The sequence below is a fragment of the Nonomuraea longicatena genome, assembly GCF_039525605.1.
Lineage (GTDB): Bacteria > Actinomycetota > Actinomycetes > Streptosporangiales > Streptosporangiaceae > Nonomuraea > Nonomuraea longicatena.
In genome coordinates, this window is the sequence record NZ_BAAAHQ010000056.1 from 80,096 (window position 1) to 121,742 (window position 41,647).

Annotated in this window: 44 protein-coding genes, 2 tRNA genes and 1 pseudogene (1 of these 47 only partly in view); 22 read left to right on the forward strand and 25 right to left on the reverse strand. The window is 69.0% G+C overall.

Translation table 11 applies throughout. The features are described 5' to 3' along the window. Positions 1-597, reverse strand: partial view of an LCP family protein gene (locus ABD120_RS37630; protein WP_343955152.1) — the 5' end (the start) only. The gene continues 618 nt to the left of window position 1, outside the view; the window shows 597 of its 1,215 coding nt (coding positions 1-597); the start codon lies at positions 595-597; the stop codon falls past the left edge of the window. A 250-nt stretch (positions 598-847) separates the two neighbouring features. Between ABD120_RS37630 and ABD120_RS37635 the strand changes: the two genes are divergently transcribed. Together ABD120_RS37635 and ABD120_RS37640 are read left to right on the forward strand one after the other, a co-directional pair. After that, positions 848-2,200: a hemolysin family protein gene (locus tag ABD120_RS37635; protein WP_343955153.1), complete on the forward strand. Its 1,353-nt coding sequence runs from the start codon at positions 848-850 to the stop codon at positions 2,198-2,200. Continuing rightward, entirely contained in the window at positions 2,197-3,213 is a 1,017-nt protein-coding gene (locus tag ABD120_RS37640) for a hemolysin family protein (protein ID WP_343955154.1), read from the forward strand. The genes ABD120_RS37635 and ABD120_RS37640 overlap by 4 nt, the downstream gene beginning before the upstream one ends. 299 nt (positions 3,214-3,512) lie before the next feature. Here ABD120_RS37640 and ABD120_RS37645 read toward each other — a convergent pair. Continuing rightward, positions 3,513-3,595 (reverse strand) — tRNA-Leu (locus ABD120_RS37645). Between the two features lie 195 nt (positions 3,596-3,790). On the opposite strand from ABD120_RS37645, the gene ABD120_RS37650 reads away from it, so the two are divergent. From ABD120_RS37650 to pknB, 7 genes are all read left to right on the forward strand, one after another. After that, positions 3,791-4,531 (forward strand): FHA domain-containing protein, encoded by a 741-nt coding sequence (locus tag ABD120_RS37650; RefSeq protein ID WP_343955155.1) that lies wholly within the window; start codon positions 3,791-3,793, stop codon positions 4,529-4,531. A gap of 17 nt (positions 4,532-4,548) precedes the next feature. After that, positions 4,549-5,019, forward strand: coding sequence for an FHA domain-containing protein FhaB/FipA (locus ABD120_RS37655; RefSeq protein WP_343955156.1), 471 nt, complete (start codon positions 4,549-4,551; stop codon positions 5,017-5,019). Further along, the gene (locus ABD120_RS37660; RefSeq protein ID WP_343955157.1) at positions 5,016-6,290 is read left to right on the forward strand and encodes a Stp1/IreP family PP2C-type Ser/Thr phosphatase; all 1,275 of its coding nucleotides are present in this window, start codon (positions 5,016-5,018) and stop codon (positions 6,288-6,290) included. Before ABD120_RS37655 ends, ABD120_RS37660 begins: the two co-directional genes overlap by 4 nt. A gap of 41 nt (positions 6,291-6,331) precedes the next feature. After that, on the forward strand, positions 6,332-7,696 hold the full coding sequence (locus tag ABD120_RS37665) for an FtsW/RodA/SpoVE family cell cycle protein (protein ID WP_343955193.1): 1,365 nt from the start codon (positions 6,332-6,334) through the stop codon (positions 7,694-7,696). After that, the gene (locus tag ABD120_RS37670; protein ID WP_343955158.1) at positions 7,693-9,156 is read left to right on the forward strand and encodes a peptidoglycan D,D-transpeptidase FtsI family protein; all 1,464 of its coding nucleotides are present in this window, start codon (positions 7,693-7,695) and stop codon (positions 9,154-9,156) included. The genes ABD120_RS37665 and ABD120_RS37670 overlap by 4 nt, the downstream gene beginning before the upstream one ends. An 8-nt stretch (positions 9,157-9,164) precedes the next feature. Next, entirely contained in the window at positions 9,165-10,529 is a 1,365-nt protein-coding gene (locus tag ABD120_RS37675; RefSeq protein WP_343955159.1) for a protein kinase domain-containing protein, read from the forward strand. A gap of 95 nt (positions 10,530-10,624) precedes the next feature. Next, a complete protein-coding gene (pknB, locus tag ABD120_RS37680) occupies positions 10,625-12,487 on the forward strand; it encodes a Stk1 family PASTA domain-containing Ser/Thr kinase (RefSeq protein ID WP_343955160.1) in 1,863 nt (620 codons plus the stop codon). A gap of 126 nt (positions 12,488-12,613) precedes the next feature. Here pknB and ABD120_RS37685 read toward each other — a convergent pair whose 3' ends face one another. The 3 genes from ABD120_RS37685 to ABD120_RS37695 are packed head-to-tail and all read right to left on the reverse strand — an operon-like array spanning position 12,614 to position 14,013. After that, positions 12,614-13,186, reverse strand: a complete 573-nt coding sequence (locus ABD120_RS37685) for an anthranilate synthase component II (RefSeq protein WP_343955161.1) — start codon at positions 13,184-13,186, stop codon at positions 12,614-12,616. Between the two features lie 7 nt (positions 13,187-13,193). Next, on the reverse strand, positions 13,194-13,355 hold the full coding sequence (locus ABD120_RS37690; RefSeq protein ID WP_343955162.1) for a hypothetical protein: 162 nt from the start codon (positions 13,353-13,355) through the stop codon (positions 13,194-13,196). Position 13,356: 1 nt separating this feature from the next. Continuing rightward, positions 13,357-14,013 carry a class E sortase gene (locus ABD120_RS37695; protein WP_343955163.1) on the reverse strand — a complete coding sequence of 219 codons (657 nt, stop codon included), beginning with the start codon at positions 14,011-14,013 and terminating at the stop codon, positions 13,357-13,359. A 143-nt stretch (positions 14,014-14,156) separates the two neighbouring features. On the opposite strand from ABD120_RS37695, the gene ABD120_RS37700 reads away from it, so the two are divergent. Then, positions 14,157-14,402, forward strand: a complete 246-nt coding sequence (locus ABD120_RS37700) for a cell division protein CrgA (RefSeq protein ID WP_343955164.1) — start codon at positions 14,157-14,159, stop codon at positions 14,400-14,402. Positions 14,403-14,436: 34 nt separating this feature from the next. On the opposite strand, the gene ABD120_RS37705 is transcribed toward ABD120_RS37700, so the two are convergent. Beyond that, a complete protein-coding gene (locus ABD120_RS37705; RefSeq protein ID WP_343955165.1) occupies positions 14,437-15,306 on the reverse strand; it encodes a rhomboid family intramembrane serine protease in 870 nt (289 codons plus the stop codon). 42 nt (positions 15,307-15,348) lie between these two features. Further along, positions 15,349-15,885 carry a peptidylprolyl isomerase gene (locus tag ABD120_RS37710; protein WP_343955166.1) on the reverse strand — a complete coding sequence of 179 codons (537 nt, stop codon included), beginning with the start codon at positions 15,883-15,885 and terminating at the stop codon, positions 15,349-15,351. Between the two features lie 226 nt (positions 15,886-16,111). On the opposite strand from ABD120_RS37710, the gene ABD120_RS37715 reads away from it, so the two are divergent. Then, a complete protein-coding gene (locus ABD120_RS37715; RefSeq protein ID WP_343955167.1) occupies positions 16,112-16,537 on the forward strand; it encodes a YtxH domain-containing protein in 426 nt (141 codons plus the stop codon). 179 nt (positions 16,538-16,716) lie between these two features. On the opposite strand, the gene ABD120_RS37720 is transcribed toward ABD120_RS37715, so the two are convergent. Continuing rightward, complete coding sequence (locus ABD120_RS37720; protein WP_343955168.1) at positions 16,717-17,214, reverse strand: hypothetical protein; 498 nt, start codon at positions 17,212-17,214, stop codon at positions 16,717-16,719. Positions 17,215-17,338: 124 nt separating this feature from the next. Between ABD120_RS37720 and ABD120_RS37725 the strand changes: the two genes are divergently transcribed. Continuing rightward, positions 17,339-18,013, forward strand: coding sequence for a response regulator transcription factor (locus ABD120_RS37725; RefSeq protein ID WP_343955169.1), 675 nt, complete (start codon positions 17,339-17,341; stop codon positions 18,011-18,013). Continuing rightward, positions 18,010-19,413 (forward strand): ATP-binding protein, encoded by a 1,404-nt coding sequence (locus ABD120_RS37730; protein WP_343955170.1) that lies wholly within the window; start codon positions 18,010-18,012, stop codon positions 19,411-19,413. The genes ABD120_RS37725 and ABD120_RS37730 overlap by 4 nt, the downstream gene beginning before the upstream one ends. A 28-nt stretch (positions 19,414-19,441) precedes the next feature. Here ABD120_RS37730 and ABD120_RS37735 read toward each other — a convergent pair whose 3' ends face one another. Together ABD120_RS37735 and ABD120_RS37740 are read right to left on the reverse strand one after the other, a co-directional pair. Further along, the gene (locus ABD120_RS37735) at positions 19,442-20,275 is read right to left on the reverse strand and encodes an MBL fold metallo-hydrolase (RefSeq protein ID WP_343955171.1); all 834 of its coding nucleotides are present in this window, start codon (positions 20,273-20,275) and stop codon (positions 19,442-19,444) included. A 134-nt stretch (positions 20,276-20,409) separates the two neighbouring features. Beyond that, a pseudogene (locus tag ABD120_RS37740) lies at positions 20,410-20,739 on the reverse strand (FAD-dependent oxidoreductase); the annotation flags it as partial. A gap of 11 nt (positions 20,740-20,750) precedes the next feature. Between ABD120_RS37740 and ABD120_RS39960 the strand changes: the two are divergent. Further along, the gene (locus ABD120_RS39960) at positions 20,751-21,083 is read left to right on the forward strand and encodes a hypothetical protein (protein ID WP_425564107.1); all 333 of its coding nucleotides are present in this window, start codon (positions 20,751-20,753) and stop codon (positions 21,081-21,083) included. Positions 21,084-21,171: 88 nt separating this feature from the next. Beyond that, the gene (locus ABD120_RS37745; protein ID WP_343955172.1) at positions 21,172-21,681 is read left to right on the forward strand and encodes a universal stress protein; all 510 of its coding nucleotides are present in this window, start codon (positions 21,172-21,174) and stop codon (positions 21,679-21,681) included. 135 nt (positions 21,682-21,816) lie between these two features. Here the strand turns inward: ABD120_RS37745 and ABD120_RS37750 are convergent, their stop codons facing one another. From ABD120_RS37750 to ABD120_RS37760, 3 genes are read right to left on the reverse strand one after another with little or no spacing between them, the layout of a single operon-like run. Continuing rightward, on the reverse strand, positions 21,817-24,042 hold the full coding sequence (locus ABD120_RS37750; protein ID WP_343955173.1) for a heavy metal translocating P-type ATPase: 2,226 nt from the start codon (positions 24,040-24,042) through the stop codon (positions 21,817-21,819). Positions 24,043-24,069: 27 nt separating this feature from the next. Beyond that, positions 24,070-25,068 carry a hypothetical protein gene (locus tag ABD120_RS37755; RefSeq protein ID WP_343955174.1) on the reverse strand — a complete coding sequence of 333 codons (999 nt, stop codon included), beginning with the start codon at positions 25,066-25,068 and terminating at the stop codon, positions 24,070-24,072. Beyond that, on the reverse strand, positions 25,065-25,277 hold the full coding sequence (locus ABD120_RS37760) for a heavy-metal-associated domain-containing protein (RefSeq protein WP_343955175.1): 213 nt from the start codon (positions 25,275-25,277) through the stop codon (positions 25,065-25,067). Before ABD120_RS37760 ends, ABD120_RS37755 begins: the two co-directional genes overlap by 4 nt. Before the next feature lie 280 nt (positions 25,278-25,557). Between ABD120_RS37760 and ABD120_RS37765 the strand changes: the two genes are divergently transcribed. Next, entirely contained in the window at positions 25,558-26,436 is an 879-nt protein-coding gene (locus ABD120_RS37765) for an LLM class flavin-dependent oxidoreductase (RefSeq protein WP_343955176.1), read from the forward strand. A 26-nt stretch (positions 26,437-26,462) separates the two neighbouring features. Here ABD120_RS37765 and ABD120_RS37770 read toward each other — a convergent pair whose 3' ends face one another. The 7 genes from ABD120_RS37770 to ABD120_RS37800 form a co-directional block, all read right to left on the reverse strand. Next, a complete protein-coding gene (locus ABD120_RS37770; RefSeq protein WP_343955177.1) occupies positions 26,463-27,239 on the reverse strand; it encodes an ABC transporter ATP-binding protein in 777 nt (258 codons plus the stop codon). Then, positions 27,236-28,264 (reverse strand): FecCD family ABC transporter permease, encoded by a 1,029-nt coding sequence (locus ABD120_RS37775; protein ID WP_343955178.1) that lies wholly within the window; start codon positions 28,262-28,264, stop codon positions 27,236-27,238. The genes ABD120_RS37770 and ABD120_RS37775 overlap by 4 nt, the downstream gene beginning before the upstream one ends. A 14-nt stretch (positions 28,265-28,278) precedes the next feature. Beyond that, positions 28,279-29,331, reverse strand: a complete 1,053-nt coding sequence (locus ABD120_RS37780; RefSeq protein ID WP_343955179.1) for an ABC transporter substrate-binding protein — start codon at positions 29,329-29,331, stop codon at positions 28,279-28,281. A gap of 62 nt (positions 29,332-29,393) precedes the next feature. Next, positions 29,394-29,960 (reverse strand): MFS transporter, encoded by a 567-nt coding sequence (locus tag ABD120_RS37785; protein ID WP_343955180.1) that lies wholly within the window; start codon positions 29,958-29,960, stop codon positions 29,394-29,396. Positions 29,961-30,165: 205 nt separating this feature from the next. Beyond that, entirely contained in the window at positions 30,166-30,519 is a 354-nt protein-coding gene (locus tag ABD120_RS37790; protein WP_343955181.1) for a nuclear transport factor 2 family protein, read from the reverse strand. Between the two features lie 61 nt (positions 30,520-30,580). Then, positions 30,581-31,429: an HD domain-containing protein gene (locus ABD120_RS37795; RefSeq protein ID WP_343955182.1), complete on the reverse strand. Its 849-nt coding sequence runs from the start codon at positions 31,427-31,429 to the stop codon at positions 30,581-30,583. Next, positions 31,426-32,391 (reverse strand): GlxA family transcriptional regulator, encoded by a 966-nt coding sequence (locus ABD120_RS37800; protein WP_343955183.1) that lies wholly within the window; start codon positions 32,389-32,391, stop codon positions 31,426-31,428. Before ABD120_RS37800 ends, ABD120_RS37795 begins: the two co-directional genes overlap by 4 nt. Positions 32,392-32,830: 439 nt before the next feature. Between ABD120_RS37800 and ABD120_RS37805 the strand changes: the two genes are divergently transcribed. Further along, positions 32,831-32,950 (forward strand): DLW-39 family protein, encoded by a 120-nt coding sequence (locus ABD120_RS37805; RefSeq protein WP_214319204.1) that lies wholly within the window; start codon positions 32,831-32,833, stop codon positions 32,948-32,950. Positions 32,951-32,966: 16 nt separating this feature from the next. After that, positions 32,967-33,686 (forward strand): HAD family hydrolase, encoded by a 720-nt coding sequence (locus ABD120_RS37810; RefSeq protein ID WP_343955184.1) that lies wholly within the window; start codon positions 32,967-32,969, stop codon positions 33,684-33,686. A 137-nt stretch (positions 33,687-33,823) separates the two neighbouring features. Here the strand turns inward: ABD120_RS37810 and ABD120_RS37815 are convergent, their stop codons facing one another. Continuing rightward, positions 33,824-34,825 (reverse strand): ABC transporter substrate-binding protein, encoded by a 1,002-nt coding sequence (locus tag ABD120_RS37815; RefSeq protein ID WP_343955185.1) that lies wholly within the window; start codon positions 34,823-34,825, stop codon positions 33,824-33,826. A 271-nt stretch (positions 34,826-35,096) separates the two neighbouring features. On the opposite strand from ABD120_RS37815, the gene ABD120_RS37820 reads away from it, so the two are divergent. Continuing rightward, positions 35,097-35,169 (forward strand) — tRNA-Ala (locus tag ABD120_RS37820). Between the two features lie 48 nt (positions 35,170-35,217). Here the strand turns inward: ABD120_RS37820 and ABD120_RS37825 are convergent. Further along, positions 35,218-35,388 (reverse strand): site-specific integrase, encoded by a 171-nt coding sequence (locus ABD120_RS37825; RefSeq protein WP_343955186.1) that lies wholly within the window; start codon positions 35,386-35,388, stop codon positions 35,218-35,220. A gap of 329 nt (positions 35,389-35,717) precedes the next feature. Next, positions 35,718-36,974, reverse strand: a complete 1,257-nt coding sequence (locus ABD120_RS37830; RefSeq protein WP_343955187.1) for an NsdA family TPR-like regulatory protein — start codon at positions 36,972-36,974, stop codon at positions 35,718-35,720. A gap of 274 nt (positions 36,975-37,248) precedes the next feature. On the opposite strand from ABD120_RS37830, the gene ABD120_RS37835 reads away from it, so the two are divergent. Together ABD120_RS37835 and ABD120_RS37840 are read left to right on the forward strand one after the other, a co-directional pair. Then, the gene (locus ABD120_RS37835; RefSeq protein WP_343955188.1) at positions 37,249-37,557 is read left to right on the forward strand and encodes a hypothetical protein; all 309 of its coding nucleotides are present in this window, start codon (positions 37,249-37,251) and stop codon (positions 37,555-37,557) included. 194 nt (positions 37,558-37,751) lie between these two features. Then, the gene (locus ABD120_RS37840) at positions 37,752-38,264 is read left to right on the forward strand and encodes a hypothetical protein (protein ID WP_343955189.1); all 513 of its coding nucleotides are present in this window, start codon (positions 37,752-37,754) and stop codon (positions 38,262-38,264) included. A 778-nt stretch (positions 38,265-39,042) separates the two neighbouring features. On the opposite strand, the gene ABD120_RS39965 is transcribed toward ABD120_RS37840, so the two are convergent. Together ABD120_RS39965 and ABD120_RS37845 are read right to left on the reverse strand one after the other, a co-directional pair. Further along, entirely contained in the window at positions 39,043-39,414 is a 372-nt protein-coding gene (locus tag ABD120_RS39965) for a DUF6355 family natural product biosynthesis protein (RefSeq protein WP_425564104.1), read from the reverse strand. A 320-nt stretch (positions 39,415-39,734) separates the two neighbouring features. Further along, complete coding sequence (locus ABD120_RS37845) at positions 39,735-40,148, reverse strand: DUF4279 domain-containing protein (RefSeq protein ID WP_343955190.1); 414 nt, start codon at positions 40,146-40,148, stop codon at positions 39,735-39,737. Between the two features lie 959 nt (positions 40,149-41,107). Here ABD120_RS37845 and ABD120_RS37850 point away from each other — a divergent pair. Next, positions 41,108-41,647: hypothetical protein (locus tag ABD120_RS37850; protein WP_343955191.1), on the forward strand; the 540-nt coding region annotated here is incomplete at its 3' end.

Sequence of the window (41,647 nt, forward strand, 5' to 3'; positions counted from 1 at the left end):
CGGGACGGTGACCGCCGAGTCGCGCGGCAGGCTGACGACGGTGGGCCGGTCGCCGCCCTCGGGGATGTGCACGAGCATCATCGAGTCGGTGCGCTGGCCTGCGGCGCGGCCGGTGGCCAGCTTCTTGCGCTCGGCCGCGGACAGGCCCTTGCGGCTGTCGGAGCCGACCAGCAGCCAGTTGGTGCCGGGGGTGTCGTCGACGCGTCCGTCGTAGTCGTCGAGGACCCCGTCGATGCCCTGGAGCCGCGAGTCGATCCAGAAGAGCATGCCCACGGCGGCGACCAGCAGCGCCACCAGCACGCCCGCGACGATCCTGACGATCGTGCGGCCGGAGGGGCGGCGCCCGCCGCCACCGGGCCGGCGCGGGTTCGGCAGGGCGGTGCCGCCACCGCCTGAGCCGCCGTGCGACTTCAACGGCCGGACCGCGCCGCCGCCGCCGGAGCGTTCACGACCGTAGACCCGGCCCTTCGACGGGGTGGCGGGGGGAGCCTGGTGGGCCGGAGCCCCTGCCGAGCGCAGGCGGTCGTCGCCCTGTGGGGGCAGCGGGCGGCCTTCGCCCGGCGAACGCATCGGGCGCGTTCGGTCTTCCTGTGACACGTCTGAGTCTCCCCTTCGGTTGCCCTCAACGCTACGTCGAGCCCCTCAGCAGTGCACTCGTCCGGCCAAGGAATCCCCATGGGGAAGTTACCCACCGACCGCGCGAGGTCACCTCGGAAACATCTGACGCCGTCAGCATCGTTACGGTTTATGAACAGGACCGATGAATCGAAGGGAACACTGTGTCCGATCCGGACTCATGGAGTAGCCACCCGTGCGCAGGCACGGGTTCCGTCAAGGGCGCTCACAGGTGAGCGCCTATCTGGGCCTCCTGGCCCTCCTCCTGCTGACCGCCGCGACCGGCTACTTCGTCGCACAGGAGTTCGCGTTCGTCGCCGCCGACCGGAGCCTCCTGCGCGAGCAGGCCGCGGCCGGCGACAAGGCGGCCGAGAAGGCCCTCAAGGTGACCTCCCGCCTGTCGTTCATGCTCTCCGGCGCCCAGCTCGGCATCACCGTGACCGCGCTGCTCGTCGGCTTTCTCGCCGAACCGGCCGTCTCCACGCTCGTCAGACCGTGGCTGGCCGACCTCGGACTGTCCGCCGGCGCCATCACCGGCCTGTCCATCACGGCCGGCATCCTTGTGGCCACCGTGGTCCAGATGATCTTCGGTGAGCTGGCGCCCAAGAACCTCGGCATCGCCCGGCCCGAGCAGGTCGCCAAGTTCCTGGCGAGCTCGACGCTCGTCTACCTGGCCGTCGTCGGCCCGCTGGTGCGCCTGTTCGACTCCACCGCGACCGCACTGTTGCGCCGCCTCGGCATCGAGCCCGTCGAGGAGGTGGAGCACGGCGCCACCCCCGAGGAACTGTCGCGGATCATCGCCGAGTCCACCCAGGCGGGCGAGCTGCCGCCCCGGCTGTCCGAACTGCTCGAACGCGCCCTGGAGTTCGGCGACCGCAACGCCGAGGAGATCATGGTGCCGCGTCCCCGCGTCATCGTCCTGCGCGCCGACCGCCCCGTCTCCGAACTGATCGACACCATGCGCGAGTACGGTCACTCCCGCTACCCGGTCCTCGGCACCGACGGCGACGTCGTCGGCGTCACCGGAGTGCGCGAGCTGCTCGCCTCCGGCCTTGAGGACGGGCTGATCGCCCAGATCACCCGCCCCGCCCTGCTGGTCCCGGACTCACTGCCGCTCCCGCTGGTGCTGGAGCGCATGCGCCAGGCCAAGGACGACATCGTGTGCGTCATCGACGAGTACGGCGGTCTGGCCGGCGTCGTGGCCGTCGAGGACCTCGCCGAAGAACTCGTCGGCGAACTCGTCGACGAGAACGACCCCGAGCCCGCCGGTGCCGTCGAGCACCCCGGCGGCGTCTGGGAGGTTCCCGGCCACCTGCGCCTGGACGAGGTCGAGCGCGCCACGGGCATCGCGCTGCCCGAGAGCGACGACTACGACACCCTGTCCGGGCTGGTGCTGGCCAGGCTCGGCCGGATGGCGGAGCCCGGTGACCGGGTGACCGTCCAGACGACTCCCGACACCGACCCGTTCGACGACGACGAGGACGAGCACGCGGAACTGACCGTGCTCTCCCTCAGCCGCAGAGTCCCCGAGTGGGTACGGCTGGCCCCGCTGCGCCAGGCCGAGCAGGCGGAGGTCGTCCGATGACGATGATCCTCCTGAGCGTCGCCCTGCTCGCCTTCAACGCCCTGTTCGTGGCGGCCGAGTTCGCCTTCGTCTCCGCCAAGCGCCACCGTCTGGAGGAAGTGGCGGTCAACGGCAACCGCATGGTGCGATTCGCGGCCAAGTCGGCGGTGGGCGGCAGCAGGCAGTTGTCCCTCATGCTGGCGGGCGCCCAGTTGGGCATCACGCTCTGCACCCTGGGCCTGGGCCTGGTCACGGAACCGGCCCTGGAGCACGCCCTGGAACCGGTGTTCGCCGCCGTCGGCGTACCCGAGGCCCTGCGGATGCCGATCTCGCTGACCCTGGCCCTGGCCCTGATCACGTTCCTTCACATGGTCATCGGCGAGATGGCGCCGAAGTCCTGGGCGCTGACCCACCCGGAGCGCGCCGCCCTGATCCTGACCCTGCCGTTCCGCGCGTTCACCTCGCTGATGCGTCCGCTGCTCTCGACCCTGAACGGCCTGACCAACGTCATCCTCCGCCTGTTCGGCGTGGAACCCCGCGACGAACTGGCGACCACGAGGACCCCTCGCCAACTGGCCATGCTCGTCGGCGAATCGGCCCGCATGGGCCTCCTGGACAGAGAAGAGCACGACCTGCTGACCCGCGCCCTCCGCCTGGACGACGAGGGCATCGAACGCCTGATGGTCCCCCTGGCAGAAGCCAGCCGGGTCCCGATGACGGCGAGAACAACAGAGATCAAGGAGGCGGCGACCGCCTCAGGCCACCTGCGACTCCTGGTCGGCGAGGAAGACACGATCGACGGCGTCCTCCACGTGAGGGACACCCTGCTACGCCCGGACGCCACGGCGGCTGACCTCGCCAGAGCCATCCCCCGCCTGCCCTGCGTGACCCAGGTCCCGGAAGCCGTAACGACCCTCCAGGAAGCCAGAGCCCACCTGGGCCTGGTGACGAACGCAGAAGGCAAGGTCATCGGCATGGTCAGCCTGACCGACCTCCTGGGCGAACTCCTGGACACAAGAATGCTCGCAGCCTGACCCAGCCAAAGAGCGAAGGGAAGACCACCCAAAAGTACGATCTTCCCTTCGCTCTAGGCGAAACCCATGACAAGCCCCAACCAGCCCAACGAAGGATAAGAACCAAGCAGGCTGGCTGAGCTGAGCTGAGGAAGTTGACCCAAAAGGGCCAGACCAGGGTCTTGGCGCCGGATGGGCGAAGCCAGGGACGAGGCGAAAGCTCCCCTGGGGGTCCGGGGGTTATCCCCCGGGCAAACATGACGAGGGGGCCTACGGAAGTAGCCCATCAGGGCTACGACCACAGACCCCCAGCCAACGAGTGGGCGAGGAGGGATTTGAACCCTCACGTCCTTTCGGACACACGGACCTGAACCGTGCGCGTCTGCCGTTCCGCCACCCGCCCATTTGTGGGTGCGGAGAAACATTAGCACGGAACTACCGGTGGTACTGAACCCGGATACGATCGCATAAGACACGGGAGCGGAGGAGCTGGGCGCGCAGGTCGCGGCCCTCTCCCGCCCCTGTGGAACGGGCGGAGGCCGGGCGTGCACGCGTCCGGGTGGCCGCGGTCATATGCACGGAGGAAGGGAGGTACCCGGTGGGAGTCCTTCAGCGCTTCGAGCGACGGCTCGAAGGCATGGTTGAGGGGGCCTTTGCGCGGGCGTTCAAGTCTGACCTTCAGCCGGTCGAGGTCGCGAGCGCGGTGCAGCGGGAGATGGACGAACGGGCGGCGATCGTCGCCCAGGGTCGCACGCTCGTGCCCAACGACTTCGTGGTTGAGCTGTCCTCGACCGACAGCGAGCGGCTTGAGGTCTACGCCGACAGCATCAGCCACGAGCTGGCCAACCTCGCCAGGGAGTACGCCAAGGAGCAGGGCTACTCCTTCGTAGGGCCGGTCCGGGTCCGCTTCGAGATGGCCACCGACCTGGCTCTGGGCCTGTTCCGCATCCGGTCGGGCGTGATCAGGGGCGCCACGGTCGAGCAGGACGAGATCCGCCAGCCGGCGAGCGACCTGCCCCCGTCGCGCCCCAACGCGTTCGGAGGGCGGCCGAGGCTGCTCGTCTCCACGCAGGACGACCCCCAGGGGGACCGCTCGTACGAACTCACCACTCCGGTGACCTTGCTCGGTCGCGGCACCGACTGCGATCTTCGTCTTGTCGATCCCGGCGTCTCCAGGCACCATGCGGAGCTGCGGGTCGAGGCCCAGCAGGTCTCGCTCGTCGACCTCGGGTCGACCAACGGCACTTTCGTCAATGGCCAGCCGGTACGCAGGATCGAGCTCCAGAACGGCACGCGAGTGACGTTGGGACGCACGACCCTGGTGTTCCGGCGCGATTAGGGGTAGACAAACGGTCCATGTCCGAGCTCACGCTGCTGCTGATCCGGCTCGCCTTCCTCGCGGTGCTGTGGTTTTTCGTCATTGCCGCAGTCGGCGTGATCCGGACTGACTTGTTCGGGTCACGCAGCACTCCGGCCAACGCCCGCAAGTCGGGCAAACCCAACAAACCAGCCGCCAAACCCAAGGCCAAGAAGGGTGAACCACGCCAACTCGTGGTGACGGGTGGCCCACTCCAGGGCACCACCATTAATCTCACGGAGACACCCATCACCATCGGCCGGGCCAACGACGCCACGCTGGTAGTCACAGACGACTACGCTTCCAGCCGGCATGCCCGGCTCTTTCCTCAGGACGGTCAGTGGATCGTGGAAGATCTCGGTTCGACCAACGGCACGTATCTCGACCGCTCAAAAGTCACCCGTCCGACCCCGGTGCCGCTCGGTGTTCCGATCCGTGTCGGCAAGACAGTCATTGAATTGCGCAAATGACCATCGCACTCCGCTACGCCGCCCGCTCGGACGTCGGCCTCCTCCGCGAAGGGAACGAGGACTCGGCGTACGCTAGCGGTCGCCTGCTCGCCGTCGCCGACGGCATGGGCGGGCACGCACACGGCGAGGTGGCGAGTTCCGTCGCCATCGCCGCAATGGCCTCGCTCGAAGAGGTCCAGCCGGGGGGTGACCTGCTCAACTCCATCGAGGCCGCGGTGCGCGACGCCAATCGCAAGCTGCACGAGATGGTCGGCAGGGATCCGAGCCTCAAGGGCATGGGCACCACTCTGACGGCGATGCTCTGGAACGGCACCCAGGTCGCCCTGGTGCATGTCGGCGACTCGCGCGCCTACCTGCTCAGACGCGGGGAGCTCTACCAGATCACCCATGACCACACGCTGGTGCAGCAACTGGTCGACGACGGGCGCATCACCCCGGAGGAGGCCGCGACGCATCCGCAGCGCTCGATCCTGCTGCGGGCGCTCGACGGCAGCGGCGAGGTCGATCCCGACCTGACCCTGCGGGAGGCACAGGTCGGCGACCGCTACCTGCTGTGCTCCGACGGCCTGTCCGGTGTGGTGAGCGCGGAGACGCTCCACGCGACGCTCACCAACATCGACGACCCGGAAGAGGTCGTGCGCCAGCTCATCGACCTGGCCAACCGGGGCGGCGGCCCCGACAACATCACCTGTGTGCTCGCCGACGTGATCGAGGTCGGCGAGGGACATCAGCCGAGCACCGAGCCCGCCGTCGTCGGCGCGGCCGGCGCCACCCGGCTGCGAACCGATCCCGGCAACCCGGCGGGGCGAGGCGGCGCGGTGACCGCTCCCCAGCCGGTCATCACCGATGACGACGACCCCGGCGGCCCGCACGCGTACGCGGGCGGTCGCCGGGCCAGACGTCGGCGGGTATGGCCTGTGCTGGTCACCGTGCTCGCCGTGGGGGGAGCCGCCGTCGGTGTCGGCGGCTACTTCGCATGGCAGTGGACCCAGGACCAGTACTACGTCGGAGCCAGTAACGACGGCGAAGTGGTCGTGTTCCGCGGGATCCAGACGGAGGTCGGGCCACTGGAGCTCTATTCGATCGCCGATTACACCGGGCGGCTGGTCAAATCCCTGTCCGAACCCGACCAGGCCAGTCTCAAGCAGGGCATTCCTGTCGAAAGCGTCGAAGAAGGCCGCAAGAGGATCAACCAGTTGAAGCCCACCGAAGAGCCGACAACCACCCCTACGCCCACAGCAAGCCCCTCAACCTCCAGATCTTCGCAGTAGGGTCGCGGTAGGTGAGTAACGAAGTGGCAGCCCCCGTCCCCATGCCCGCCAAGCGGCGTGTGGCGCAACTCCTCATGCTCGCGTTCGCGGTCGCGATCGTGATGAGCGCCTACGCGAGCGTCGGGCTCGCCATGGACGGGCAGATCCCTTCGGGCATGCTGACGTACGGCCTGAGCCTCGGCGGGTTGATGCTCGCCGCCTACGCGGCGCTGGCCAAGTTCGCCCCGTGGGCCGACCCGCTCATCCTGCCGCTGGTGACCGTGGTCAACGGGCTCGGCCTGGTGATGATCTACCGGCTCTCCGAGACCGACTCGAAACTGCCGTCGGTGACATTGGCCTCGCCCAACACGCAGCTGATGTGGACCCTGATCGGCATCGTGTTGTTCACCCTCACCCTGATCTTCCTGCGCGACCACCGCGCGCTGCAACGGCTCACCTACACCGCGGGCCTGGCCGGCCTGGCCCTGCTGATCTCACCGCTGATTCCCGGGCTGGGCAAGGAACTCGGCGGCGCCAGGATCTGGATCGGCATCGGCCCCATGCGCCTGCAGCCCGCCGAGTTCGCGAAGCTGGCGCTGGTCATCTTCTTCGCGGGCTACCTGGTCGCCAAGCGCGATGTGCTCGCCCTCGCCGGGCGGCGGCTGCTGTTCATCGACCTGCCCCGCGCCCGCGACCTCGGCCCGGTGCTCATCACCTGGGCGGTCAGCCTCGGCGTGCTGGTGCTGCAGAAGGACCTCGGCTCCTCGCTGCTGCTGTTCGGCACCTTCATCGCGATGCTCTACGTCGCCACCCAGCGGGTGTCGTGGGTCATCATCGGCGTCCTGCTCTTCGTGGGCGGCGCGCTGTTCGCCGGGATGGCCTTCTCCCACGTCAACGACCGCTTCGAGGTCTGGCTCGACCCAGGCAGGCCGGAGTTCTTCGACCGCACGCCCGGCGGCAGCGCCCAGCTCATGCAGGGCCTGTTCGCGATGGGCTCCGGCGGCATCCTCGGCAGCGGCCTCGGCAAGGGCCATCCGGAGGAGATCCCGCTGGCCTTCTCCGACTTCATCTTCCCCGCGATCGGCGAGGAGATCGGGCTGACCGGCCTGATGGCGCTGCTGATGATCTACGCGCTGATCGTCCAGCGCGGGCTGCGCACCTCGCTGGCCGCCCGCGACCCGTTCACCAAGCTGCTGGCGGGCGGTCTGTCGTTCCTTCTCGCCTGGCAGATCTTCATCATCGTGGGGGGCGTCACCCGGCTCATCCCGCTGACGGGCCTGGTCACACCGTTCATGTCCCAGGGCGGATCCGCCCTCCTGGCTAACTGGATCCTTATCGCTCTCTTGGTACGCATGTCCGACACCGCTCGGCGGCCCGCCCCCCAGGCCATCCAAGACGAAGGAATGACACAGGTGTTCCAGCGATGAACGGCCCGGTCAAGCGCATCGCGGTGGCCTGCCTGGCCATGTTCGCACTCCTCATGATCAACGTGAACTACCTCCAGGCGGTCAACGCGGAGGAGTACCGGTCGGACGCGCGCAACAAGCGCAACTACTACGACCGCTACGCCGTGGAGCGCGGGCGCATCACCGCGAGCGGCAACACGATCCTGGCCCAGTCCAAGGAGCAGAAGGGCGAGTTCAAGTTCGTCAGGGAGTACTCCAACGGACCCCTGTACGCGCACGTCACCGGCTTCTTCTCGCCGGAGAGCGCCGAGGCGATCGAGGCCAGCGAGAACACCCTGCTCGACGGGTCGAGCAACGACCTGCTGCTCCAGCGCAGCATCAACCTGTTCACCGGCGAGCCGACCCGGGGCGCCAACGTCGACCTGACCATCCGGCCGGCCGCGCAGAAGGCGGCCTACGACGCGCTGCGCCAGAGCGGCAAGCGCGGCGCCGTCGTCGCCCTCGACCCGAAGTCGGGCGCGATCCTCGCGATGGTCTCACTGCCGACGTACGACCCGTCCACGATCTCGGTGCCGGACAAGGGCTCGGCCTTCGGCGCGTACGGCAAGCTCGCCGAGAACAAGGACCAGCCGCTGCTCAACCGCGCCATCCGCGACTACTACGCGCCCGGCTCCACGTTCAAGGTGGTCACCACCGCGGCCTGGCTGGAGGACGACTCCAGCCGCGACGGCCAGACCATCGTCAACGGGCCGACCCGGCTGTCCCTGCCGGACACCAACGTGACGCTGCCCAACTACGGCGGCGCCGCGTGCGGCTCCGGCAAGGTCACGATGACGTACGCGCTGGAGCGCTCGTGCAACACGCCGTTCGGCGAGATCGGCCTTGAGCTGGGGCACGACGCGCTGGCCGAGCAGGCGCGCAAGTTCGGCGTCGGCGAGCCGCTGGAGATCCCGATGGGCGTCCAGGCCAGCACCGTCGGCGAGAAGGAGGCGGACCGGGCCGCGCCCGCGATGTCGGCCATCGGCCAGCGCAGCGTGGTGATGACGCCGATGCAGATGGCGATGGTCGCGGCGGGCATCGTCAACGAGGGCGTGGTGCAGAAGCCGTTCCTCGTCAACAAGATCACCGACGCCAAGGGCGACACGGTGGACGAGGCCAGCCCCGAGGAGCTCTCCGAGGCGATGAGCCCCGAGAACGCCGCCAAGCTGCGCGACATGATGGTCAGCGTCGTCAACAACGGCACCGCCCGCAACGCGCAGATCCCCGGCGTCGAGGTGGGCGGCAAGACCGGCACCGCGGAGACCCGTGAGGGCAAGGCCCCGCACGCCTGGTTCATCTCCTTCGCCCCGGCCAAGGACCCGAAGGTGGCCGTGGCCGTCTTCGTCGAGTCCGGCGCGGCCAGGGTCGGCGAGGAGGCCACCGGTGGCGGCGTGGCCGCCCCGATCGGCAAGGCCGTGATGGAAGCGGTGCTCAAGCAGTGATCCCGGGCATGCAGCTGGCGGGCCGCTACCACCTCGTCTCCCGTATCGCCGTCGGCGGTATGGGCGAGGTGTGGCGTGCCCTCGACCAGCTGCTCGGCCGCGAGGTGGCGGTCAAGGTGCTCGGCCCCCAGTTCGCCGCCGACCCGGCCTTCCGCGACCGCTTCCGCAACGAGGCGCGCATCACCGCCGGGCTGTCCGACTCCGGCGTCGCCCAGATCTTCGACTACGGCGAGCAGGGTGACCTGGCGTACCTGGTGATGGAGCTGGTGCCGGGTGAGTCGCTGGCGGCGATCCTCGCGCGCAACGGCTCGCTCGGGCCCGAGGTCGCGCTCGACGTGATCCAGCAGACCGCGAAGGCGCTGCACGCCGCCCACACCGCCGGGGTGATCCACCGCGACATCAAGCCGGGCAACCTGATGGTGACCCAGGACGGTGTCATCAAGGTGACCGACTTCGGCATCGCGCGGGCGCTGGAGGCGGCGCCGGTCACGATGACGGGGACCGTACTCGGGACCGCCCAGTACGTCAGCCCCGAGCAGGCGCAGGGCGCGGTGCTGACGCCCGCCACCGACCTGTACTCCCTGGGCGTCGTCGCCTACGAGTGCCTGGCCGGGCGGCCGCCGTTCCAGGCCGAGAGCCATGTGGCCATCGCGCTGCAGCACCTCAACGAGCCGCCGCCGCCACTCGGCGTGGACGTGCCCAAGCCCGTGCGCGACCTGGTCGCCGTGCTGCTGGCCAAGGACCCGGAGCGGCGGCCCGCGACGGCGCTCGACCTGGCCGACCGGGCATACGTGCTGCGCGAGTCGCTGGCGAGCATGCAGCACCACACCGAGCTGCGGATGCTCACCGATCCGGCCGGTTTCCGCGTGCGCGAGCCGGGCGCGGAGGCCACCACCGACGATCTCGGCACCGACGATCTCGGCCCGGCCGACACGGTCCAGCAGGTCGCGGCCCCCGCGCGAAAGGGCAGGCGGGGCGTTGTGCTCTTCGCCACTGCCGCCTCGGTCGCCGCCGTCGGGTTCGGCGCGGTCATGATCAACCAGGACGCGAATCAGGTCAAGCCGCCTGACGTGGCTGAACCTTCTCAGACGCTGAACCGTCCTTCAGAAGTGAAGCCCCGCAAGACCCGGTCGTCCACTCCACGGCCCCCCGTGGTTCCCGTGAAGTCGAAGCGGCCGGTACCCTCACCGTCGGCTACGGTAGGCAAGTCGGCGACTCCGAAGCCGCAGAAGCCGACGCCGAAACCGACCCCGACGCCGACCCGGACCCCGTCTCCCACACCCACCCCGACGCCCACCATGACACCGACGCCCACGCCGACCGCGGTATCTCCCGACCCGGGTATCACAAACCCGCCGAAGGAGGAGACGTGAGGCGGTTCGGAGTCGATGATGGAAGCGGGCGGCACCGGAGCGACACCACCGCGCAGGCCGGTACCCACGATGAACGGTAAGGGACAGTGCAGGAAATGACTCAGCCTCGGCTACTCGGAGGCCGCTACGAGCTCGACGGAGTCGTCGGGCGCGGCGGCATGGCCGAGGTGTATCGCGCCAGAGACATCCGGCTGGACCGCGTCGTCGCGATCAAGACGCTCCGGCAGGACCTCGCTCGCGACCACACCTTTCAGGCCCGTTTCCGCCGCGAAGCACAGTCTGCGGCCTCGCTGAACCACCCGGCCGTCGTGGCGGTCTACGACACCGGTGAGGACGTCGCCGAGAGCGCGCCCGTGCCGTACATCGTCATGGAGTTCGTCGACGGGCGCACGCTGCGCGACCTGCTGCGCCAGGACCGGCGGCTGCTGCCCGAGCGTGCGGGAGAGCTGGTCGACGGCATCCTGCGGGCCCTCGACTACAGCCACCGCGGCGGCATCGTCCACCGTGACATCAAGCCGGCCAACGTGATGATCACCCGGGCCGGCGACGTCAAGGTGATGGACTTCGGCATCGCCCGCGCGATGGCCGACTCGGCCGCCACCATGACGCAGACCGCGCAGGTGATAGGGACCGCCCAGTACCTCTCGCCCGAGCAGGCGCGCGGTGAGCGGGTGGACGCCCGCAGCGACATCTACTCCACCGGCTGTGTGCTGTACGAGCTGCTGACGGGCCAGCCGCCGTTCACGGGCGACTCCCCCGTCGCCATCGCCTACCAGCACGTGCGCGAGGACCCGATCCCGCCGTCGCAGATCGACCCCGAGATCCCGCAGTGGGCCGACGCCATCGTGCTCAAGGCCATGGCCAAGGACCCGGGCCAGCGCTACCAGAGCGCGACCGAGATGCGCGCCGACCTCCAGCGGGCGATGTCCGGTATGCCGGTCGACGCGCAGACGATGGCCATCAACAACTACGGCGCCGGCACCCGGACGATGGCGGCGACCCAGGCGCCGGGCGGGCCCGCGACGACCCGGTCGGGCGCCGTCCCGCCGTACGAGTACGGCGACCAGGGCGGCGGTGGGCGCGGCGGACGCAGGCGCGCGGGCGGCGGCGGTGAGAACAAGGCACTGAAGACCGCGGCGTGGATCCTGGTCCCGCTGCTCATCATCGGCGCGTTCATCGGCGTCGGCTACGCGTTCCTGAGCTCGGGCGACTCGGGCAAGGACAGCGGCGCGGCCAAGGTGACCGTACCCGTGCTGATCGACCAGGAGCTCACGGACGTCGAGAAGAAACTGCAGGAGCTCGGCCTGACCTTCAGCGTGACGGAGGAGTTCAACTCCGACGTCAAGAAGGGGGTCGTGATGGACAGCAAGCCCGCTGCGGGCAGCGAGGTGGACAAGGGCTCGTCCGTCGCGCTCGTGGTCTCCAAGGGCGCCGAGCGGGTGAAGGTCCCCGACGGGCTGATCGGCATGAGTGCCGAGGACGCGCGCAAGGTGCTCGAAGACGCCAAGCTACGGGTCTCGGTCAAGCAGAAGACCTCCAGCGGGACGCAGGGGCAGGTCGTCGACACCGAGCCCAAGTCGGGCGCCTCGGTGGCCCGTGACAGCGTGGTGACCCTGTTCGTGCCCAGGGCGCTGAGCACCGTCCCGAACGTGGTGGGGCTGACCGAGCAGGACGCGATCAAGGCGTTGCGCGCCGAGGGCTTCCGGGCCAAGGCGAACAGGCAGCCGGGCGACCAGCCGAAGGGCACGGTCATCGCGCAGAGCCCGGAGGCCGACGCCAAGCACATGCCGAACACGACGGTCACGATCGTGGTGTCGACGGGTCCCGCCGAGGAGCCGACGTTCCCGACCGATCAGCCGACCGGTGATCCGACGCTGCCGACGGATCAGCCGTCCACTCCTGAGGGGGATCCGGGCGACGACATCCCGATCGGCGAGGACGAGGACACCGGGTTCTGACGCTCAGTTGTCCGTAGGAGCCCCTGAGAAGCCTTCTCTGGGGCTCCTGTGTGTACAAGCAACCCCCGCCGCTCGGGGGCAACGGCGGGGGCGCTTGTTTGTGTGTCGCGTTTGCAGAGGGATGTGTTACAAGCCGGAGTTGAGCCAATTGGCAAGCAATAGATGCCCATGTGAGGACACGACAGACTCCGGGTGGAATTGCACGCCTTCGATGGGTGCTGTCCGGTGCCGCAGGCCCATGATGACGCCCTCGGGTGTCGTGGCCGTCACCTCCAGCACCTCCGGTACGGTCTCCGGCACCACCACCAGCGAGTGGTAGCGGGTCATCTCCACCGGCGACGGGATGCCCGCGAACAGCCCGGTCCCGTCGTGCACGACGGGGCTGGTGCGCCCGTGCATGATCTCGGGGGCGCGGGCCACCGTGGCGCCGTGGGCGAGCGCGATGGCCTGGTGCCCGAGGCACACGCCCAGCAGCGGCAGCCGCCGGGCCGCCGCGTGCAGCACCAGCGGCACGCTCACGCCCGACCCTTCGGGAGTGCCCGGCCCCGGGCTGATGAGCACCCCGTCGAAACCGTCGGCGTCGGCGGGCAGGACCTCGTCACGCGGCCGTACGTCGCAGGACGCCCCGAGCTGCCGAAGATACTGCACGATCGTGTGGACGAAGCTGTCGTGGTTGTCGACCACCAGGACCCTCGTCACGCGGGACTCACTTTCTCACGGTCACCTCGTCCAGGGGGACCGCCGGTTCGAGCAGGGGAAAGGCCGCGTACCAGAGTACGGCCGCCGTGACGGCCGCCAGCACCGAGGCCGCGACCACGCGGGCCGTGGTGGTGGCGCCGGGCAGTTTGCGCCAGATCCAGCCGTACATGTCAGACCTTTCGCTCCTGGGTCTCCCTGAGGACGCCGTAGACGATCAGCCGCTGGGCGGCCGAGTACTCGGGATGGCAGGTGAGCAACGTGATGAACGAGCGGGTGGGCGTGATGTCGGGCTTGCCGGGCACCGGGGCCACGACCTCGGTCTCGTCGGGCTGGACGATGTCCTGCGAGGTCACCCGGTAGGTGTAGCGGGCCTCGGCGGCCTCCACGACGATGTCGTCGCCGCGTTGCAGCTCGTCGATGCGGTTGAACGGCGCCGAGTAGGTGGTCCGGTGGCCGGAGACGACGAAGTTGCCGAGCTGGCCCGGCATGGCGGTGCCCGGGTAGTGGCCGGGCCCCCGCTTCAGGTGCTCGGTGTCGACGCCCTCGACCACGGCGTACCGGTAGTCGCGGCCCAGGCTCGGGATGCGCAGCAGCGCCAGCGCGCCGCCCAGCTCGATCTTGGGGATCTCGGGCTTCTTGTCGCGTTCGGCGACGTCCTGCGCCTTCTTGGCGGCCTCCGCCGCCTCCTCGGCCAGCTGTTGCTGCAGAAGGAGCTGCTGGCGGGCGGTGTAGGCGCTGGTGCCCCAGAGCAGGTAGGCGCAGAAGAGCATCATGATCACCCCTGCGGTGATGCTCAGCTCCCCGGCGGTCCGCAGGATGGCCCTCACCCGATCAGAGTATTCGGCGATGATCCGTACGCGGGGGATCGCCATGTCCCGCGCGTGGCGACTATCCTTGGCGAGGCTTCAACTACGCTTAACTAAGAGCCTGTGGACGATCCGGAGGCCCAGGCCCTCAGCAGGAGTACCCAGTGCCCAAGCCCAAGACTCGCAAGAAGGCGGTCTACACGCCGCCGCAGAAGACCCAGCAGGTAAAGGTCAGCCCCCGCTGGCTGGCGCCGACGATGGTCGTCGCGTGGATCATCGGCATCCTGTGGATCGCGATCTACTACGTCGCGCCCTCTCTGCCGCCATTCGCGGAGCTACAGAACTGGAACCTGCTGATCGGGTTCGTTTTCATCATCTTCGGTGTGGTGCTTTCCACCCGCTGGCGCTAGCTTTTTCCACAGCTTTTTCCACAACTGGGGAAAGTCACAGGACGCCCGCCCCGCTCCTGATCACCACCAGGGCCGCGAGGGCGGCGAACACCCCCAGGATCGCCACGCCCTGGTAGAGGGCACGGTGGTTCTTGGGGGCATAGGTCAGTGCGGCGCTCAACAGCGCGCCCGTGACGAGGCCGCCGATGTGCGCGCTCCAGCTGATCCGCAACCCGGTGAACATCGGCAGCACGAACGTGATCGCCAGATTGAGGACGATGATGATCGTGATGCCCCGGACGTCGAGGCTGAGCTTGCGGCCCACCACGAACACGGTCGCGAACAGGCCGTAGACGGCGCCGGAGGCACCGACCGTGAGCACGTTGAGCGGATCGACCCACAGGCTGAGCACAGAGCCGCCGAGGGCGCTCAGCAGGTAGAGGGCGGCGAACCTGGCGTGCCCGAAGGCCCGCTCCAGGTAGGGGGCGATGGCGTAGATCGCCCAGGCGTTGAACAGGATGTGGAAGATCGAGCCGCCGCTGTGGACGAAGGCGCTGGTGATCAGCCGGTAGTACTCACCCTGGACCGCCACCATCACGGTGTTCATGCCGAGTTCGGCAGACAGCGCGCTGTTGGCGAGCTGGGCCAGGTAGACGACGCCGATGAGGCCGAGGATCGCCCACGTGACGTAGGGCTTGCTGACCACGCCGCCACCGAAGGTGGCCTGGGCCTGCCGGACGGTACGGTTGCCGTCGGCGACGCACTCGGGGCACTGGAAGCCGACCGCCGCGTCGCGCATGCAGTCGGGGCAGATGGGCCGGTCGCACCGCTGGCAACGGACCCAGGTCTCCTTGTCGGAATGCCGGAAACACGTCGGCACCGCCTCGGCAGGCTGCTCGGGCGGGCTTGGCGGCTGGCTGGTCATGCTTTTCAGCCTATGGCCTGCCGCCCGCCCTTGGGCCATGCGTCAGGCGGGCTGCCTGTCGATGGTGACCGTTTCGAGTACGACGTCCTCCTGAGGGCGGTCGTTGCGGCCGGTGCGTACCTTGGCGATGGCGTCGACGACGTTCTTGCCCTCGATGACCTCACCGAAGATGGTGTGGCCCTGGTTGAGGTGCGGCTGCGCGGAGACCGTGATGAAGAACTGCGAGCCGTTGGTGCCCTTGCCCATGCGGATCCCGGCGTTGGCCATGGCCAGCAGGTAGGGCCGGTTGAAGTTGTTCTCCCGGTGGATCTCGTCGTCGAAGGCGTAGCCGGGGCCGCCGATGCCCTGGCCGAGCGGGTCCCCGCCCTGGAGCATGAAGCCGTCGATGACCCGGTGGAAGATCGTGCCGTTGTAGAGCGGCGCGGTGGACTTCTGGCCGGTCTCCGGGTGGGTCCACTCGCGGGTGCCCTCGGCGAGCTCGACGAAGTTGGCCACCGTCGCCGGAGCGAGCTCGGGGAAGAGCTTGATCCGGATCAGACCGTGGTTTGTCTGCAGGTTTGCGATCAGCTTCTCGGCCACGAGACAGCTGCCCCCTTCTATTGCAATGGGTTGGTATTTTCGTGTTCGCCGGCTGTGGCCGTCAGGGCCACGACCAGCATCCTCCCACGGGCCCGGATGGTTGAGCCGCCTTGTACCGGGAAGGTCACGCTCCGGGGCCCCAACGACAGGGGAGGTTGTCGTGTCCCTGACACTACTCAGAAGACGCCGCGAGGTCATCGAAGTACCCGACAGCTGGATGGGCCGGATGCGGTTCCATGCGGCACGGACGGGCCAGCGGCTGGCACCGATGGCGGATCAGGCCAAAGTGGTCGCCGCCCAGCGTTTCGAGGACGCCCGCTACTGGGCGGCACCACGGCTGGAGCATGCCGCTCATCGGGTCGAGGACCAGATAGCACCCGCTGTCAGCGCGATGCTGACGCAGGCCGCTGGACGGATAGATCCGACGCCGCCGAAGTCGCGGCGGTGGCCGCTGATCGCCCTGGTGATCGGCATCGCGATCGGGGTGGCCGGATATCTGGTCTACCGGCGAAACGCGCAGGATTGGACCGAGCAGATGAAGGACTCGGCCGAGGATGCCTCACAGTGGGTGGGCGAGAAGGCGGAGAAAGTGTCGGACTCCGCGGACAACATCGCGTCCACCGCGAACGAGAAGGCCCGGAAGATGTCCTGATTACCCCTATAGGGGGATTTATCCACAGAAAGCGCGCCTTGGCGGGAAACCAAGGCGCGCTTTCCGGTGTCACCGCACGAAGGGCCGAAACGGTTGAGGGTGCTGCGGACCCTTCGGCGGCAGTCTGACTACGGCTCAGCCGCCGTGGCAGTCGGTACGGCTCAGCCGCCGTCCCCGCTTCACTCGGCCTTCACGGCCTCGCACTGCACCGTGGCCTGCTCAGGCCGGTCCGCATCCGCCTTCTCGGTCTCTGCCTGCCAGATGTCCGTCTTCTTCAGGTCGGTCCCGACCTCCCCGCCCTTCTTCAGGTCGAGCTTCGGCCCGACCTCGGCGGCCGTGTGGCCGGCCTCGTCTGCGGACTGGGCCTCGATCTTCTGCCAGCCCTCCTCGTCGAGCGTCGGAAGCTCCTCGGCCTTGGCGGGCTCGGCCTTCTCGATCTCAAGGGTCGCCTCCGGCGCCCCCGCCGCGTCCGGAGCCTCCTTGATCTTCCCGTCCGAGCCGACGAAGATCGGCTCACCCAGCTTCACCTTGAAGGTCTTGCCGTCGCTCATGGTGCAGACGGCCGTCTCGGTCGGAGCGGGCGTGCCCGGGTCGTCCGAGGCCAGCGCGGATCCGGCCAGCCCCGTGATCCCGAGAACGCCGATCGCGCCGAGGACCAGTAGACGTCGTGTGAACATGAGCTCTCCCCTGTCGGTCGGTTGTGCCGGTCCCGACGATGCCCCGCCGTACCTGAAGCGAGCCTGAACGCACCCGAAACGGTCTTCAGGTTGGCTTTAGGTGAGGTGCGGGACGCTGTGGGACGTGCGCGTACTACTGGTTGAGGACGAGCGGCGACTGGCCGACCTGGTCAAGGGCGGGCTCACCGGCGAGGGGTTCGCGGTGGACGTCGCCCACGACGGGCGGGACGGCCTGTGGCTGGCCGGAGAGAACGACTACGACGTGATCGTGCTCGACGTCATGTTGCCCCGGATGAACGGCTACACCGTCTGCGCGAAGCTGCGCGAGGCGGGCGACTGGACACCGATCATGATGCTGACCGCCAAGGACGGCGTGTACGACGAGGCGGAGGCGCTCGACACCGGCGCCGACGACTACCTCGCCAAGCCGTTCTCGTACGTGGTGCTGCTGGCCAGGCTGCGGGCACTGGTCCGGCGCGGCGGCAGGGAGCGGCCGGTCTCGATCACGGTCGGCGACCTGGTCATCGACCCGGCCGGACTGCGCTGCCGCCGGGGCGAGCAGGAGATCGCGCTCACGCCGAAGGAGTTCGCCGTGCTGCACGGCCTGGCCCGCCGCGCGGGCGAGGTCGTCTCGAAGCGCGACCTGCTCGCCGCCGCCTGGGACTTCGCCTACGACGGCGACCCCAACATCGTCGAGGTCTACATCAGCGCGCTGCGCCGCAAGATCGATCTGCCGTTCGGCAGATCGACGCTGGTGACGGTCCGCGGCGCCGGATACCGGTTGGAGGCGGGCCGATGAAGGCGACATCCTCGGTACGGCTGCGGGCCACGCTGGCCGCCACGCTCGTCGTCGCCGCCGCGCTGGCCGCGGCGACGTTCGTCCTGGTGACCGCGTTGCGCGGGAACCTGGAGAGCAGTACGCAGGCCGACGCGGCCCGCAAGGCGGTGGAGGCCGCCCGGCTGACGGGCGTGGAGGGCTCGACGATCGAGCTCTCGCCCATGGAAACGGTCAAGGTCTGGCCTGCGGAGACCGTCGAGGTCTCGCCCGTGGAGACCCCCGCCCCCGCCGAGAAGGCCGAACCCGCGTCCAGCCCGCCCGCGCGCCTCTCGTTCGTGCCCGCCGAGCCCGTGCCCAGCCCGCCCGCGCGCACCGAGCCCAAGCCCGCCAAGAAGCTGTCCGTCAACGACCCCGACGTCGTGTACATGGAGGCGGGCGGGCGGCTGGCGGCGGACTGGGCGAAGACGGAGTCCTACTCGATGGTCGGCCTGGCGGTCACCACCGACGAGGGCATGGGCACGCTCGTCGCCCGGTCGTCGCTGACCCCCGCGAGGGAGGCGCTCGCCACGCTCAAGAACGTGCTGCTGCCCGCCGCCCCGGCGCTGCTGGTGGTCGTGGCGGGGATGACCTGGTTGTCGGTCGGCCGGGCGCTGCGGCCGGTGGCCGCGATTCGCGCCAAGGTCGCCGACATCACCGCCCACGACCTGCACCAGCGGGTGCCCGTACCGTCCTCCGCCGACGAGATCGCGCAGCTCGCGACCACCGTCAACGGCACGCTCGACCGGCTGGAGAGCGCGGTCGAGCGGCACAAACGGTTCGTCGCCGACGCCGCGCACGAGCTGCGCAGCCCGATCGCGACCCTGCGGGCCCGCCTGGAACTGGCGCCGGGCAGCGAGCTGACGGCGGAGGCGCTGGCCGACGTGGAACGCCTGCAGGCGCTGGCGGGCGACCTGCTGCTGCTGGCGCGGCTGGACGCGGGCGAGCCGATCCAGCTCGCCGACGTCGACCTGGGCCAGGTCGCCGCCGAGGAGGCGGTGCGGGTCGAGCGTCGCCCCGAGGTGGAGCTGCGGCTGGACATCCATCCGGACGTGGTCGTGCAGGGCGTGAGCGGCCATCTCGGGCGGATGGTGACGAACCTGGTCGGCAACGCGGTACGGCACGCGGCCACGGCCGTCGAGGTCAGAGTGCACGCGGACGGGTCCACGGCGGTCCTGGAGGTCCTGGACGACGGGCCGGGCATCCCGCCCGAGCGGCGCGAGGACGTCTTCGACCGGTTCACCCGCCTGGACGAGGCCAGGGCCCGCGACGAGGGCGGCGCCGGGCTCGGCCTGCCCATCGCCAGGGACCTCGCCCACCTGCACGGGGGCACCCTGCACGCCGTGGACGGCGGTCTGGTCGCCCGTCTGCCCATGCGGGAGTGATCGGCCGGCGACCCGGTCAAGCGGGGGCTTACCGGGTGCCGCCGTCGACTTCGGCGTCCAGCTGTTCGGCGTCCAATTGGAGGAAGGCCCGTTCGACCGCCTGCCGGACGACGTCCTCCGGGTAGGGGAAGGCGGCGACCAGGTCGCGCAGGCCCTCCACGTGGGCGCGTCTGGCGAGGGCGGCGACCTCGGCCAGTTCCTCCTGCTGCGTACGGACGAAGGCGCGGTCCACCACCGCGCCGTGGCCCGGGACGATCACCGGCTCGGGTGTCCGGGCCAGCATCGCGGCGGTGGTCAGCGGCCAGTCGAGCGGGAAGGAGTCGCCGAACGCCGGCGGCGCGCCCTCCTCCACGAGGTCGCCCGCGAAGACCACGCCGGCGTCGGGGACGTGCACGACGATGTCGTTGCTGCTGTGCCCGAGCCCGAGGTGGCGCAGGTGGACGACCCGGCCGCCGATGTCGAGCATCGCCTGGTCGGTGAAGGTGTGGTCGGGCAGGACGATCTCGACCTCCTCCAGTTCCTCGCGGCGCGCCTCCGGAAGGGCGGCGATCACACTGGCCCGCTGCCGCTCCCCCGACTCCCCGATGACCTCGGCGCACCTGACGTGCGCCCAGATCTCGGCGGGCAGGAAGCTCGCGTTGCCGAAGAAGTGGTCGAAGTGCGAGTGGCTGTTGACGACCGTCCACGGGTCCGGGGTGATGCGCCGGATCGCCGCGATCAGGTCGGCGGCCTCGCGGTGCGAGGTGCGGGTGTCGATCACCAGGCACTGCCCGTCGCCGACGATCAGTCCCACGTTCATGTCGTACGACTCGTGCCGCCTGACGAAGACGCGGTCGCCGACCTCCTGCCACGGTTCGTTCATGCGCTGGTCCTGGAACTCGGCCGGGCGCCCTGCGGCCCAGCAGGGCGGATTGTCATGGTCATCTCCCGAACGAGGTTATCGTCAGTGGCCTGCTCCTCAGACGGAAAGGGACGATGGCCGATGCTCGCGGACACTCACGCCAGGTTCCGGTCCTCGGGCCGCGACGCCCTGCTCGGCGGCCGGGCCGTCCATGACCGCCCGCTGACCGACGGCAGCCACCGCTGGGGGATGTCGGCCGTGCTACGGCCGAAGGGGCCCGCGGCGGCGGCGGAGCAGTCCAGGTCGCCGTCGTCGGTCCTGACGGCGACGACCCGGCCGCCCTTGGTCGCGAAGCCGCGCACGGCCAGGTGCTCGGTGAGCCCGACGTCGTTCTCACCCAGGTGGCGGGCGAGGGAGTCGGCGAAGGCGACCGGGTTCATGACGCCCTCCCCCTCGACGCGGTAGCCCGCGGCGACCCGGCGCCGGACGGCCGGGGCTGCTGCGGATCATCCGCGAGACCTTCGCCGACCCGCAGGACCTGGTCGCGGCGGTCAGTTCCGGGCGCTTCGCCGTACTGCGGTGGGCCGCCGACCGCGCCGAACCCGACTACGGGCGGCTGGCGGCGGCCGTCAGGCAGCGGGCCGGGCTCCAGGCGCGCGTCGGCGTCGGCGGCAGCGCCACGACCGTGCCCGGACTGCACGCCGCCTACGAGGACGCCGCCTCGGCGCTGCGGCTCGGCGCGCGAGCGCGGCCCGGCTCAGTCTCTACCTCGCGTGTGTGGCGGACCAGCTCGGCGAATAGGAATCCTGGCCTGGGTAGACAGGTTTAAAAGTATGGCTCTGCGGATAGTCGCCAGGTTTGGAAGTGGTCCCCAGCGGGAGCACTATGGTCACGTATCTCTTCTTGAGGAGAGCGCCGTGGACGAAAACCTGCCCGGCGGAGCGCGCGTCATCGTCGGGGTGGACGAGTCCGCGGCCGCGCGCCTGGCTCTGGCATGGGCGATCGGCACGGTCCGCCTGCGCCGGATGCCGCTCGTGGCCGTGCACGTGGCCCGTGCCCCGATCCACGCGTTCCCCGAGGCCCTGCCCGTGCAGCACGCGGCGCGGGCGGGCGACGAGTCCCGCTCGGCCGACGTGGTCAACGCCGCCTTCGACGAGGTGGCGGGCGGGCTGCCGCACGACGTGCACACGGTGATCGTCGGGCGCATGGGCGACCCCGGCTACCACCTGGTCGAGCTGGCCCACGAGGGCGATCTGCTGGTGCTCGGGCGCAGCCACCGCAGCCTGCTGAGCCGGGTGCTGCTGCCGAGCACCAGCATGTACTGCGCCAGGCACGCCCGCGCCACCGTCGTCATCGTCCGCGAACCCGCCCCGCCCGAGGAGCCGCCCCTGTCGGCGTCCCGGACGCGCCGCTTCTGGAGCAAGTGACGCCCCCCGATGCGCGGAGCGACGCTCCCAGGCCGGGTGACGCGGGGCCGCTTCTGCGGCATGTGACGGTCTCGGGCCGGACCACGTGAAAGGGCCGCCGACCCCGGTCAGGGTCGGCGGCCCGGCTCGCAGGACCTACTTGAACGCCTTCAGGCGCAGGCTGTTGCTCACCACGAAGACGCTGGAGAAGGCCATCGCCGCACCCGCGATCATCGGGTTCAGCAGCCCGAGGGCGGCCAGCGGCAGGGCGGCCACGTTGTAGGCGAAGGCCCAGAACAGGTTGCCCTTGATGGTCTTGAGCGTCTTGCGCGACAACCGGATGGCGTCGGCGGCCACCCGCAGGTCACCGCGCACCAGCGTCAGGTCGCTGGCCTCGATCGCGGCGTCGGTGCCCGTGCCCATCGCCAGACCCAGGTCGGCCTGGGCGAGCGCGGCGGCGTCGTTGACGCCGTCACCCACCATCGCGACCGTCTTGCCCTCGGACTGGAGCCGCTTGACCACGCTCACCTTGTCGGCGGGCAGCACCTCGGCGATGACCTCGTCGATACCCACCTCGGCGGCCACGGTCTTCGCGACGGCCTCGTTGTCGCCGGTCAGCAGCACCGGGGTCAGGCCCAGCGCGCGTAGCTGCCCGATCGCCTCCTTGCTGGTCGGCTTCACGACATCGGCGACCACGAGGACCGCGCGGGCCTTGCCGTCCCAGCCGACCGCCACAGCGGTACGGCCGGCGTTCTGCTCCCGCTCCAGCGCCGCGACGAGGTCGGCCGGCAGGTGCTGCGACCACTCCTCCAGCAGCCGGGGCCGGCCCACGAGCACCGCGTGCCCGTCGACGATGCCCTGGACGCCGAGGCCCTCGACGTTGGCGAAGTCCTCCACCTTCGAGGTGCTGGCCGCCGCCTTCGCGATGGCCTGGGCGATCGGGTGCTCGGAGGCGTGCTCCAGAGCGCCCGCCAGGCGCAGGACCTCCTCGCGGGTCTCGCCCTCGGCCAGGTGGACGTCGGTCAGCGTCATGCGGCCCTCGGTGACCGTACCGGTCTTGTCCAGGACGATCGTGTCGATCTTGCGGGTCGACTCCAGGACCTCGGGGCCCTTGATCAGGATGCCCATCTGGGCACCCCGGCCGGTGCCGACGAGCAGCGCCGTCGGCGTGGCCAGGCCGAGCGCGCACGGGCAGGCGATGATGAGCACCGCGACCGCCGCGGTGAAGGCGGCACCGGCGCCGTTGCCGGTGCCGAGCCAGTAGCCGAGCGTGCCCACCGCGAGGGCGATCACGATCGGGACGAACACCCCGGAGATCCGGTCGGCCAGCCGCTGGACCGCGGCCTTGCCGGTCTGGGCCTCCTCCACGAGCTTGGCCATCTGGGACAGCTGCGTGTCGGCGCCGACCCGGGTGGCGCGCACGATCAGGCGGCCGCCCGCGTTGACGGTGGCGCCCGTGACGCCGTCGCCGGGGGCGACCTCGACCGGGACGGACTCGCCCGTCAGCATCGAGGCGTCCACGGCGGAGGTGCCCTCCACGATCACGCCGTCGGTGGCGATCTTCTCGCCGGGCCGTACGACGAAGGTGTCTCCGACCTTCAGCTCGTCGGTGGGGATGCGGCGGCCGTCGGCCAGCTCCACGTCCTTGGCGCCGAGCTCCAGCAGCGCACGCAGGGCGGCGCCCGCGCGGCGCTTGGAGCGCGACTCGAAGTAGCGTCCGGCCAGGATGAACGCCGTGACGCCCGCGGCGGCCTCAAGGTAGATGTTCATCGAGCCGTCGGTGCGCTCGATGGTGAACTCGAACGGGTGCGTCATGCCGGGGACGCCCGCCGTACCGAAGAACAGCGCCCACAGCGACCACAGGAACGCCGCGATCGTACCGATGGACACCAGTGTGTCCATCGTGGCGGCGCCGTGACGCAGGTTGGTCCAGGCGGCCTTGTGGAACGGCCAGCCCGCGTACACCACGACCGGCGCCGCCAGCGTCAGCGACAGCCACTGCCAGTACTCGAACTGCAGCGCGGGGACCATCGCCATCGCGATCACCGGGACGCTCAGTGTGAGCGCGGTGACCAGGCGGTTGCGCAGCGGCCTGAGCTCGTCGTCGTCGGCCGCGCCTTCGCCCGCCGCCGCCTCGGCCTTCGGCGGCTTCGGCAGCGCGGCGGTGTAGCCGGCCGACTCCACGGTGGCGATCAGGTCCTGCGGGTCGAGGCCCTCAGGAAAGGTGACCTTCGCCTTCTCCGTCGCATAGTTGACCGTCGCGCTGACGCCGTCCATCTTGTTCAGCTTGCGCTCGATCCGGTTCGCGCAGGACGCGCAGGTCATGCCGCCGATCGAGAGCTCGACCGCGCCCTGGGGCTTGTCGTCGGTGAGGGAGGACATCACCTCTCCTTTCTGTCTCGCGCCCTGCTAGTGGCTGTGCGGGGTGGAGTCGTGGTCGTTCTGCGCCGGTTCGGGCTTGGGCGCGTTCGGGTCGGGCTCCCCCGCCTTCGCGGTGAAGTCGGCCGTGCGGACGGTGCCGCCGTGCTGGAAGTCCAGGAACAGGCGGTAATCGCCGCCGCTGGGCGCCTCCGCGTAGAACGTGATCTCCGGGCCCGGCTTGGTCTTGCCGTCGCCGGGGGCGCCGTCCGGGTGGACGTGCAGGTAGGCGAGGTCGCCCGCGCGCAGAACCACCAGGTGGCCGTACGCTTCGAGGTAGGGCTCCAGGTCCGTGACCGGCTTGCCGTCCTTGCTGACCGACAGCGTCAGCTTGGTGGACTTGCCCGGCACCAGGTCGCCGTCCAGTGACACAGTGTATCCGTCGACCTCGGCCGTCTTGGCGGCCGCCTTCAGCGGCTTCGGCTGGTAGTCGCCGGCAGCTTGCAGGTCGGCGCCCAGCGTCAGCGCGGGGCCGCCGGTCGGCGAGAAGTCGGCGAAGGCGCGGTAGGCGCCCGCACCCGGCAGGGTCAGCTTCGTGGACCAGGTGCCGTCCGCGCTCATCTCCGGGTGGACGTGCTGGAACGTGCTCAGGTCACGGGAGACGACGATGAGGTGGAGCTTCTTGTCGTGGTTGACCTGGAAGTCGGTGACCGGCTTGCCGGTGGGGCCGGTGATGGTGAACCTGAAGTCGCCCGCTTCGCCGGCTTTCAGGGTGGTGAGCGGGTTGAAGGTGTAGCCGTTCTGCGACACTTGGAGCCCCCCAGGGGTATCACTGCTCTGCTTGTCGTCACCGGCGGCGGGGCTCGGCTGCGTCTCCTGTGCCTGCCCGTGCCCGGCGTGCGCCTGGGTCGCGGGCTTGGCGGCGGGCTGGGCCTGGGTGGACGGGGCGGCGTCGGCCGGGGGGCCGATCAGGTTGCCCGCCCCCCAGGTGCCGCCGAAGACGACCACCAGACCGAGCGCGTACGTGCTCAGCCTCGTCGCGGTGTTCATGCGTTGGTCACCAGTTCGTATCCGGCCTCTTCGACGGCGCCGCGGATGGCGGCCTCGTCAACGGGGTCGGCGCTCTCGACGGTCAGCAGGCCGCTCGCCAGGTCCACCTCTACGGAGGAGACACCCGCGACCTCGCCGACCTCTTCCTTGACAGAGCTGACGCAGTGTCCGCAGGTCATGCCCTTGACGGTGTAGGTAGCGGTGCTCATCTCGTACTCCTTACTGGTTGCTGTCCCGGCCAGTGTAACACCGTACCCCCCTAGGGTATTTCCCCGGCCTGAAAAATCTGCGTTTTCTTGGCTTCGACGGCTCGCGGCGGTGGCCACCATCAGGCTCTGAGCAGGGAGAACGCGCGACAGGTCCACACATACCCCCAGGGGGTCAGCGCCAACCGTCGGGGGCGCCCAGGTCTTTCAGAGCCCGCGAATTGCCCCGAAGCCGACTTGAGGTTCTAGCGTGAACCGCGTTCCGACCTTCGAAAGGACCGCGATGCGGATCAGCACCACGCTGCCCATGACGCCCGCCGGCGTACCCGACCCCATGATGGCGAGCCACCTTGAGAACCTCGGTTACGACGCCGTCAGCACGCCCGACTTCATCGTCGGCGACGGGACGCCCGGTTTCGACGCCATGCTCGTGATGGCCGGGGCCGCAGCCGCGACCGAGCGGATCGCGCTGGAGTTCGGCGTGCTCAGCCTGCCGCTGCGCCCCATGGCCTGGGTCGCCACGCAACTGCAGACTCTTCAGCATTTGTCAGGCAACCGGGTGGTTCTCGGCGTCGGGATCGGCGGTTTCCCCGGATCACCGTTCTGGCGTGCGGTCGACGGACCCCTCAGCGGGCGCGGACGCCGGACGGATACCGCGCTGAGCGTCCTCCCGAGCCTCATCAGAGGCGAGCCGACCAAGGTCGGCGACGAAGAGGTCACCCTGGCTCCGGCCGCCCCAGTCCCACCGATCTTCGTCGGCGGGAACTCCGAGGCGGCGATGCGCCGCGCGGTCCGCTACGGGGACGGCTGGGTGCCCTCCCTGATCAGCCCCACGGCGCTCGCCAAAGCAGCGGTACGGCTGGGCGAACTCGCGCGGGAACTCGACCGGCCGGTCCCGGCGATCTCCGTGGGCGGTCACGCGATCCTCGCCGACGACCCGGCCGCCGTGGAGTCGTTCGTGCGCGTCCTGGTGGACGTCCACGGCATGCCGCCGGAGGAGGCGGCGACGGTACCCGTGACCGGCGGCCCCGCGCAGGTGGCCGAACGCCTGCACGCGTACGCGGAGGCCGGCGCCGAGTCGGTCGGGCTGAGCCTCGACGGCGGAGACTGGGCACGTCAGACCGAAGTCCTCGCCGAAGCCCGCGCATCCCTGCCCCGATAGCCGACCTCCGCCTTCAGACGCGCCGATCAGGGAAGGGGGGTGATGTGGTCGAAGGCGATCAGTACCCCTCCCGTCAGCGGATGGGTCACCACGTCGGCCCGGACCCCGAACACCTCGGCGATCAGCGACGGCGTCAGCACCTCGGCCGGTGCCCCGGAGGCGACGATCCGTCCCGACGACAGCACGTGGACACGGTCGCAGACCGAGGCGGCGGCGTTGAGGTCGTGCAGGGCGGCCAGCGTGGTCGTCCGCTGACCGCGCAGCAGGGCCAGCAACTCGACCTGGTGACGGATGTCCAGGTGGTTGGTGGGCTCGTCCAGGACCAGTACCCGGGGCTCCTGCGCCAGCGCACGGGCCAGGAGCACCCGCTGGCGCTCCCCGCCCGACAGCCCGGTGAAGGGCCGGTGGGCCAGCCCGTCCATGCCGACCTGCTGCAACGCCCCCTGAACGAGCGCCCTGTCGTGGGCGTTGTCACGGGAGAAGGCACCCTTGTGGGGCGTCCGCCCCATGGCCACGACCTCGGCCACGGTCAGCTCGAAGTCGGTGGCCCGCTCCTGCGGCAGGGCGGCCACGAGGCGCGCACTCGCGGCGGGCGCCCGCTGCCACAGGTCGTCCCCTGCCAGCAGGACCCGCCCGGCGGCGGGCCGCAGGTGCCGGTAGAGGGTACGCAGCAGCGTGGACTTGCCGCTGCCGTTCGGACCGACCAGCCCGGCGATCTCACCGTCGCCGACCAGGAAGTCGACGCCGGAGACGACGCGGGTACCCGCCAGGTCCACCGACACCGTGTCGACGGTCACGTTCATCGCCGCTCCAGTCGCCGGTCCAGCAGGTACAGGAACAGCGGCGCGCCGATGAGCGCGGTCACGATTCCGATGGGGATCTCCTCCGGTTCCAGGGCGATGCGGGCGACCACGTCGACGGCCACCAGGAGCACGGCGCCGGTCAGCGCGGACAGCGGCAGCAGTTTGCGGTGCTCGGTGCCCGCCAGGAGCCGGACGACGTGCGGGACCATCAGGCCCACGAAGCCGATCGCGCCGGAGACCGACACCATGAGCGCGGTGAGCGCGCTGGTGACCACGAACAGCTCCCGGCGTAGCCGCGCCACGTCGATGCCCAGCCCGGCGGCGGTCTCGTCGCCCATCAGCAGCGCGTTGAGCGGCCGCGACCTGGCCAGCAGGGCCAGCAGGCCGAGGGCCACGCCGATCGCGGGCAGCGGCAGCAGCCGCCATTCGGTGCCGCCGAGGCTGCCGAGCATCCAGAACAGGATGCCCTTGGTCTGCTGCTCGTCGTCGGCGCGCAGGATGACGAAGCTCGTCAGACCGGCCAGCAACTGGCCGACGGCCACGCCGCCGAGGACCAGCCGCATCGGCGCGTAACCGCCGCCCCTGCGGGCGATCAGCCAGACCAGTCCGAAGGCGAGCAGCGCCCCGGCGAACGCGGCCGTCGGCAGGCCGACGCCGGCCAGCGCGCCGGCGCCGCCGTACACGATGACCATGACGGCGCCCAGCGAGGCGCCCGAGGAGACGCCGAGCAGGTAGGGGTCGGCGAGGGGGTTGCGGACCAGCGCCTGGGTGACGGCGCCGACGATGCCCAGGCCCGCGCCCACCACGACGGCGAGCAACGCCCGGGGCAGGCGGACCTGCCAGACGACGACCTCCTCGCTGACCGTCCAGCCGGACGCGTCGCCGAGGCCACTGATCTTGTGGGCCACGATCGTCCACACGGTGCCCGCAGGAATGTCCAGCGGGCCGAGTGAGACGGCGAGCGTCACCGCCAGGGCGAGAGTCAGCAGCAGGAACGCCGTGACGGTGAGTGCCCTGCGTGACATGGGTGCGACGGCACTCACCCGGCCGCCTTGATCCGGCCGGGGTGGATCGCGGCGGCGATGGAACGCACGGTGTCGGCGTTGCGTACGCCGCCGATGGTGGTCACCTCGGAGCGGATGCGCAGGAACCTGCCCGCCTTGACCGCCCTGAGGTCGCGGGTGGCGGCGAAAGTGGACAGGAACTCCGCCGCCTCGTCGAAGGCGCGCGCGTCGGCGGCGGTGTCGCCACGGCCTCGGACGCCGAGCTGGATCCAGTCGGGGTCGCGCTCGACGACCTCCTCCCAGCCGACCTTCTTGAAGTCGTCGGCGCAGTCGTCGAAGACGTTGCGGGCGCCGGCCAAGGTGTAGACGGCGTTGGCGACCTGGCGGTTGCAGGGGGTCATGGGTGCGTCGGTGCCGGCGTCGTAGTCGAAGAAGAACACGCTGGGCCGCGCGGCGCCCGCGACGGCGCGTTCCACCTCGGCCAACGTGGTGTTCATGCCGTCGAGGACGCGTTCGGCCTCCGTCGCCCGGCCGGTGATGGCGCCGAGCCGGGCGATGTCGGCCTGCAGGACCGACAGGTCGGTCTGCGGGCCGTTCATCGCCGGGGCACAGGCGGTGGAACGCAGCAGAACCTTCCTGATGCCGACCCGGGCCAGTTGTTCCGGGGTGGCGACGTCGTCCATCCCGGCCAGCGCTCCCCACGCCTCGACATAGGTGTCGGCGCCGGAGCCGAGCAGCTGCTCGCGGCTGATGCCGCGCATCGCCCCTCCGGTGGCGTCACCGCCGAACGAGGGGACCTTGGCGGCGGCCGCGGCGAGTTCGGGCGGCAGGTCGCCCTTGCCGGGAGGGAACCCGGTGCCGACGACCAGCTCCTGCGCACCGAGCCACAGGAGGATCTCCAGGCCGGCGGCGTTGCTGGTGACGATCTTCCTGGCGGGTTCGTCGAAGGGGGTGACCTTGCCGGTGCAGTCGGGCACCTGGACCGGGAAGCCCGCCGCTGCGGGCGGCGGCGCGGCCGACGGCGCGACGGCGCAGCCGGTCAGCAGGGCGGAGGTCAGCAGGATCAGGGCAGGCGAAAGACGAGACACGTGGATCTGCTCCCAGATGGGTGAACCGGTCGGTACGGCATGCGGCCACGACCGGCCCCGCCTCACCAGGCCCGATCGACTGCCGCCACGATCCCCGGGGGCGGGCCGCGCCGTACCAGCACATGACGCAGCGGAGCGACGGACGGGCACGCGCTCGGGCGTACCGGCCGGGAGGGTGGGCGAAGGTGCTCGCGCTCGCCGAGCACCACGCGCAGGAGCCGAAACCCGCAGGTCAGGAGCAGGCGGAGCAGCGACCACAGGGCGCGTTCGCCCCGCTCCAGCCACAACGCGGTCAGCACGACCGCCCACGCGTGCGCCACGAGCATGCCCACGCCGGGCCCGCCGTGTGTCAGATGCTCGTTCGCCGGGATGACCGCCACCGGGCACATCGCGCCGAACAGCGTGTGCAGCCCTGCCTGGACCAGCGCCAGGATGAACAGGATCGGCGGGAGAGAACGTTCACGCCAGGCCAGGGCCAGCGCGGCGGGCAGCGTCAGGGCCAGACCGGCCACCAGCGCTTCGGCATGGACCATGCCACCGCCGACCAGGTGCGCGAGGCAGGCCAGCACGACGCACGCGACGGCGAAGACCGCCGCCCGCGTGACCCGCAGGATCCAGTCCCCTGCCATGACCTCACACTCGCGCGGCAGGGCGTCCGCCGGCGGGATCCGAAGGATCAGCGGATGCCGTTGTCGCCGACCTGGTGATGTCGGACGTCGGCACCATGAGAGAGCCGCCCTTCTTCTTTCGCCCAGCGTCAGCTACTTCTTCGCTCGATCGCCCTCTGGAGCGGGCCGGGCTCGCCGTAGCGGCCCGGCGTCTCACTTCACGAGGTCAGGCGGGGACCTTGTCGAGGAAGCCGAGGACCTTGCGGATCCTGCCGTCCTCGGCCAGTTCCACCACGTCGAAGCCCACGACCAGCGGTTCGGCCGCGCCACTCGGCGCCAGGTGCCAGGTGAAGCGGGCGATGTCGTGGTGGGCGTCGAAGACCTCACCGGCGGTGAACACGCATCCGGGGAACATGTCCTGCGCCCCGGCGATGACCGCGGCGATGCTCTCATGACCTGTCACGGCCGCCAGAGGGTCGGTGTAGGTGGCGTCCTCGGTCCACAGTTCGGCCACGGCCTTGGCACGGGCTTCAGCGTCTGTCTCGTTCCAAGCCGCTACATAGCGGTCGATCAACGTCATCAGATTGTCCTTTCCTTGGTCGGCGCCAACTGGCGACGTCTGTTCGTGGGTTCGCCATCGGTCAGTCGCCCCAGCCGCCGGCGTCGAGGATGTCGTCCCACGTGGTGTAGGGGAGCTCGGGGTGCCGCTGGTGCAGCATCTCGCCGGGCAAGGTGGTGGGCGGTGCCTTGCGCGGGTCGGCGAGCCCCTGGGCGATGATGGCGTCGGTCATGGCGCGGGCGCCGCCATAGCGGGGGTAGATCGCGTGCACGCGGTCGGCGTAGCCGGCGGGGAGCGTGTCGGGGCCGCCGCCCACGTCGATGCCGATGCCGTCCTGCGCGATCGTGATCTCGGGTGGGCGGCGGCGGATGAACACCGGTGACTCGTGCAGGCCGTACGAGGTGTGCAGGGCGATGCCGTCCCAGACGGTGTCGACGCGGCGGTCGGTGATGCCGTGCTTCTCCAGGAACTGTGCGGCGAAGTCGGCGCCGTCGAGTTCGAACCGCTGGCCGGTGTCGGTGCGGGCGGTCAGCCCCATGTCGTGCAGCGCGCAGATGAGGAACATGACCTCCACGTCGTAGTCACGGCCCGGCCGGCGGCCTTTCTGCCCGGCGGCGGCGCGGGCGAACAGGAAGCTGCGCAGGCTGTGATTACGCAGGTACGGCTCTTGGGCGTCGGTGACCAGCCGGCGGGCCGCCAGGGCGATCGCCGTACCGGGGAAGGACAGGTCGGCCGACGCGGCGGGCTCTGTGTTCTGGACGGCCCGGTCGTTCTGGACGGCCTGGGCGTTCTCGACAGCCTGGGCGTTCTGGACGGCCTGGGCGTTCTGGACGGCCTGGGCGGAGGCGGCCGCGGGGGTGTCGGCCGCGAAAGCGGCCGCACCGGCGAGGCCGGCTCCCAGCAGAGTTCGGCGGGGCACGGACGAGCTCATGGGGATTCCTTCGAGAGGTTGGTGTGGGACGTACGGAAGCGCTGGCGGTAGGCGGTCGGTGTTGTGCCCAGGACCTGGAGGAACGCCCGGCGCATCGACTCGTCGGAGCCGAAGCCGCAGCTGCGGGCGATCGAGTCCACGCCGGCCGCGCTGGTCTCCAGGAGAGCCTGGGCCGCCTCGACCCGGATCCGCTCGACGTACTGGCCGGGCGTGAGACCGATCTCGCGGCGGAACAACCGGGTCAGATGACGCTCGCTCACCGCGGCCCTGTCCGCCATCGCGGCGAGGGTGTGGTTGGCCGCCGGTTCGGCCGCGATCGTGTCCAGGAGCCGGCGCAACGCGGGCCGGCGCGGCGTGGCCACGGCTTCGCGCACGCTGAACTGCGACTGGCCACCCGGGCGTTGCAGGAACACCACCATGTACTTGGCCACCGATCGCGCCAGGTCCGGGCCGTGGTCCTCCTCGACGAGGGCGAGCGCCAGATCGATCCCGGCGGTGACACCGGCGGAGGTGACGATGGGCCCGTCCCGGACATAGAGGGCGTCCGGTTCCACGGCGACCCTCGGAAACCGCGACGCCAGGTCGGCGCAGGCGGCCCAGTGCGTCGTGGCCCGCCGCCCGTCCAGCAGCCCGGCTTCGGCCAGCAGCAACGCTCCCGTGCACACCGAGGCCACCCGGCGCGTGCGCCCGGCGAGATCGGGCAGCAGGCGCAGGAACAACTCCGCCGCGTGGTCACCGTCGGGGTGGGCGTAGCCCGGCACCAGCAAAGTGTCGATCGACCCCGTCAGCTCGCCCAGAGCCAGGTCCACCCCCAGCGGCACGCCGATGTCCGTACGCACCGGGCACCCGTCGACCGAGGCGAACCGGATCCGGTAGCGGCCGGACCCGTGCAGGATCTGCACCGGACCGGCCACGTCCAGCAGCACCACTCCGTCATAGACGGCCACGACCACATCTGCCACCCCACCAGCCTTGCGGCCCCCCCGGCAGGTCCACAAGGACCACCTGCCCACAGATCAGGACATCCCCGATCGTCTCCGTGGGGCCTCCTGCTGTGCTGTCTTTGCGCGGCGTGCGAAGCCCTCGGCGACGGGCCGTCGGAGCCTTCGCCGTACCTCTCCTGCAGTCAGGAGACCTTCACTTATCACGACAAATCCGGCACTAGTCGATCACCCTGCGTGCACCTCCAGCCCCAGCCGTATGCCCAGCTCTCACCACTCTCTATGTCTTTCACCACACACCACCCCGTACCCGAGCTGTCCTTGGGGCGAAAGCGGTGGCACATAACCCGCATCTCGTTCAGGCTCAACAGAAGCACCACGCCCATACCTTGCTAGGCTGCAAGGCAACCGTTGGGTCTCACCCCGGCAGGTGAGACCGTCGAAGAAGTGGGGTCACACCGTGAAGAAGCTGATCGTTCTAGCGCTGATCGCTCTTGGGGGGCTGCTGATCTGGCGTAAGGTGCAGGCCGACCGCGCCGAGCTTGATCTGTGGACCGAGGCGACCGGTAGCGAGAACTAACCGACCTGGCGAGGCGATGAGCGACGACGTCCCCATCAAGCTGGCGTGCCTCGATCTCGCCGGCACCACGATCGGTGACATCGGCATGGTCGAGCGTGCGTTCGCCGAGGCGATCGCCACTCAGGGCATTGTCCCCGGGACCGGGGCCTATGCGCGTGCCATGGTTCACGTGCACCGGTCCCGGGGCTGCCCCAAGATCGAGGTGTTCCGGGGGATCTTCCCCGAGAACGAGGCCCAGGCCCAGGCGGCCAACCTGACCTTCGAGCGTTCGTACGAAGGCACGCTGGAGCGCGCGGGTCTCGTGCCCATGCCCGGAGTCGTCGAGGTGCTGGACAAGCTCCGAGGCTCCGGTGTCCGTCTTGCGCTGATCACGGGCTTCAGCCGCAACACGTTAGGTCGTGTCCTGTCCCTCCTTGGCTGGCACGAACGTATCGACCTGGCGATCTGCCCTGAGGACGCCGGCGGCCGGGGGCGGCCGTGGCCGGACATGGTGCTGCACGCCGTACTCAGGGCGGGAGTGGAGGACGTACGGCAGGTCGCGGTGATCGGCGACTCCGAGGCGGACATGCTGTGCGGCCGCCGTTCGGGGGCCTCCATCGTGGCCGGCGTGATGACGGGCGTCCACAGCCGCGAGCGTCTCCTCAAGGGCGGCGCCACGCACATCCTCGACTCCATCGCCGACCTCCCCAATTTGATCCTGAACGGAGATCCGGGGGCAGCCACTCAACCCGGGTAAGCGCCTCTTGCGGTGCGCGATGTGATGGCCTGGACGGCGACGACCAGGCCATTCGCATATCGAGGACTTGCAAGGACAATTAGTCGCTGTCTGGACACCCGCCGGGGCAGCTCGCGGGGCGGCATCCATTCGCTGATTCAGGCGGTCGAGAGCCCTTCGTCGGTCCACCTCGTGAGCGCGGCCTGGTGGCCTGTCTGAACGCCGTGCTGGTCGATCTTGAACCTGCCGAACATCGTGGTGGTTTCCAGGTCGAGGGCCGCGCGCCAGACCGCTGCCCGCGTCGGGTCCTGGGCGTGGCGGGTGCAGTGGGCGGCGATGGTGGCCGTGGCGGCGGCCTGGACGGCCGGATAGTCCGGGCTGGCTCCCACCGCCCGGCGGTAGCTCTCGACGAACTCTTCCTCTGTCATTCCGAGGTGGGGAGTCTCGGTGCCGCCTGGGAACCATTGGCCGATGCCGTAGATGCCTGTTGGGCGGGTGACGTGTTCGCCGAACTCGTGTACTCCTGCGGCGACCGCGCAGATGACCTCGGGCGGTGTGGCTGACGCCTGAGCGCTCAGGACTCGCGCGATGTCCTCCTCGAAGGATCCGGCGCACAGGAGGCTCCAGGCTGCGGATGTCGTGGGGAGGGGTTCGTCGGGGGTGAGACGGTTGGTCGGTATCCCGAGGGAGTGGGCGACTTCTTCGGCGCCGTCGGCGACTTGGCGGCCGAATCGTCCGCGGCCTTGGGCGATCCACAGCTCCCGCGACGGCCTGGGTGCGAGGACGCGTCGTACGAAGGGTTCGGCGTAGCCGCTTGTCGGGGTGAGTATCGAGACGATGTGTCCCGGGTGGGCGGACTCCACGTCGTCGCCGGATCCGCCGTGGTTCCACAGGAGCCGGTCGCGTGTGGCGGCGACCGTGCCCGCGCGGCGCATCAGCTGTGTGGAGTACGGGCCCAGGATGACGTCGCACCGGTCGATGAGCCGGTGGAGGCGGTTCTCCAGGACGTCGGGGTCGCTGTGGTCGTCCTCGACGATCAGTTCGGCTTCGTCCGTGGTCTGCCAGATCTGGAGCGCGAGACGGGCCTGCGTGCCGAAGCGGGCGTAGCGCCCCGACAGGGACAGGCACGCACCCACACGCAGACGGGGGCTCTGAGTCATCTGATCTTCACCTCGTATCGAAGTCCGCCGAGAAGCTCATCGTTGGTGTCGAAGACCGCTCGTGCCGGCGATCACCGGACACTCTGCCGGAAACACGACAGCAACACTGGAGAGCGGAATCACGGAGGCGAGTTCGAACGGACACGAAGGGCCTCTCGCACGGTCGTCGTGTGCACACCAGGTGGCGCCGAAGTCTATGCTGTTGCTACGGTGTACAGCCGGAGCACGCACGACCTGCGAAGAGTTTTCGCAGGTCAGATGCTTGTTTTCTGGGGCCTTAGCTCAGTTGGCAGAGCGCCTGCTTTGCAAGCAGGAAGTCAGGAGTTCGAATCTCCTAGGCTCCACCTGCAACAACGCCCCGTCCCCTGGTCGGGGTACGGGGCGTTGAGTGTCTAAGCCTGGAAGATGAAATCCATCGCCGTCGCGCCCTCCTGCATCACCGGGCTGATCTGCTGGCAGTAGACCGTCTCCATGACCACAGAGTTCGTGTGGCCGACCAGGCGCGAGATGACCTCGGTCGGCACCCCGGAGTCCGACAGAACTGAGACGAAGCTTTGGCGCATCTCCCGGGACGTCCACCCGGCGCCCTTGACGACCTTCTTGAAGTCACGCCGGGACGTTGCCTCCCCTTGATCTCGCTTTCAGAGATGACGTTGCTCATTTGGACCCCCTTCTGCGCCCCGACAGTTTCGAGTGCAACTCACATTAGCCCCGCACTCTCGCCCGGACATTCCGAAACTCGGCTCTCGCCCGCAAGGCTTCATCTCTTCTGGCCGAATAAGCCCCAAAGGGCGGCGGGGCGTTCAGGTGAACCGACCGGCGGACCCATGGCCGAAGAATAGGCGCAGTCTTCACACAACGAAGACCGGCGCCAGTCGGTGGCTGTGCGACGCTAGGCGCTATACCGATACTCGTTCAATAGTTCTTGGACAGGCGGAACGTCGCGATATTGCGCAAGCCGCTTGAGCACGACTCGCGTCCGGTGTGCGGCGCGTTTGCTCGCCACATCGGCCGACAGGTCGAGCATTCGTCGCGCCGCCCTAACGGCTTCTTCAGGTTCATTCGCGTCCGCCAAGGCGACGGCCAGCCATGACAGGTAGAGCGAGAATTCTCGCGTGTGCGTCGTGTCATAGCGATTCAGCACGTCAACGAGGAGGGGAATCGCGCGGAGCGGGCGGCGGAGTTCGGTGTAGGCCCGTGCTTCCATCACCTGTAGTTCTCCGGCATTCACCCAGTACAGGTAAGCAGGGTTACCGTTACCCCGGTCACCGGCGAGCGCTGATCCCGCCTCACCTAGTGCACGCATGGTGGCCGGCCCGTCCCCTGTTCGCACGTGGGCCCACGCCACGCGATCCCAGGCGAGCGCCCGTGCCCGTCCAGGGGCATGCGGACCGAGCACGTGAAGCGCCGCCCGAGCCAGCGCTACCCCTTCGGCGGGGTCTCCGACGTTGGCGATCTGGTAGGCGAGAGAGCCGGTGAGATTCGATTCCAGAACCTCATCACCCGCTTCCCGCGCCGCCTCGATGCCAAGTCGATAGGTTCGCGCCGCGAGATCATGCTGTGCCGCGTCACTGGCGATCCACCCGGCGATTTGCGCGTACTCACCGATGATCACAAGCAGCGCACGGCCTACGTCGTCACTATGGGTGCTGTCTCGATACAAGTGCACAACGTCGTCGAGTTCTCGAAAGGCGGGTCCGATCAGGTCGTCGCCGCTGAGTACGTCATCGGCAAGGCGTAGCCCGTGCACGCGCGCCGACAAGTCGTTTACCGTACTCGCGCCTACTCTCCGCCTGTTTCGATGCGTGAAACGGGCTGCTAGCGGCTCGCCGGGCTGCGGGAGAAGCGTCGCCAGGATTTCATCGGGGCTGCGGCGAGATTCGGGCGCGCTGTCGAGGAACAGGTCACGCTCGCTGAGGCCGTACACCCTGCAATAGAGAATGGGATAGGGGTCTTTGGGTAGATTTCTACCCGCCTCATGGTCCTTGATCCGGCGAAGCACCGACTCGGGCATAGGCAGCGCGACGTCTTGGCCTGCGGCCTTGAAGAGCTGGGCAACGAGCTTCTTTTGTGGCCATGCTCGTTTGCGTCGCTCCTCGCGCAGACGCTCTGCCCATAGAGGTACTTCTCTGGGGTTTTCCTCAGCCATGCCGTCACACCTCGCAGTCAGGGGCGGGTGGCGTTCTTCGTATCCCTCAGTGTCCCTCAGCCGCACCTTTTTTGCCCATGCGATATGGCGCTGTGATGGATATCCACGCGGACGACCTCCGGCAACCGGCCCCGGACGCGGTGAGGCAAAGCACAGGCCGGGGCCTTGATCGCACTGGGAGGTGCGACCCATGGAGCACTTTAGATCTGCCCATGCCGAGACCGGTACCCCGACCATGCCCGTGTCCCCTGCCGGGCCACGGCGGGGGCAGGTGGTGACGCCCCTCGAGTCGGCAGAGCGGTTGCGTGACGTGCTGCGCGCCGCCCACGAGATCGAGGCCGACGTCCACAACGGGTACGGCCTGGCGCTCGTGTCGGTGTGGGTCGGCCTGGTCGTCTGGTGTGACCCGAATCGGTTCTGGTGGCGTCTCTATTGGAACGCCTGGCAGCGGCGGCCGGTCTACGCCCATCATCCGGTCACGGACGTGACCCGCGCGGCGCGGCGGATCGCGCTCCGCTACGCCGACCTCCGCCAGGCCCAAGCTCTGTGCGACCCGGTCGAGCGCACCGGAGTGGCGCCGTGAGCACGAAGCCGCAGGTCCCCTACATCACGGCTTGGTCTGGAGAGACCATGGATCATGGCCTCGGGTTCGTCTGGTCGGACGATGCCCGTGGACTCCGTCTCACTTACAAGAACCCTCATCCCGGCGATTGGTCGCTGGGCGTTCTGTGGATGCGCCAAGGGCTCACGGGCGGGGGCAAACCCGAATGGAAGCGGGTGAACGCCCTCAGACAGCGGCGGTGCATGCTCCGGAAGCTGTGCCAGGTGTGCGGCGGGTCGGCCGTTGACCAGGTCACCGGCCGTACCTGGTGGCTCCTGGCCGACGAAGCCGACCGGGGGCCGGCTGCCGCCGGGTACACGAACGCGCCCCCGACCTGCCTGCCGTGCATCCCCGACTCGCTGACCCTGTGCCCGCACCTGCGGCGGGGCTCCGCCGTCTACACCGTGAGCGACGCCCAGCCGTACGGCGTCATCGCCGACCTCTTCGCCCCCTCCGGCGGGAAGAAGATCGTCCACGTCCAGCGCAGCGCCACGCTTCAACTGGACGAGTTCCGCAAGCTTCAGCACGCCCTGGCCAAACAACTCCTCGTGGTCCTCGACGACCTGGTCCCGTACTCGGGCATCCCTCGCGTCCCCGAATCCCTGCCAGCCGAAGACTGGGGTCTCCGGCTCAGGAGAGTCAGCGGCGGCGACGCGCCAGCGGCCTCCCCGCGTCCGGGCGCGCTATGAGAGATCCGGACCCGGTGCTCGTCCTCGCCATCAGCGGGCTGGGCCCTACTGCCTGATCGTGCGCACACCCGAGACACGGGTGTGGGACGAGACCGCCGCCTTGTGCGGCCAGTGGGCGACGGTGGGCAACCACTGGGGCGAACCGTGCATATGGGAACCACTCACGGACACCGTGTGTGACGCGTGCTTCCAGGCCCTCGACCGCGAGCCCACCACACAGCCCACACCGTCAGAGACCGGGGCGGTGGGGGCGGGAGCGGCGAGTCCGGCACACGCGCGGGCCCGATAGACCGGCGCGGCGGTGAGCGCCCCACCTCGATGAGTCAGGCCCGAACCTCCAGGGCTTCGAGGTGCGTCCCCTGTGGCAGCTCCCGCCGCGCCTCCACCCTCTTCACCAGCACCACACCTGACCCCGGCGTCCTCGGTGCCCCTCTATGCTGCTGACCAGCGCAAACGCGACAAGTTTCGAGGGACGCGAATTCAAGTCTCCGCCGGGGGTCTGAGATCACGGGACGGGTGGGGCTGTGTGGGAGCGTGCTGGCTCTATTGGTCAGACGTCGCCGGATCGAGCCCGGTCTTCGGGAGGGCGAAGGGTTCTACAATCGTCGGCGCCTGCACTCGGCTATCGGCCGCCCTTGGAGGTGCTTGACGAGTTCCTGATGCCTCAAGCGGCCGCATGGGCTCTACGCCATGAGACGGCTGTCCGGAATTACCGTGGCCCCTCAGGTCGGGTCTCGTGGCTGCCGGGCGAGCCGCCCGGCAGCCACGAGGTTCTACGTTACCCAGCGTTGCACAGTCTGCCGACGTAGACAGCGTAATAGGCGAAGTCGTCGAGCTTCGTCAGGCCCGGCTTGACGCACATTTCGTAACGGCCTTCGATATGCGACTCGACTCTGATGATGATGTCAGTTCGCGGGCCCTCGTCGCAGTGCCCGTACCAGTTTCCGGTCGCGTCTCTGTAGTAGCCGCAGCGGATCTGGGCGGTTGTTTCTGAATCGGCGATTGTCGAAGCTGAGACCGGAGTCCCGGCTGACGCGACGGTGGCGGCCGCTATGGCTACGAGCACCGACTTCGCGATGGCGTGAGTTGCGAGGCGCAAGTTTCCCCCTAGGAATGCAGAAGAAGATCGGACCCAGTTAGCCAAGCGCATGGCGCTTTCGTAGCTCTGTCGTCCAGATTTCAGCTCTCTGTCGTCAAGACATCACGCCAGTTCAGATGCGTGTTGAGACGCTGGGTGCCTGGTGTCCCTCCATCGTGTGGGCCAGCGCGAACAGGGCTCGTTTGAGGGACACGACTCCATGCGCTTGCCCAGGTATTTCCGCGAGGGGGCCTCCGGGCTGGCGAGTTGTTTGTTGACACCGAACAACGTGGCTGATCACCTTATAGACGGTGGACGGCGATGAGGTTCAGCGCTCAGTTCGTGCACCCCACGGCCCGCCCGTTACCCTGCGAGCTTCTCCATCGCCAGCCCTACGACAAGTCGTACTCGTCGATCCATAGATGGGCTCCAACCCTGTGAAGAAAGCTAATGGCTTCTTCGTTAAGAAAGAGCCCTCCCGGACTGGAGTGCTCTCCCGGTTCGAACGACCGAAGCATGACCAACGTGGCCGTCGCGCCGCCGGCGGCCAGCTCTCCGATTCGATCCCAGGCGCCGGCCAACTGATTCATCACGGCTTCCACCTGCTCATCGAGTGAGGTGGTGGCCGCAAGGCCGGAGTCGAGCATCCATTCGTGACGTGGCGGCATCAGGCGCTCACTCTTCCTGCCGCGTCGTGACTCCTTCGCCTCAGATCGAGTCGGCTCGACGCCCACGTACTGCGTGATCCGACCAGGGTCTAATTCATCGGACTGGATCATAAAGTAAACCCGCTGCTCGACGATCACGTGGACACGGTAGCGGTTCAAGGGTCGGCGAGCACCTGCTCGACTGGGCAGGGACAGTCGCTTCTACTGCTCAAGACCTTGATCGTCGTGCCATTAAGGGCGGTCAGCAGCGGTCACTCGCGAACTGTCCTCAGAGCAGGTCGAGGCCACTGCGCCTGGTGATCGGACCGTTTTTTCAGCAGGAAATCAGGGGTTCGAATCTCCTAAGCTCCACCGCACGTGGTAGGCCACTTCCCATGATCGAGAAGTGGCCTTTCAATCTTGTACAGCTGCAAAGTACAGCTACGAGCCAAACCGACCGAGCGCCTCGCACGTGTCCGCCGAGTGGACCTCGCTGTACACGTTCATCGTTACCGCGATCTGGGCGTGCCGCAGGGATCTCCCCCTGCCGTCTCACGGGCTTCTTCGTACGCCGCATGGTGACCGCCATACCGAACCGCCGCGCCGACCGTCGGCCCACCGCCGCGCCAGCTCAGCCCTTCGCCTGCGCGATGGCCTCCATCCAGGCCCTGCGCTTGTTTACGACGAACCGAACTCGTTCATCGCTTGCTAAAGCGACCTCCATCCCGTTAGGCACGATGACGAGCGTGTCGACTGGCGCCGTCGCAGCGATCTCATCGAGCGGCCACGCCCAGACGCCCGTTTGGATGTTGACGGTGTGTGAGCGGGAGACCAACCACCTGGATGACCGTTCCTGCTGGGAGCAGATCCTTGAAGTCCTCGCGGCGCGCATCGACTCGGGCGAGTGGGGCCAAGTTCAAGATCTCCGAGGTCGAGCTCATGGAGGAGTTCGGTCACCGTACGCAAGGCCATGGAGCGCCAGCAGAATCTACACCGTCCCCAACCTGGGCAGCTCCGCGAAACCGACACGGACGCTCCCGACGGCAACCCCTCGGCGGAGTGAGCTGATTCTCGATCGGGCTGGCGCAGAGGCGATCAAACCCGCGATCATGGGGTGCATGGCATTACTCAGGCTGCTGACGATCGGCTTTCTCGGCGGTGTCGTAGGACTGCTGGTCTTCTGGACCCAGCGTGGTGACGGCTTTGAGCATGTACGGCTTGACGCCCTGTTGGCCATGGAGGCTGCACAGGTCGTAACGGTCCCACTTGGGTTGGTGGTGGGCATCGTGCTGGCCGCCACGCGGACGTGGACGCGTACGCCTGGCTATGTCCTCGGCTCGATCGCGATTCTGTTCGGTGCGATCGTCGCAACGCAAGGTTGGGCTACGACGAACTGGCTCGAAGGACCGGGTGGGGTCGGCGATACAGACGGCGAGTTCTTGATAGCTTTCATCGCTCAACTCTCTGGTGTGATCACCACCCTTCTTGGTCTGCTCATCGTCTTCTTTCGGTGGAACGGCCATGTGTCGCAGGTGGCACCGCCATCGGGTGGCAACGGGAGAAGCCGCCAGCCCCTGTCTCACGTCGAAGGCCATTCTCCGGCGCCCTCTGTGTCAGGCTCAAATGGGACACACAGTGAGGAAGTTCTCAGTGTGGCA

Coding starts and splice junctions, on each gene's coding strand:
- ABD120_RS37640 (WP_343955154.1), top strand. CDS start 2,197: ATGACGATGATCCTCCTGAGCGTCGCCCTGCTCGCCTTCAACGCCCTG.
- ABD120_RS37655 (WP_343955156.1), top strand. CDS start 4,549: ATGTCCGAGCTCACGCTGCTGCTGATCCGGCTCGCCTTCCTCGCGGTG.
- ABD120_RS37660 (WP_343955157.1), top strand. CDS start 5,016: ATGACCATCGCACTCCGCTACGCCGCCCGCTCGGACGTCGGCCTCCTC.
- ABD120_RS37665 (WP_343955193.1), top strand. CDS start 6,332: ATGCCCGCCAAGCGGCGTGTGGCGCAACTCCTCATGCTCGCGTTCGCG.
- ABD120_RS37670 (WP_343955158.1), top strand. CDS start 7,693: ATGAACGGCCCGGTCAAGCGCATCGCGGTGGCCTGCCTGGCCATGTTC.
- ABD120_RS37675 (WP_343955159.1), top strand. CDS start 9,165: ATGCAGCTGGCGGGCCGCTACCACCTCGTCTCCCGTATCGCCGTCGGC.
- pknB (WP_343955160.1), top strand. CDS start 10,625: ATGACTCAGCCTCGGCTACTCGGAGGCCGCTACGAGCTCGACGGAGTC.
- ABD120_RS37690 (WP_343955162.1), bottom strand. CDS start 13,355: ATGTACGGCTGGATCTGGCGCAAACTGCCCGGCGCCACCACCACGGCC.
- ABD120_RS37705 (WP_343955165.1), bottom strand. CDS start 15,306: ATGACCAGCCAGCCGCCAAGCCCGCCCGAGCAGCCTGCCGAGGCGGTG.
- ABD120_RS37715 (WP_343955167.1), top strand. CDS start 16,112: ATGCGGTTCCATGCGGCACGGACGGGCCAGCGGCTGGCACCGATGGCG.
- ABD120_RS37720 (WP_343955168.1), bottom strand. CDS start 17,214: ATGTTCACACGACGTCTACTGGTCCTCGGCGCGATCGGCGTTCTCGGG.
- ABD120_RS37730 (WP_343955170.1), top strand. CDS start 18,010: ATGAAGGCGACATCCTCGGTACGGCTGCGGGCCACGCTGGCCGCCACG.
- ABD120_RS37735 (WP_343955171.1), bottom strand. CDS start 20,275: ATGAACGAACCGTGGCAGGAGGTCGGCGACCGCGTCTTCGTCAGGCGG.
- ABD120_RS37750 (WP_343955173.1), bottom strand. CDS start 24,042: ATGTCCTCCCTCACCGACGACAAGCCCCAGGGCGCGGTCGAGCTCTCG.
- ABD120_RS37755 (WP_343955174.1), bottom strand. CDS start 25,068: ATGAACACCGCGACGAGGCTGAGCACGTACGCGCTCGGTCTGGTGGTC.
- ABD120_RS37760 (WP_343955175.1), bottom strand. CDS start 25,277: ATGAGCACCGCTACCTACACCGTCAAGGGCATGACCTGCGGACACTGC.
- ABD120_RS37765 (WP_343955176.1), top strand. CDS start 25,558: ATGCGGATCAGCACCACGCTGCCCATGACGCCCGCCGGCGTACCCGAC.
- ABD120_RS37770 (WP_343955177.1), bottom strand. CDS start 27,239: ATGAACGTGACCGTCGACACGGTGTCGGTGGACCTGGCGGGTACCCGC.
- ABD120_RS37775 (WP_343955178.1), bottom strand. CDS start 28,264: ATGTCACGCAGGGCACTCACCGTCACGGCGTTCCTGCTGCTGACTCTC.
- ABD120_RS37785 (WP_343955180.1), bottom strand. CDS start 29,960: ATGGCAGGGGACTGGATCCTGCGGGTCACGCGGGCGGCGGTCTTCGCC.
- ABD120_RS37790 (WP_343955181.1), bottom strand. CDS start 30,519: ATGACGTTGATCGACCGCTATGTAGCGGCTTGGAACGAGACAGACGCT.
- ABD120_RS37795 (WP_343955182.1), bottom strand. CDS start 31,429: ATGAGCTCGTCCGTGCCCCGCCGAACTCTGCTGGGAGCCGGCCTCGCC.
- ABD120_RS37810 (WP_343955184.1), top strand. CDS start 32,967: ATGAGCGACGACGTCCCCATCAAGCTGGCGTGCCTCGATCTCGCCGGC.
- ABD120_RS37815 (WP_343955185.1), bottom strand. CDS start 34,825: ATGACTCAGAGCCCCCGTCTGCGTGTGGGTGCGTGCCTGTCCCTGTCG.
- ABD120_RS37825 (WP_343955186.1), bottom strand. CDS start 35,388: ATGCGCCAAAGCTTCGTCTCAGTTCTGTCGGACTCCGGGGTGCCGACC.
- ABD120_RS37830 (WP_343955187.1), bottom strand. CDS start 36,974: ATGGCTGAGGAAAACCCCAGAGAAGTACCTCTATGGGCAGAGCGTCTG.
- ABD120_RS39965 (WP_425564104.1), bottom strand. CDS start 39,414: ATGCGCTTGGCTAACTGGGTCCGATCTTCTTCTGCATTCCTAGGGGGA.